Below are 52,758 nucleotides of genomic sequence, written 5' to 3'. Positions count from 1 at the left end.
ATCCTGATGCACCCGTTCCACATGTTGGGAGTTGCTGGTGTCTTCGGTGGTAGCTTGTTCTCCGCCATGCACGGTTCCTTGGTAACATCTTCCTTGGTTCGTGAAACAACCGAAACCGAATCGCAAAACTACGGTTACAAATTCGGTCAAGAAGAAGAAACCTACAACATCGTTGCAGCCCACGGCTACTTCGGTCGTTTGATTTTCCAATACGCTTCCTTCAACAACAGCCGTTCTTTGCACTTCTTGTTAGGTGCATGGCCAGTTGTCGGCATCTGGTTTACCGCTTTGGGTATCTCCACGATGGCTTTCAACTTGAACGGTTTCAACTTCAACCAATCGATTATCGACTCGCAAGGTCGTGTCATCAATACTTGGGCTGATGTCATCAACCGCGCTAACTTGGGTATGGAAGTAATGCACGAGCGCAATGCTCACAACTTCCCGCTTGACTTGGCTGCAAGTGAAGTCACTCCTGTAGCTTTGGTTGCTCCTTCTATCAATGGCTAAGTTTTAGTCCTCGATTACAAAAAGCGCTCCTAGTAATAGGGGCGCTTTTTGTTTGGGGAAAATTTTTAGAGACTTTATTCTGATACCTCGTCGGGTAAAATAACCGTTATAACTGACATCTTGCACTATTATTAATAAGTGTTTCACGGGCGGGCAGGATGCCGACCTCACAAGAAGAGATATACTGTTTGTGGAACAGGCAAGATGCCTATTATTGAGAATTGTGCAAGATGTCAGTTAGAAATTTTGTAGTCAATAATTCAGTCCCACAGAGTTTTATTATGAGGAATGAATTCCTCACTATAAATCAATTTTATTCGGGTTGTTCTAGCGGAAATAATATGATTAATAACTAATAACTAATAATTAATAATTAATAACTAATAACTAATAACTAATAACTAATGACTATTGAGTTTGAGCATTCCGATGCAGCCGGAAACGAGATTAGCGGTAAGGATTCAATGCACAAATGGCTTTCGGTGGTGGGGATTGGCGAAGACGGATTATCGGGATTGAGTGCGCTCGCCTCTACTCTCCTCTCTCGATCTCAAGTCGTTGTCGGTGGTGCCCGTCACCTCGCAATGCTACCAACCGACGACACCCGCGAACAATTGCTTTGGGCTTCGCCGCTACAAACAACAGTCGATCAAATCATCCGCCGCCGGGGACAGTCTGTCTGCGTGCTAGCCAGCGGCGATCCGATGTGTCACGGCATCGGCGTCACGCTGTCGCGCCACATTCCCATTTCGGAAATGACTGTGATTCCGTCGGTATCGGCTTTTAGTCTTGCTTGCGCCCGTTTGGGTTGGCCGCTGGCCCAAGTTGAGACTTTCAGTTTGACAAATCGCCCGATCGCATCGATCGCCCTTGCTTTGTCCCCCGGCGCGCGCTTGCTGGTGTTGAGCGCTGACAGACACACGCCGGGAAAGGTGGCACAATTGTTGACGCAGCGGGGGTTTGGCAGCAGTTTGATGACCGTGTTCGAGCGGATGGGAGGGAACTCGGAACGGCGGATCGAGGGGGTAGCAGCAGCCTGGAATGAATCGGATTTGGCGGATTTGAACACGATCGCGATCGCAGTTGCAGCCGATCGCGAAACTGTGATTTTCCCTCGTACCTCCGGTTTGCCGGATGCTGCATATCGCCACGACGGACAACTTACCAAGCGGGAGGTTAGAGCCGTTACTCTGTCAACGTTAGCACCGATTCCGGGTGAGTTGCTGTGGGATGTGGGCGCGGGCTGCGGCTCGATCGCGATCGAATGGATGCGGAGTCATCCTCGGTGCAGGGCGATCGCGATCGAACGCCATCCAACTCGATTGCAATACATCGCTGAAAATGCCTCGACTTTCGGCGTTCTCGAACTCGAAATCGTTGCGGGAGAAGCGCCGGAAGCCCTGACAAATTTGCCTCAACCGAATGCTATTTTCATCGGCGGCGGTGTCACTGCAGAAGGTTTGCTGGAAACTTGCTGGAATGCTTTAGGTGAAGGCGGCCGATTAGTTGTTAATGCGGTGACAGTTGAGAGCGAACTGAAAGTTTTGCAATGGCACGATCGTTATGGTGGGGAACTCATTAGAATTGGGATTCAGCGAGTAGGGGCGATCGGCTCTTTTCAGGGTTGGAAGCCGCTTGCACCCGTAACTCAGTGGGCGGCAGTTAAAAGCTAAAGTAAAATATTCCGAGGGAGCCATCTAAAATAGAGTAATGTGCGCCAGAGGCCTCAACCCTTAATAATAATCGCTTTCTCACTCCGCCTGACGCAGCCTACGAGTTGATTTGAGTATGATACTTGGCTTGAGTCCGATTAAAGTAAAATATTCAGAGCGAGCCATCTCAAATGTCAAATCTCAAATCTAAGAGCTCAAATCTCAAAGCTCATGAGAGGTTAAAAAATGAGTTTTTATTACCGACTGCCGCCAGCGCTAATCGCGGCAACAATTGCGAGCGTGCAACCTGCTGAATTTGCTGTCGCGCAGTTGTCAGCACAACAAGTGGAAGAAAGTGAGAGAAATGAGTGCAATCCGTCAGGAGAAATCGATTTCAATGAAGCTATTCGCCTCAATCCTAACGATGCTGAAGCGTACAACGGTCGGGGTGCTGTCCGCTATGACCAGGGAGATAGAGAGGGTGCGATCGCCGATTACAACGAAGCTATTCGCCTCGATCCTAACCATGCTAATGCTTATCACAATCGGGCTCTGCTCCGCGATGAACTGGGAGATAAACAAGGTGCACTAGCCGATTACAACGAAGCTATCCGCCTCGATCCTAACGATGCTGATGCTTACTACAATCGGGGTATTGCCCGCTATGACCAGGGAGATATACAGGGAGCGATCACCGATTACAACGAAGCTATTCGCCTCAATCCTAAGTATACTTATGCTTACTTCAATCGGGCTCTGCTCCGCGATGAACTGGGAGATAAACAAGGTGCACTAGCCGATTTCAACGAAGCTATTCGCCTCGATCCTAACGCTGCGGATGCTTACTACAATCGCGCTTTTGTTCGGTCACAGCAGGGAGATATAGAGGGTGCGATCGCCGACTACAACGAAGCTATTCGCCTCAATCCTAACGAGGCTAAGGCTTACAACTATCGCGGTTTTGTGCGAGCGCAACAGGGAGATATACAGGGTGCAATCACCGACTACAACGAAGCTATTCGCCTCGATCCTAACGATCCTGAAGCTTACAGCAATCGCGGTTTTGTTCGCTCACAACAGGGAGATAAACATGGTGCAATCACCGACTACAACGAAGCTATTCGCCTCAATCCTAGCTATGGTAAAGTTTACGGAAATCGGGGTTATTCCCGCTATGACGAGGGAGATATACAGGGTGCCATAGCCGATTTTAACGAGTTTATTCGCCTCGACCCTAATGATGCTAAGGCTTACAACTATCGCGGTTTTATTCGCTTACAACAGGGAGATATACAAGGTGCAATTGCCGACTACAACGAAGCTATTCGCCTCGCTCCTAAGTATGCTGATGCTTACTACAATCGGGGTGATTTCCGCTATAACCAGGGAGATATACAGGGTGCGATCGCCGACTACAACGAAGCTCTTAGCCTCAATCCTAAGTATACTTATGCTTACTTCAATCGGGCTCGGCTCCGCGATGAACTGGGAGATAAACAAGGTGCACTAGCCGATTTCAACGAAGCTATCCGCCTCGATCCTAACGATGCTGATGCTTACTACAATCGGGCTCTTGTCCGGAACCAACAGCGAGATATACAGGGAGCAATAAATGATTTTCAGAAAGCCTCTGAGTTGTATCAGCAACAGGGAAATACCGATTCATACAGAGATGCACAAAATGCAATTAGAGAACTTCAGAAAGAGCTTGAAGTCTAATATCGTGTAGGCGCGATCGACCGCAATAAGTATGCTTCGTATTATGGACTTGAACCCGCACTATCCTGCTGCATCAAGTCCGCACTACAACCTGTTTTTGTTATGGTAATCGACCGGACACGATATAACTATTTATTATAGGTACGCACCGATATATTACCAATTAGCGGGCGTACCTCATTTAACTGAGAATTTATATAAAAATAGGTTGGGTGTCCTAAAAGTTCAACCCAACCTATTAATTAAATGAGACTTAAGAGTTTAGCCTTGATTCACCACAGTCGGTTTTAAACTTTCCTGTGACTTCGATCGATCTAAACCATTTTGAACTTCCACAGATTCCTTAATCGGTTTCCGGGCTTCAATTAAACTCAAAGCTTTGTTGACACCTTCAGGTAAAATCACTACCAAACTGCCTACCGCCGCCTCATCTAAAGCCTTGTTAACGGCCATTGTTTCGTCGAGAATCAACTCGTATTCAACGTTAGATTTGTTTGCGGTTCCTGCAGAAATCGCCTCGGCAATTCCCTGGCAAATTAACTTGGCCACAACACCGGGTTCTCGCCCGCGCCTGTCAATATCTTCCTTGACAATAATACGATCGAACATCTCGGCCGAAAGTTTACCCAGCGTGACAAAATCTTCATCTCGTCGGTCTCCGGGGGCACCTACTACCCCGATTCGCAGTCCCGGCCAATTCAGCACGAAACTGCCCAAAGCTTTGTAGCTGTGGGGGTTGTGGGCGTAGTCGAGTAAAGCGTGATAGCTGCCCAAATTAAACAAATTCATCCTTCCGGGAGTTTGACCGACGGATGCTTGGAAGGTTGACAAAGCCGATCGAATATCTTCTATTTTCACTCCTTGGGCAAAAGCTGCCAAACAAGCTGCTAAAGCATTGGCAATCATAAACGGCGCGCGCCCGCCCATCGTCAGCGGCACGTTCACAGCCTGCTCAATTCTCAGCGTCCAATCGCCTTTCAAGATTGACAAATACCCATTTTCGTAAATCGCTGCCAGCCCGCCCGCAGCAGTATGTTTGGCAACCAGTTCGTTGTCCGGGTTCATGGAAAAATATGCAATTTGAGCCTTGACACGCTGCGCCATTTGTGCTACTAGCGGGTCATCTGCATTTAACACTGCATAGCCTTTGGGCATTACCGACTCGACGAGAACGCTCTTGAGTTTGGCCAGTTGTTCCACGGTGTCGATGTCGCCAATTCCCAAGTGATCGGCTGCGACGTTCAAGACGACGCCAACATCGCACTGGTCGAAGCCGAGGCCCGATCGCAAAATTCCGCCTCTAGCCGTTTCCAGCACCGCCACTTCTACCGTTGGATCAGACAAAATCAATTGAGCACTCTGCGGCCCGGTATTGTCTCCGCTTTCGACCAAATAATCGCCGATGTAAGTGCCGTCGGTAGTCGTGTAGCCGGTAATCTGACCGGTCTGTTTGACAATGTGGGCAAGCAGGCGAGTGGTTGTCGTTTTGCCGTTGGTTCCCGTTACCGCTAAAATCGGCACCCGGCTGGGTTGAGGCGAGGGGAAAAGCATATCGAAGACGGCGCCGGCGACGTTGCGGGGTAAACCTTGACTTGGGGCGACGTGCATTCTGAAACCCGGTGCTGCGTTGACTTCGACGATGACGCCGTTGACATCGCGCAGGGGTTGGGAAATGTCGGGAGTTACTACGTCAATGCCGGCGATGTCCAAACCGATAATTTTGGCGACTCTGGAAAACAGCCAGACGTTTTCTGGGTGGATTTCGTCGGTGCGATCGACTGCAATTCCACCGGTACTCAAGTTTGCTGTCGCCCGCAAAAATACTCTTTCGCCGGCGGGCACTACGGAGTCCATCGCGTATCCTTGTTTTTGCAGCAAATCCAGGCACAATTTGTCGATCGTGATCCGGGTGAGTACGTTGTCGTGTCCGTCTCCTCGCTGCGGGTCGCGGTTTACTTCTTCAATAAGCTGTTCTACTGTAGACTTGCCGTTACCTACGACGTTAGCCGGGACTCGTTCTGCGACTGCTATGACTTGCCCGTTGACTACCAATACTCTGTGGTCGCGGCCGACGTAATAGCGCTCGACAATCACACTTTTTGTTTTTGATGCCGCGCTGGCTAAGTCGTAGGCTTCTTCTGCTGCTTCCCAGGAATTGATGTCGATCGTAATGCCGCGGCCGTGGTTGCCGTCTAGGGGTTTGAGGACGATCGGATAACCGCCGACATCTTCGATCGCCCCGCGCAGTTCATCCAAATAATGAATCACCGTTCCTCTGGGAACCGGCACGCCGGCGCTGGCGAGGATATTTTTGGTACCTTCCTTGTCACAGGCAAGTTCTACCCCCAAAACTCCCGTCCGGTTGCTCAGAGTTGCCTGAATCCGCTTTTGGTGAACCCCGTAGCCGAGTTGAATCATAAACCGGGCGCTCAAAGGTATCCAAGGAATGCCACGCGCTTCTGCTTCCTTAATCAGTGTTTCCGTGCTCGGCCCCAGGGCCGCCGAAGCAGCAAACTCTCTCAGGTCTCTCAAATCTTGGACTAATTCTGCTGCTGGATAAGTGCCTGTCTCGGCAATGCTTTGGCACATCCGCACGCCCGCCCGGGCTGCATAGCGACCGGCTTGTTCGTTTTGATACTCAATTACTACTTGGTAAATACCTGGGGTCGCAGTCTCGCGGGTACGGCCGAACCCGACCGGCATTCCTGCCATTTGCTGAAGTTCTAGGGCGACGTGTTCGATTACGTGTCCCATCATTGTGCCTTCTCTGACCCGTTGCAGGAATCCTCCCTGATGGCCTGGAGAACAGTGATGGTCGTTCAAACTCGGAAGTGCGGCGATCAACCCTTCATAGAAGCCAGGAATTTCCGATGTCTTTTTATCTGCCCACTCCTCTAAATCCAGACGCATCAGGACGAGTTTCTGGCGTCGGATGCTCCAGTAGTTGGGGCCGCGTAAGGTCTGGATTTTAAGTATTTTCATGGCAGTTAGAGGGGTATGGGGCGCGAAATCTTATAGATAATTGGAGCATTTATTCAATTTCGATCTAGATTGCTCGATCGACTGTTCGCTGCGAACAGTTTGGGAGTGAATTTCCAGTTATGGGCTACCCCATTGAAAATTCATGCCCCAGCGATCGGCTAAAAACAAGTACAGGTACATGGCTAGCCAAAACTCAAAGCCCGAAGCTAGAATTTTCCGTGATTCTGCCTCCTGGGGTCAGACCGTGGCTGCTTCGGAATCTATTCTATTGTGGTATCCATGATTCGGCCGGAATGCCACCTAATTTCTGCCGAATCAATGACAAGAGATGTTCTACGTTAGTTGGCTGTGCGGCATTCGGGGGGCCAGCCAGACTCGGAACACGCTCCTGATGGCATTGGTTTGCCTAGGGGCATATTGTAGCAATCTCCGTGACACAGAACGTGCAAGCGCATATTGAACAGACTTAAAGGTTCTGTCGCTCCTACCATAGACTCATTGGTATAAAAATTTTCCCTAGAATCAACAATAGTCACAGTGCCTTTACCGAGAATTTTCATAGTATCGTCTCCCTCAAACAAGGCGCAGGTGTCTTCGTCAATACCAATAGCGATGCGATCGGGATGGCAAGCCACAGCCGACAGCAAGCGAGCCATGCGGTTGCGGTTGTGAAAATGCTGATCGACGATGATCTCAGGAATAATGTTAAGTCCGTTTGCCATGTCTACTAAAGAGCGGTTCGGTGACGCGCCACTCCCACCGCCTGCAATCATGTGATATCCCATCACCGCAGCACCTGCGCTGGTGCCAGCGAGGGTAATCTTGCCTTCGAGAGTTTCTTTGCGAATTTTCTCCATCAGCGGGGTGTCCGCCAGCAGTCCACAAAGCCGCAGTTGGTCGCCGCCTGTGATGAATACGCCCGTACAGTCTTCTAAGTAATCTTTCCAGACAGGGTTTTCGCCTTGTTCGCGTTCGCGGATGTCCACTACTTTGACGGCGCTAACGCCCATTTCGTCAAATATTGTACGGTAGCGGTTGCTAATTCCTTCGGGATCTCGCGAAGCGCACGGAACGATCGCCAGCCGAGCGTTTGCACCCCCAGCACGGCAAAAAAAGGTGTTCAAAATCTCTCGCCCGTGAACTTTGTCTTCGGCTCCCCCGATGACCATAATCGAGGTTTTTGTGCGCTGGGGAATATTGTGTTCAAGGGCTTGAGATGTCAACTGCTGCATGGTGTGTCTTCCTCTGTTGGATGTGAAATTCAATTTTGCCGTGGCTGTGCGTAGAATAGGGCTTTTTAAGAATAAATATTTGTTGGTGCGAGGGAGGTGCGATCGCCGATCGTGCGATCCCGCAGTTGTTTGGCGGTGAGTTTACTTGCAGTCGCTGTCATGAAAAACTGATTATTGTTGTACAAAACGGGCCCGCCGACAAAGGAAGAGAATTTAACTTGCAAAAATTTTCAGAAATTATAAGAAATTATAAAGAATAAAGCAATTACTGAAAACTGAACTCCCTCTAAAGGTCAAACTAGAGGTGATGTATCAATGAAATTCCAATAATTGTGCGATTTGACGTTGTTACCCTATTTCCAGAATTTTTCCGGGCTCCCCTAGAGTCGGGACTGATGGGCAAAGCCTTAGCTAAAAAGATTGCTGAGGTGAATTTTGTCAATCCCCGCGATTTTACCACAGACAAACACCAGCGAGTCGATGATGAGCCTTACGGGGGCGGAGTGGGGATGCTGATGAAACCGGAACCGATTTTTGCTGCGGTGGAGTCGCTGCCGGTTTTGCCGCGACGCGAGGTGATTTTGCTGACTCCCCAGGGGGAACCGATGCAGCAGGGGATGTTTCGGGAGTTGGCGGCCGATCGCGATCAGTTGGTGTTGATTTGCGGTCATTATGAGGGTGTGGACGATCGAGTCCTGCATTTGGTGACTCGCGAGGTGTCTTTGGGGGATTTCGTGCTCACGGGGGGCGAAATTCCGGCTTTGGCTTTGATTAATGGGGTTTTGCGATTGCTGCGGGGAACTGTGGCCAAGGAAGATTCCCTAAAGTTTGAGAGTTTTGAGGACGGACTTTTGGATTATCCGCAGTACACTCGACCGGCGGATTTTCGGGGATTGAAGGTGCCCGATGTGTTGCTGTCTGGTAATCACGCAGAAATTGCTCGCTGGCGCAAGCAACAGCAAATTGAAAGAACTCGATCGCGCCGGCTGGATTTGTACGATCGGTGGTTGCAGGAGAGGGAAGAATAGGAGTAAAGGGCGATCGCACGAGTGGTCAGAAACCGGGTTTTTTGCGGTAATACTTCGTTGTAGTCCACAGATTCGGTAAAAAACCCGGTTTCTTTGGTCTTGATGCGTAAATCCCGTATATTTAAGAGCCTAATAAATTTTGGATTCGCGTTTGTAAGTCTTTGAGTTCAGGAGAGCGATCGAGAAGTCCCCGATAATTTTCTAGCGTTTCCAGCATTAACCCTTCTCTCCCCCCTCCAGCAGCTTTAGGATTGCCATAGCTGCTGAGGAAATTAGCAAAAAAAAATATTTAACACTCGGATCGGCATTAAAAAATAAATTCACTTATCTCCCTAAAAATATGAAATAATTGTCTTCTACTATACTTACCAAACCTTCCTTTTACATGAACATCCGCATCGGCAATGGCTACGACATTCACTGCTTAGTTCCCGATCGCCCTCTCATCCTAGGCGGTGTCAATATTCCCCACGAATTAGGCTTATTAGGACACAGCGACGCCGACGTACTTACTCACGCTATCATGGATGCCATGCTCGGAGCTCTGAGCTTAGGAGATATCGGTCTTTATTTCCCGCCAACTGACCCGAAATGGAAAGGTGCTGATAGTCTCGTACTGTTGGCACAAGTGAATCAGTTAATATTAGATAAAGGCTGGGAAATCGGCAATATTGATTCGGTGGTAGTGGCAGAACGTCCAAAGCTGAAACCGCATATTGAGCAAATGCGCGATCGGCTTTCTACTGTCCTACAATTAAAACCCGACCAAATCGGCATCAAAGCTACTACCAACGAAAAATTAGGGCCTGTGGGAAGAGAAGAAGGAATTGCAGCCTATGCTGTAGTTTTGTTAGTGCTAAAATAGAACTTTAATCTACGTTTTAGGAAGGCCAAAACCATGCAAACTGAAACCTTGGATTTAGAGTTACCCATAGACGCAGATATTATCGCATTGGATAAGGACGATCGGGTAGTCGTGCTAATCGAAGTCAAAATTATTGAAGCTCAAGAAACAGCAGCAAAGCAGAGGATTGCTGATGACAGGATATCTTGGATGAGAGCTGCGTTAGCGAAAATGTCCGAGCAACGCACCATCATTCCCTATGCGATGTTTGTTGACACCGAACTGATTCTGATTTTCAAATGGGACGGAGTAAATTTATCTGAACCTGTGTGCTCTCTAGACACTGCTGATATCCTTCGCCATTATGAGCCAGAATTTGGCAACAAACGGATATTTAAGCGATATCTAACTAGACTGGTTGAAGCATGGCTGCGCGACTTAGCTTATAATTGGAAGTCTGAGATTCCAACCGCATCAGAACAGATAGCAAAAATCGGCTTGCTGCCACTGCTAGCAGGTGGGACGACAAAATCTGGGGTAGAAATTGGTGGCAATTTTATATATCGAGACTAACTTTCTGATGAGCATTGCTACGGGACGCGACCCTGACGCTAACAACTTGTTGGTGAGTGTACCGACATCAGTCAGCATAGCCATACCAAGTTTTTGCTGCATGGAATCACTCTCGGCTTTAGAAGACGAAATCAAGCGACGCAACCGTTTTTTAGGTGAAATGGAAAAACAAATTAGTCAGCTAAAGCGAGATAAAACTTCACCCTCTGCCCAGTCTCTTGTCTTCCACTTAGAGCAATCACTCACTGAAAATGAGGCTCTGATAAATGATATTAATGCACGTCTTTTTGCAGCTCTTGATTTGTTAGCCACAAAGATAGAAATGATTCCCTTAACAGCAGGCATACTTCAAGCAAGTTTGAATTCAATTTTTATTGAAGAAGACCCGACAGACAATTTGATTCTGCACTGCATTTTGCGTCACGCACACTTACATCCTAATGAAGTCAAGGTATTTTTGAGTAATAATACAAAAGAATTTGGTCTGCCCAAAGTTCGAGATGCTTTGCGGGAAGTAGGGATAACCAAGTACTTTTCGCGCACTGAAGACTTTCTCGGTTGGCTACAATCTCAGTCATAGTCGCACGCAAGTGGTAAACTAAAAAATTATGAAAATTTCTATGATCCTATATTCAAGACTGCGCTGGTTCGTAATTTTACTGGCTGCAATTGCCACTATAACTCTGTCTGCGTGCACTCCAGCCCGATCGAACTTAGTAAACAGGCTCATCGTTCCCACCCCCAGCGGCCCAGCTACCTTTAACTACCCGCTAAATCAATCTGCATACAGCGTTTTTGGCTATATGTACGAGGGATTGATCAACGAAAATGGCTTGACATCGGAGTTAGAACCTGGTTTAGCCGAGTCCTGGGAAGTTTCTAAAGATGGCAAAAAGATTGTCTTCACCCTGCGAGAGGGCTTGAAATGGTCGGACGGCCAACCTCTGACTACTGATGACATTATCTTCAGCTATGAAAAGATTTATTTCAATGACAAAATTCCTAGCGGTTTGAAAGATATTCTGAGGGTTGGCATCAGCGGTCAATTTCCAAAACTCAAAAAACTCGACAGTCGCCGCGTAGAATTTTCCGTTGCAGAACCCTTTGCTCCTTTTATTAGATATGCTGGGGGAATCCCAATTTTACCAGCTCATATTTTACAGGAATCTATCGATAATACAGATGCAGATGGCAAGCCTAAATTCTTGACTACTTGGGGCACGGATACTGACCCTAAAAAAATTGTGGGGAATGGTCAATACCGAATGCTGAGCTATACTCCCAATCAGCGCGTTGTTTTGGAACGAAATCCGTATTATTGGCGCAAAGATGCTGAGGGAAATCCTCAACCTTACATCCAGCAAATTGTTTGGCAAATTATCGAAAATACTGATAATCAACTGCTGAATTTTCGATCGGGCGATTTGGATACTCTGAACGTGGAGCCGGAAGTGTTTCCGCTGCTGAAACGGGAGGAAAAACGCGGCCAATATACGGTCTTCAACGGCGGGCCGGATACTGGTAGCGTTTTTATGTGTTTCAATCTGAATAAGGGGCGCAATGCTCAAAATCAGCCGTTTGTAGACCCGGTTAAGTCTCGCTGGTTCGCGAGTAAGGAATTTCGGCAGGCGATCGCCTATGGCATCAATCGCGAGGCGATGACTAACAATATCTATCGCGGACTTGGCGCGCCGCTGCATTCCCCAATTCCGGCGCAAAGCCCGTTCTACCTGTCCCCAGAACAGGGATTGAAAACTTACAGTTACGATCTGGAAAAAGCCAAAGAGTTGCTGTTAAGTGCTGGCTTCAAGTACAATTCTAACGGCGAATTGTTGGATGCTGAAGGCAACAAGGTACGATTTACTTTGTTGATGGCGGCAGGTAAAAAAGTTCGGGAACAAATGGGAACGCAAATTAAGCAAGACTTGGGCAAACTGGGGATGCAAATTGATACGCAGTTCCTGAGTTTTAACACTTATGTGGAAAAGCTGCGATTGACGCGAAATTGGGATACTTACCTCGGCGGTTTTACGGGAGGTACTGAACCGCACAGCGGCTACAATATTTGGTCAGTCAATGGCACTTTGCACAGTTTCAACCAGGGCCCGCAATTCGGAGAACCCCCGATTAAAGGTTGGGAAGTGTACGACTGGGAGCAGAAAATCGATGACCTTTATGTGAAGGCTTCCCAGGAGCTTGATGAAGCGAAGCGCAAGGAGCTTTATGGAGAAACGCAGCGGATTATAGCGGAACAAGTTCCTTTTGTTTATATGGTAAATCCGCTGACTTTTGAGGCGGTGCGCGATCGCGTTTCGGGAATTCGCTACAGTGCTCTCGGTGGCGCTTTCTGGAATTTGTACGAGTTGAAAATAGCAGAATAGTCAGCAGTCATTAGTCATTAATTAATGGAACCTAAAATTTTACAGAAGTTACTCGAATCTGTCGCTGCCGGCGATATTAGCCCGATCGCAGCTTTGGATAAATTAAAGCATTTTGACTTTGAACAAGTCGGCGATTTTGCCAAAATTGACCATCACCGCACTCTAAGAACGGGTTTTCCTGAAGTAATCTGGGGCCCGGGGAAAACGCCAGACCAAATTGTTGAAATTATCGAGGCGATGCGCGGGCGAAATTCTGCGGTGATGGCGACACGAATCGAACCGGAAGTTTTCGAGCAATTGCAGCAAAAAATACCCGATTTGTGCTACTACCAAAAGGCTCGAATTTGTGCAATTTCTCCTAATTCCCCAACTCCGCAGCATCCGGGTACTGTGACTATTATCAGTGCGGGAACGGCGGATTTGCCTGTAGCGGAAGAGGCGGCAGTTACTGCGGAACTTTGCGGTTTTCAGGTGCGACGTTTGTGGGATGTCGGAGTGGCCGGCATTCACCGCTTGCTGAGCAACCGGCACGTAATTGCCGATGCTGATGTGTTGATTGCAGTAGCGGGTATGGAAGGTGCTTTGGCGAGTGTGGTTGCGGGTTTGGCAGATTGTCCGGTGATTGCTGTGCCGACGAGTGTAGGTTACGGCGCGAGTTTTGGCGGGATTGCTCCTCTTTTAACTATGCTCAATTCTTGTGCGGCTGGTGTGGGTGTGGTGAATATTGATAATGGATTTGGCGCGGCGATTTTGGCTTGTCAAATTCTCAGAAGTGCTGGCAGAGTGGGAAGAAGAGGAGAGGGGGAGAATCTGATAGAGGGGGAATAGTTAGAAACCCCCTCTATCAGATAAGACTAAGGCCAACTGTCACAGGACGATCGATTTTTAGGGTGCCTCTTGCACCATTCTCAAGAACAGGCAAGATGCCTGTTCCACAAAGAGTGAGTTTTCTTGTGGGGTGGGCATCCTGCCCGCCCGTAAAAAACCTAATTGAAAATGGTGCAACATCTCAAGTCCCTCAGACTCGGTTATTGAAAGATTATTGAAGATTTCCGGTAGTAGAGCACCTTACTATATATGCCCGTGGCGTCCAGGACGGCCAGACTCGGCGGTTGAAACCCGGTCTCAACTTGTCTCTCGTTCCAGCAGAGGAGGACTAAAAAATACAGGAGGTATTATTCAAGCCGGATTTGATATTACTTGCTGCCTAGCCAAATCGGATAAGCAGAAGAATCCTCAGCTTTTAACTTTTGCGCCTGATAACTCTTGCTAGTCCAAGTAGCTACTGTTTGCAGGCTTTCTGTCAAACAACTTTCGCTACCAAACGCTTCAAATCCCAAACTCCACCACGCGCTGCCATTAATGTTCAACTGAGTAAGTTCCACGGTGCAACCTTGGGGAATTGGGGCTTCCACAGGCACAGACATCAGGGAACCAGGGGTCGATACTTGATAAAGACGCTGCGCTCGCTTTTTCTTGACTGCCACCCACTTTCCTGTCGCCAAAATATCCGCCGGTATCGGCGCCATCGTGTCGGCACAAACCCACTTCAGCCACTTTTCGGCTTTGCCTTCCCAGCGGTTGCCGAACTGCATCGTCCCCAACTCTCCCTGACGCCACTTTACCTCCAAGGTTTTCCCCCGCAGCTTCACTCCCAAGTAGTCGCAGCTTGGTACTAGCAAATATATGTCTTCCCGCTCTTCAGGAGGCGAAAGATACCCGCCGAGACTCTCGCTTCCAAACCATTGATTGATTGATTTTGGCAGTGCACCGCTATAAAACCACCGCATTTCCAGACTGGCCCGCATAAATTTTTCCTCCGTTCCACAATTTTCGTCAAACCCAGACTGGATTTGCCATACACCATCGACTTTTGTGCCTCTCCACTCTATCCTCCCCCCTCCGGGGCCCAGAGTCTACCCACAGTCATACCATTGTTAGATTTTAGATTTTAGATTTTAGACTTGGGAAAGACTGACTATATAAGGGTTTAGAGCTTGCCTACAGTTGCATTTTTTTTATTTACTGGTGTCAGAGCGAGGTCTTTTAAAAAAATTTCTCACAATCCTTTACATATCTTCACAAGTCTGTTACATTTATTTACAGTACACTAAAAACCATTTAGGAAAAAAAAGATGAGTAACAGAGGCTTAATGCTGGACGACCAAGGCAAAATGAACAATTTTGCGATCGAGCCGACAGTATACATCGATGACGAACCCCGCACCGGCTTTACCCCCTACGCAGAACGCTTAAACGGCCGCCTTGCCATGATTGGCTTTGTTTCTCTCTTGGCTTTAGAAGTTTCGACCAAGCACGGGCTGATTAGCTGGCTGACTCAGCTTTAATGACTTTGTTAACAATTAAACTATATGGCTATGGATCGCGGGCGGTACACAAACAGCGATCCATAGCTTAACTATTTTTAGGATCAAAGTTTGGTGAGACAATTAAAATTAAATATTTTTGTTTTACCCTACCCGTAAAAAGAATGCTCAAACGAATTGCGGCAATACTTCTGGTTGTTCTAAGCCTCACCTTGACCGGTTGTGTGTCTAAAGTCACCGGACTCAAAAGCTACGTTGATACTGGCGATGGCTATCAATTTCTCTATCCTAACGGCTGGCTGCCGATCGCGGTTTCTAACGGGCCCGATGTGGTGTTCCGCGATTTGATTCAGCAAACCGAGAACGTCAGCGTGGTAATTAGTCCAGTCGCCAAGGACAAAACTCTCGCGGATTTGGGAACACCGACGGATGTGGGATACAAGCTCAGCAAAAGTGCGATCGCCCCGATTGATTCCGGCCGCGAAGCTGAATTAGTCAATGCAGAAGCTCGTGAATCGCGATCGAAAAACTATTACATTTTAGAATATGCCGTTAAGTTGCCAAACCAAGAACGCCACAACTTAGCGAGTGTAGCCGTCAGCCGCGGCAAACTTTTTACGCTTAACGTTTCCACTACCGAAGAACGCTGGCCCAAGGTAAAAGAAGCTTTTGAGAAAGTCGTTAAATCTTTCTCTGTTTATTAGGGAATTGGGAATTGAGTATTGGGCATTGGGCATTGTTGACTGTTGACTGTTGACTGTTCGCTGTTGACTTTTGACTGTTCGCTGGAAACCTCACCACAGTTAACTGACAACTGTCAACTGTCAACTGTCAACTGTCAACTGAACTTCTTAAATGATGAAAATTCCAACTTTTGTATTAGCTTCAGCTTCTCCAGCGCGCCGCCGCCTGCTAGAAAATGCCGGAATTCAAGCTGTGATTTGCCCCAGCGACTTTGATGAAGGACAAATACAAATGAAAGATGCCACTAATTTAGTGCAGGTTTTAGCAGAGGGAAAAGCTGAGGCTGTAGCTAAGTTTTTACTGGCTAATTCTCACCCCCAAATCTCCAATCCTAAAGCGTGTTTGGTGTTGGGATGTGATTCAATTTTGGTCATAGATGGCGAAATTCACGGCAAACCCAAGGATGGGGAAGAAGCAATCTCGCGCTGGCAGAAAATGCGCGGTAAGGTGGGCGAACTCTATACGGGTCATGCTTTAATTGATACTAGATTCGATGACTTTGGTGAGGCTAGGTCGCGATCGATCATTCGCTGTCAAGTTACAAAAGTTCATTTTGCGGAAGTTACCTCGCGCCAAATAGTGGCTTACGTCGCTACCGGAGAGCCCCTCGCCTGTGCAGGCTGTTTTGCACTCGAAGGTAAAGGCGGTTTGTTTGTAGAACAAATCGAAGGATGCCACACAAATGTGATTGGTTTGAGCTTACCTGTGCTGCGGCAAATGCTCACCGAAATGGGATATGATGTGGCAGATTTCTGGCAATCTTAAATATTGTTAAATTCATGTCAGGAATCGGGAGGCAGAGCCTCGCTTATATTCGTTCTCAGGCAGAGCCTGGGAACGAGGATTGATAGCCTTGGTGTTGTGGAATCGGCGTCCCGCCCGTCCGTGTTCTGCTTCTTAGGATGGCGAATTAAATAACTTACAATTTTAATTGTTATTGTGGGATGGGCGTCCCGCCCGTCTTTTTTGGACGGGCGGGACGCCCATCCCACAAACTTCTGGAAGTTATTTAATTCTCATTCCTTAGCAGCAATATGTACCGATTTGAATTAACCTAGAGCGTCGCCTCCGATACAGAGATAAACTGAATTTGATCCGGCGAAACATCCTTCACCAAAGCCAAGATATTGCCACTGCTAGCTTCCCGAATCACCGTCGCCTTAGTATTTAAAATTCTAAAATCAGCCGTTCGAGGAATTCCCGGAGGAAAAGGCCCGCTGCTGTCATAATCTCTGGCATCACCAATTGTTAAAAACCTTTCGCTCAAAACAATATCATTTCGCGTCAATCCACCCGCCAATCCAATTACATCACCTTCAGCCGGATTGTAATCGAGAATAAAATCTGCAGGCACTTCATCTACATCAAAATTGCCGCTAGGAGACGGTTGAAGCGAACCAATCTCTCCCGAAGTTGCTCCCACTTCTGTGCGGAGGACAAACAAATCTGCGCCTTCACTTCCCCAAAGTCTATCAATTCCAGCCTCACCGATTAGAGTATCATTTCCACTCTCTCCTACTAAAGCATCATTCCCTTTACCACCGCGAATAAAGTCATTGGCCGTGCCTCCATAAACGTAGTCATCACCTTGATCTCCGCTGACAAAATCGCTGCCACATTCTCCATACAGAATGTCAAAATCTTGGCCACCACGAATAGTATCGCTGCCACACCCTCCGATTAAAGTATCTGTGCCGCTGTTACCGTTCATCAGTTCCGCACCACCGGAACCTCTGACAAAATCGTTACCATCTAAAGCCTGTAAGCCTCCGGGAGTATTCCGCAGAATTCCGTTTGCTAATTGAAATGCGTCGTCATTGGGAGTTAAGTCAAAAAAGTTGGGGTCGCTGTCTGGATTTGGCAATGGCCCTGTGAGTAATTTGATGTTTGGGGGATCAGCAATAATTGAGTCTGGATTTTCAGCTAATGCTCTAATTTCTCCGAGATTTGTTTCTAACATCCTAAGTTTCTCCTTTTTTGATTGACTTTGTTGACATTCTGATTTTAACAAAGATTCCAATTAAGAAATCTGCGGGAATCTGGGGTTAAAACAATCAAATTATTGTCCAAATAGCCGTAGATGCTTATTCAATAAGCGTAGTTTATTGACACCAGGTTGCTCGTCCAAATCCGCAAATATTTTGAACTGTGTACCAATAATTCTGGGGATCGCGTAATCTATTACCCGTCAGCAGTCAGCGTGGGAAAACCCAGAGACTGCTAATTGTCATGAAACCTTGAGTTAAGTCAGGAATAATTAATATGCTAGACACTGCGATCGAATCTATTCAAGCCAGAGAAATCCTCGACTCCCGTGGCCGCCCCACCATTGAAGCTGAAGTTTACCTAGCCAACGGCGTTGTGGGGATCGCCCAAGTCCCCAGCGGTGCGTCTACAGGCTCTTTTGAAGCCCACGAACTCCGCGATGATGACAAAACCCGTTATGGCGGCAAAGGAGTCCTAAAAGCCGTTGCTAACGTCGAACACAAAATTGCCCCCGCTTTGGCTAATATAGATGCGATCGACCAAGCGCTGGTAGACAAAACCATGATTGACTTGGACGGTTCCCCCAACAAATCCAACCTCGGCGCAAATGCCATTCTCGGAGTCTCCTTAGCCACAGCAAAGGCGGCCGCCGAGACTTTAGGACTCCCCCTTTACCGCTACTTGGGCGGGCCCTTGGCGAACGTTTTGCCCGTACCACTGATGAACGTGATCAACGGGGGCTCTCACGCTAACAATAATGTGGACATTCAAGAATTTATGATTGTCCCGGTGGGTGCGCCTTCTTTTAAAGAAGCTTTACGCTGGGGTGCAGAGGTATTTGAATCCTTGAGTAAAGTCTTAAAAGCTGAGGGTTTGCTGACTGGTGTGGGTGATGAAGGCGGTTTTGCGCCTAATCTGAAATCCAATCAAGCAGCTTTGGATTTGTTGATTGCAGCTATTGAAAAAGCTGGCTATAAACCGGGTGAACAAGTTGCTTTGGCTTTGGATGTTGCTGCTAGCGAATTTTACAAAGATGGGCAGTACACTTACGACGGTGTGGCTCATTCGCCGGCAGAATTAATGGATTATTTGGATGGTTTGGCCGGAAAATATCCGATTGTTTCTATTGAAGATGGTTTGCACGAAGACGATTGGGACAGTTGGGTAGCGCTGACTGAGAAAATGGGCAGCAAAGTTCAATTGGTTGGTGACGATTTGTTTGTTACTAATCGCACGCGGCTGCAAAAAGGAATTGATTTGAAAGCTAGCAATTCGATTTTGATTAAGCTGAATCAAATTGGTTCTTTGACGGAGACTTTGGATACGATCGACCTCGGCAAACGGAACAGCTATCGAGCCGTCATCAGCCACCGTTCGGGTGAAACTGAAGATACCACAATTGCCGATTTAGCGGTAGCGACTCGCGCCGGTCAAATCAAGACTGGTTCTTTGTGTCGCAGCGAACGAGTTGCCAAATATAACCGTTTATTGCGGATTGAAGACCAATTGGGCGATCGGGCAATTTATGCTGGGTCGATCGGTTACGGGCCCAAGTAACACTTGGTAATCGAAAATTTTCGTTCCCCGGCTCTGCCTGGGGACGCTGATCCGGAGGCTCTGCCTCCAATTTTCCTCGCGTCTTCGAGGCAGAGCCTCTGGATATCGGTTCCCAGGCAGAGCCGGGGAACCAGTTAAATCTGGATATTACCGATCCTCAATTAAGGATAGAAAGCCAATTGTGGCAAACCCAAAGTTTCTTCCCAACCCATCATCAAGTTCATGCACTGGATGCCTTGACCGGCTTGTCCCTTAATTAAATTGTCGATCGCCGATAGCACAATCACCCTGTCAGTACGCGGATCGACTTCCACACCGATGTAACACAAATTTGTGCCGCAAGCCCATTTTGTTTGCGGATAAACTCCCGCCGGTAACACTTTTACCCAAGGACTATTGCGGTAAAAAGCACTAAAAATTGTGATTAAATCTTCCCGCACCAAACCCGGATCGCGCAAAGTTGCGTACACAGTCGCCAAAATTCCCCGCACCATCGGAATTAGGTGGGGAGTAAACTGAACTTTAATATCATGTCCCGCTAAATCGCTGCAAATTTGCTCGATTTCTGGCGTGTGGCGGTGGCGGCCAACACCGTAAGCGCCCAGAGAACCCTCTGCTTCAGCCAACAAGAGATTAACTTCGGCTTTGCGGCCCCCTCCCGAAGCACCGGATTTGGCGTCGATGATAGCTGTTTCTGGCACAATGAGGCCTTGTTTGAGCAAAGGTGCCAGGGCTAATAAACTAGCAGTGACGTAGCAGCCGGCACAGCCTACTAATTGAGCGTTTTTAATGCGATCGCGGTACAATTCTGGCAAACCGTAAACAGCCGTTGCAGCCAGTTCAGAGTCCGATCGCTCGCCGCCGTACCAAGCTTTGTAAGTGTCCAGATTTTCAAATCTGTAATCAGCCGACAAATCCAAGACTTTGCAGCCTTTCTCTATCAGCGTCGGTGCCATTTTGCAAGCTAAACCGTTCGGCAGCGACAGAAACACAACTTCGCATTTTGCTGCTATTTTGTCTAGGTCGATCGCCTCGACTGTCAAATCAATGCAGTTAGTCAGATGCGGGTAAAGGCTGGAATAAGGTTTTCCTGCACTGCTATCCCCGCCCAAATAAACTACTTCAGCCGCCGGGTGGTCCGCCAGCAGTCGCACAAGTTGCACGCCGCCGTACCCTGAAGCGCCGATAATTCCTACAGGCACACGTCCAACATCTCCCATTTTCCTTTATCCCCTCAGCCGTTGAAGTCAAAAACGCTTGAACTTTTGCTGCATTGTAGTACCAAACGTCAACTTTGGTGGCAAAGAATTGTGTTGTTTTGTTTTGGAGGTGCATTTTTGTTGATTTTCGGCTGTTTGATACCGCCCAAAACCCATACAAAGCCCTGGAACTCCGAAAGTTTTAGACCAAAGTTCCATCTTCCAGATTCCAAGCTGCAAGTAAATCTAAAATCTAAAATCTAAAATCTAAAATCGACTGACCGATCGCCAAAACCCTAAAATTAACAAACTGATGTGCGATCGTGCTATAAAAAAACTTACCTTAACCCATCCACAAACCGGAGATTAACATTTTTCCCTCTTGCCTCTTGCCTCTTGCTTCCTGTATCCTGCCTCTTCCCTCTTCCCTCTTCCCTCTTCCTTCTTCCTACCTATGGGCATAGTTGTAGAAAACGTATCAAAACAGTTTGGCAGTTTCCAAGCACTCGATCGAGTCAGCTTAGAAATTGAATCGGGTTCCCTAGTCGCATTGCTTGGCCCGTCTGGTTCCGGCAAGTCTACACTGCTGCGACTGATTGCGGGTTTAGAAATGCCCGACTCCGGCAAAATCTGGCTAACAGGCCAAGATGCGACCAATACTAGCGTCCAAGACCGCAAAATTGGGTTCGTATTTCAGCACTACGCGCTATTCAAGCACATGACAGTGCGAAAAAACATCGCTTTCGGGCTGCAAATTCAGAAAACACCACCCGCGAAAGTCAAATCGCGGGTAGAAGAGTTGTTGAATTTAGTGCAATTGGCAGGATTGGGCGATAGATACCCGTCGCAACTTTCAGGGGGCCAGCGGCAGCGGGTGGCCCTCGCCAGAGCCCTGGCTGTGGAACCGAAAGTGTTACTGCTAGACGAACCTTTTGGAGCCCTCGATGCCAAAGTTCGCAAAGATTTGCGCGCTTGGTTGCGGCGACTGCACGACGAAGTTCACGTTACCACAGTCTTTGTGACGCACGATCAAGAAGAAGCGATGGAAGTTGCCGATCACATTACAGTAATGAATAAAGGTAAAATCGAACAAGTAGGCACACCAGCAGAAATTTACGACCATCCCGCTAGTGCTTTCGTAATGAGTTTTATCGGTCCAGTCAATGTCTTGCCCAGCAGTTCAAGAATGTTTCAAGACAACGGCTTTGACTCAGCCAACCCAGAGATTTTCTTGCGCCCTCACGACGTAGTAATTGAAACTACAGAAAATAGTGCAACAGTGCCTGCAAGAATCAGTCGCTTGATTCATTTGGGATGGGAAATTCAGGTAGAATTGACCTTAGATGACGGTCAAGTAGTAAACGCTAATTTGACTAGAGAAAGATTCGATAGCTTGAACTTGCAGCCCCAGCAAAGAGTGTTCGTAAAGCCGAAAGATGCCAAGTCCTTTCCACTTTTTTATTCCATCTAAGAGCGATTCTGAAAACTAAAGCTAAATTTAGATTGGATACGGCTTTTCCAAGGATGTGGCGCGGTGCGGTGTGTCTACAAAAAAATTCTAGGGACACGGCACCGCGCCGTATCCCTAATCTTTATATACTGACAACTATCCGCTGACTACTGCGCGCTGAGTTAGTCTTTAATTTTGTTGACAGCTTTTTTGACTTGTTGCTCAAAGGATGTAGCTTGTGTATTGGAAGGATTTTTCATTTTTTCAATGTCAGCGTCCCCCTGAACTTCGTTGGGTCCTTTGCTGGCTTTTTCTTGAGTTTCTTCCAAGGACATTGGCTTTTTCAGTACAGCTTCTTGAGATTCTTTTTCAATTCCTAAAAGTTGGTCTTCACCTTTGGTGGGGCTGCTGGTAACGGCAAAAGCCGGAAAAGCATTAGAAACAAACATCAAGGCACAAAAACAAACAGCTATTAAACTGCGGACTAAACGCTTGGCAGGGAAGTTAAAGCTGATAAAAGACATACAAAATTTCTCCGTTTTTAGAATTTTTGATCGCTAAGATTGTTAACAGGCTGAAGCTTACTCATATTCTGCACAATCTTTAACTCAATTTTGAAAGAAAGCAACCGTTGCTTTCTTTCAAATTGAGCTAATATATAATATTTAGCTGAAAAAGCTGGTATTTGAAATCCTTCTCAGGGAATATTTCTAGTTGACTGGCGTCGATCGCCCCAAGAGATTTATGTAGAAGGCACTTGTGTAGAATCAAAAAAATTCTCTATAAGTGCCTTCGGATGCGCCTCACATAGCGGTATCAATGTCAGTAACTGGTTTTATCGTGGAGTGGGGGCGGGTTTATTTAGCCTCTTTACAACGTGAGAGGGCGCTTGAGTGAACCCGCAGAGCGGTTTGTTAAAAATGTTGCAAGATATGAGATGCGCCCGACTATCCACTGACTAATGACTAATAACTAATGGCTGCTGCTGTCGCACGGGAACTTGACATTTTGCTAGATAAGTTTTAATTTCTCCTACACTGAGTTGCCCGTAATGCAGCAGGGAAGCCAGCAGTGCAGCTTCTGCTTTGCCCTCAGTCACGGCTTCGTAGATATGGTGGCAGTTGCCGGCGCCGCCGGAAGCAATGACGGGAATTTCGACCATTTCGGCAATGCTTCGAGTTAATTCCAAATCGTAACCTGCTTGAGTGCCGTCCGAGTCCATGCTTGTCACCAGAATTTCGCCCGCGCCGCGCTGTTCGGCTTCTTTGGCCCAGGCGATCGCATCTAGGCCGGTATTTTCTCGCCCTCCGCGCACGTACACGTCCCAACCAGGATTATCTGCGTCTTGCCGTCTGCGAGCGTCGATCGCCACTACAATGCACTGATTACCAAATCGATCACTCGCTTTGTCAATTAAACTCGGATCGCGCACCGCCGCCGAATTAATACTCACCTTATCAGCGCCCGCCCTCAATAAACTTTTAATTGTGTCTAAGGATTGGATGCCGCCGCCCACCGTCAAAGGGATAAATACTCGATCGGCCGTTCGGTACACCACATCGATCATAATATTCCGGTCTTCGTGAGTCGCCGTAATGTCCAGAAACACCAACTCGTCAGCACCGGCATCATTGTAAACCTGAGCCATTTCTACCGGATCGCCAGCATCCTGAAGGTTGACAAAATTGACACCTTTGACCACGCGACCGGCTTTCACATCCAAACAAGGCAAAATTCTTTTCGACAACATAAAATTCTCGTGTTTCCAACTTATTGACCGCCGCAGCGAGGAAAAGGCTTTGTTGATATCTTCAAAAACCCGAAGTTAAGCCACAAATCTTAAAGATACCTTGTGTTTAACAATTCTCGGTCGGAGCCGGAGAGCCATTTTTCAGTTTTTTTAGCCCCCCTGAGAATAAATAAAACTTGGCTCGCAGTAGGAGCCGTGACCTTAGGTAGAATATGGGTAGAGAGTTATGTTTCCGCAAAAAGCAACAAATTTAGGTCCCCAGAGACATCTTTGGGGTGAAAAATATGACAATTTCGCCTATGATCGAACCATAACTACCTTCGCTGGCGATCGAATTGTGGTTCGGCAATCCTGTATGCTTTGGTGCATCGACGATCGACTAAACAATTTTAGATTTGAGAACAGCAGATTTGAGGTTTTTTAGCAGCAATCTCAGTTATAAGCCGCGCGGTAAAGTTAAAATTTAAAGTTTAAAATCTCAAATCGGTTGACTTGATGTCGTTTTTAGGGCTGTGGTGACTTTGCAAGCCAATCCACATTTGGTACTTCGTACAGAGAAAAGCGGCAATCGCTACTTGCCGCTCTCCGGCAGCAATTGCTGGACAGTAGGGCGGAGCGATGACAATAATTTTGTACTGACAGATCGCTGGATTTCCCGTAATCACGCGATGTTACAGCAAATGGAGACAGGAGAGTTCTACCTGATCGACTTGGGCAGCCGCAATGGTTCCTTTGTCAACGGGCGGCGCGTCAGTATTCCTGTCACTCTCAGAAATGGCGATCGGATTATTTTCGGTCAAACCGAATTGGACTTTTACAACCCAACCGCCGGTCACCGACACGATCCAATACACGAGACAGACTCTGAAGATTTTACGGCGACTTTGACGGTGCGTAGCCTGATTAGCGTCATGGTAATGGACATCCGAGACTTTACAGTTTTGACTAGGCAGCTAGACGAAACCCTCCTCTCGGAAGTTATCGGCAACTGGTTCCGCAAAGCAGGACAGATCATTCGCGAACACGGCAGTTGGGTGGACAAATACATCGGCGATGCCATCATGGCAGTCTGGTTCCACAAAACCAGCGGTGTCAGCAGCGAGGAAATGATGCGGATTTGCCAAGCTTTGAGCGAACTGCACAAGGCAACAGACGAACTCAGCAGCCGTTACCCCCTGCCTTTTCCTTTGCGAGTCGGGGCTGGCATCAATACCGGTTATGCAATGGTGGGAAATTCTGGCAGCAGCGACCGATCGGACTATACCGCCTTGGGAGATACTGTAAACGCAGCATTTCGCCTGGAATCTTGCACCAAGCAACTCGGCAAGGATATCGCTGTGGGAGAAACTACCTACAAATACCTGACGCAATTGGGGGCCCAGGGCGCTTTCGAGCAGCACACCGTTGCTTTAAAGGGTTACGACACTCCCACCGTGACTTACGGCGGTACTTATGCTGACTTGAATGCTTTTCTCAAAACGAAAGGAAAAAGTTCTTGATAGCGAGAAAATTGGGGGCGGGGCAAAAATTAACCCTTTAAAATGGCAGTCCGAGTTTTTAATTGGGAGTGCCTTTGATAAACTTGCCTGCGATGCTTAAAAGTCGGCTATTATCATATATTGTCAGCCTTGTCAATACCAAAATGTAAAGTTTATAACAGCCCTCTACCTATTGCGGATTTATCTGAAAAACTGCATAAGCAAAATGGTAGTCTCTACATAAATGCTGTGTATGAAATTGGGAGACAAAACTTCATGAAACGATTGGGTCGTCTATTGGCAGTATTGGGCTTAGTGCTGGGCTGCTTTGCATGGGCTGGAGACCAAAGTGCGATCGCGGCAACCTTGAGCCGTATCGTCTTGCCATCATCCTCGCTCCTAGCTGTTGAAGCTCCGGCTAGAACCAATCGCGCCGATGAGAAGCTTGCCACAGAATACGGCAAAAAACTTGATTTGAACAACAGCGCCGTCCGAGACTTTCGGGAATTTCGAGGGTTGTATCCCACTTTAGCTCGACTAATTATTAAGAATGCTCCTTACGAAAATGTTGAGGACGTACTCAATATTCCAGACTTGACGGAAGCTCAGAAAAAAGTGCTGCAAGCTAACATGGAAAAGTTCACCGTAACTGATGTTGAATCAGTCTTTATTGAAGGAGACAACCGGTTGAATAATGGTCTCTACGACTAGGTAGCAGCGGGTCTCTTTTGAAGGCATTCGCAATTGGGCAGAAGGCATTCGGCAGAAAGAAAAGATTTTTTTCTACAGGCTGATGACTTCTGCCTTTAATTTCTCAAGACTTACTTTCAACCACCATTCGGCAAAAGCCGACCCAAATTCGCTAGATTGAAATAAGCGGGTTCCCCTCATTCATCTAAAATCTAAAATCTAAAATCTAAAATCCCTTGACTGACATTAGTTCAAGTCCCCAGATTCATCTGTAGACTCAATTCTAAAATCTAAAATCTAAAATAGACTGGCGGCAGACTTATGACTGACAAATTTGACGTATTGGTAATAGGTGCTGGCGCGGCGGGTTTGTACACAGCACTTTGCCTGCCAGAGCATTTGCACGTGGGCTTGATCAATAAAAATACCCTGCCTGTTTCTGCAAGCGATTGGGCTCAAGGAGGGATTGCGGCGGCGATCGCCCCTGAAGATTCCGCAGCGCTGCACGTTCAGGATACACTGGCTGCGGGAGCCGGTCTTTGCGATTTGGAGGCGGTGAAATTTTTAGTCGAGGAAGCTGGTGCTTGCATCGACTCCCTGGTGAAAATGGGCGTTGCATTCGATCGCACCGGCCCCGATTTAGCCCTCACCCTAGAAGCAGCGCACTCCCGCCGCCGAGTTCTCCACGCCGCCGACACTACGGGCAAAGCCGTTATCAGTACGCTGACAGCAAAAGTATTAAGCCGCAAAAACATTCAACTCGTATCTCCTGCCTTTGCTTTGAGTCTGTGGCTAGACAAAACCGGGCGGTGTCAGGGGATTAGCTCGATTTGCGGCTCACAAGTCAAGTGGCTGCAGGCCAAAGCCGTGGTGCTGGCGACAGGCGGCGGCGGACAAGTTTTTGCTCAAACGACCAATCCGTCGGTAAGTACCGGGGACGGGGTGGCAATTGCGTGGCGCGCCGGGGCCTTGCTGCGAGACTTAGAATTTGTGCAGTTTCACCCGACGGCGCTGAGCACCGCGGGCGCGCCTCGGTTTCTCATTAGCGAAGCGGTGCGGGGAGAAGGAGCTCATTTGGTTGACAGTAAGGGATATCGCTTTGCTTTTGACTCTCACCCCAGCGGGGAACTAGCCCCTAGGGATGTTGTCAGTCGCGCTATTTTCCGCCACTTGCAGAAGACGGGGGAACCTCATGTTTGGCTGGATTTGCGCCCGATTGCGGTCGATCGACTGCGGTACAGGTTTCCCAATATTATTCAAGTGTGCGCTGATTGGGGAATTGATATTTTTTCCGAACCGGTGCCGGTGACGCCCGCGGCCCATTACTGGATGGGAGGGATTGTCGCTGACAAGTTTAACCAAACTTCGATTCCGGGTTTGTACGCGGTGGGAGAAACTGCGAGCACGGGGGTACACGGCGCTAATCGGTTGGCGAGCAATTCGCTGCTGGAATGTCTGGTTTTTGGGGCGCAGATGGGACTTTTGCAGCTAGAAGGTGGAAGGGCCGAGGCATTCGCCGATCAGTTCGAGGCGGGGGAAATCTGGGAAAAATCGATTTCTGAACAGGACATTGAGGCGATCGAAAGGTTGCGGGTTGAGTTGCGGAATTTGGTGTGGCAGAGTGCGGGCATTTGCCGGGGACAGCGGGATTTGGAAAGGGCGATCGTCCAACTTGAGATTTGGCGGCAAGAATTTGCTTCATTGCCTTTGAGTCAAACGCTTGATAATTTACGGCCAGGACAAATTATTGATTTTTCCCCTGCTGAGGCCCAGAATAGCTCGATTTTGCGAAATTGGGGAGAAGTTGGCAATTTATTGGATATCGGCTATTTAATTGTCAAAAGTGCTGCGTTTCGCACCGAAAGTCGCGGCGGTCATTACCGAGTGGACTATCCCCTCACCGATCCGGATTGGTGCAGCCATACTTTAATTAACCAATCCCATTGGTACAAATCTCCGCGCATAGAAGATTGAAAATTTATTGAAAATTTGGGGTCAGCGCGTTCCCGTACCGTCACTTTCGGGATTCCCGTTCGGGGTTGGTTCGTATTGTTGGGGATTTCCCAACCTAGAGGTTGGTGTAACTGTCCAAACTCTGGGGTTCTCGCCCGTGCTACGGGCTTTTGTGAAATTGCTAGTTGAGTTGCTGGCAAGTCGAGCCGCATTTGCGGTGCCGACTGTATTCACTTGCAGGCAGGCCGCCAGGGTTGCCGTTGTTGTGAGCTGAATCAAAGTACGCATAGTATTCACAGCCTTATTCAAATCACCGCAATAGATCCACGTCTGTACCACCTATTATATCTATCAATTTCCGTATTTCCACTGATATCTTTACATTTACTTTAATTAACTTTCGTAAGTTTACATAAATTTTTTTACATTAAGGCTTTTGGGCGATTTGAATTTGGTTTCAGGTTGTGATTTATTTTAATATTTTGGAACATTTAGAGAAGACGGCAAGTTGTTCTCATAAATTTTATATTTTGCTAAGTATATCTAATGGCAGATGACCGATTAAAGTATTTTAAATTACATGATTTTAAATTTGAGATTTTACTACTTTGGACATTTTTTTCAACGGTTTTAAAAAGCTTAGAGGGCTTACAGTTTAAGGAGCGAGCTATTTTTTTAAGTTAGCTGCACAGACTTATCAAGAAGGGGGTGGGGACTTTACCTACAGTTGCATTATGTTGTTAACTGCTCTTAATTAATAAAAGTGATATTGATTTTTCCCGCGTTCCTTAGCACGATACATCGCAACATCGGCATTCTTAACTAACATCTCTGGCTCTTGACCGTCAATGGGATATAAACTAATCCCAATACTTGTAGTTACAGAAACTGTATGTTCTTCTAAAATAAAAGGCTGCATGATAGCGTCGCAAATTTTTTCAGCTACTTTCGCAGCTTCCTCGCGACCTGGAATTGCCGGCAAAATGATTGTGAACTCGTCGCCGCCCAACCGCGAGATGGTATCACTGCCCCGCAAGCATTTTTTGAGCCGACTGGCAACTGTTTTTAAGAGTAAATCGCCCACATTGTGTCCGAGAGTGTCGTTGATTGATTTAAATCCATCTAAATCTAAGAACAGTAAAGCTACCAATTCCTGAGTGCGGGAGGCTATTTCTAGAGACTGATGCAAACATTCGTAGAACATTTGACGGTTGGGCAAACCGGTAAGAGCATCGTGATAAGCTTGGTGGCTGAGCTCAGCATTTTTTTGTTCTAGGGCATTTTGCCGAAGTTGGCGCTCGGTAATATCTCTGATTGCTCCGACTAAAAATAGGTTGCCGGCAGCATCTTTATGCAGGGATCTTTTAGTCGCAATTAGATGCGTAATTCCGTGAGCGTCAGTAAAATATTCTTCATTTTCTCGCGGCTGGTGAGTTTGAAATACTAATTCGTTTTGCTGCCAAAATATCTCGGCTTCGGCTTGGGGAAATAACTCGTAATCGGTTCGGCAAGTTAAATTTTCTAAAGGATAGCCAATAAACCGACAATATGCCTGATTCAAAACTACGCAGCGGTGATTTCGATCTTTGACAAAAATGGGGTCGGGAATTGTATCGATTAGCGATTGTAAAAATTCTTTAGACCGTTTTAATTCTTCTTGCAAATGAGCCAGATAACCCACAACAGCAGCACCCGAACCCACAAGACTGAGGATTGGAGGAATTAAGGGTAGCCACCAACCTGCTAAGAATGCTAAGTATAAAATAGCACTGAGACCTAGACAGATACTTAATAAACAGTAAGCCGATCGACCAAGCGATCGCAAATTCCAACTCACATTTGCTCCCGCCCAAGACCAAAGTAAAATCCACAGCAACTCCGCAGCCTCTGGCCAGACATTGATACCCCCGCGCCCGTCGAGGGCTGCACTCAAAATTTGGCTCAAGAAATGAGCCTGAAGCTCGACTCCCGGTATTTGCTGGGGAGGACCAAACCAACCTGAACTGTAAGCATTTTGGTAAAAGTCTCTGAGGCTGGGGGCATTTGAGCCGATCAAGACAACGCGCGATCGTACAAAATCAGCAGGTACTGTGCCAGAGAGCACATCGCTCATCGATGCAGTGCGAAAACTGCCTCGCGGGCCGCGCAGGTTGGTCAAAATTTGATAGCCGCGGCTGTCTGCTCGAACGTAAGCACCATCATTCGGTTGAAAAGGCCGAAAAACCCCCTTGCCTAACTGCAAGTATTTAGGATTGGATTTTGCTGATTGAGGGGAAATTCCTTCGCTTTTGAGGTAAAGCAAAGCCAGTCTGAGTGCGAAACTTTGATGAGTTTTGCCGTCTCCGGGCCAAGCATAGAGCAAAGTTCGCCGCACTTTTGAGTCAGCATCGATAACAACGTTGTTGAAACCAATTCGATCGAGCTTGTCAAGTACCGGAGGCGGGCGAACTCCGAGCCTGGTTGCGTCGGGCATCAACTCAATGCCGATTAAGTTGGGAATAGTTTTAAAAGTTTTGAGCAATTCGGCGTTACCCGGTTGAGTTGGCAAATCTCGGTAAACGTCGAGGCCGATCGCCCGTGGCTTGCCAGCTTGTAATTTTTGCAGCAATTGGGCCAAAACAGCATCCGAAATTGGGTAGCCGTATTTTTGCAAGTCAGCTTCCTTAATTTCTACAATGACGATGCGCGAGTCAATGGGTTCGGCCGGCCGCCAGCGCACAAAGTGGTCGAAAGCAGCCCATTCCCACACCTGAAAACATCCGAACCAGCGCATTACAATGACGCTACTAGCAACGGCACTCGCAGTAATCAATACTCGGCGTTCTCGATCGACCCATTTTTTGATAGTTTCTAGCATATTTTGGGGATGTGGGTCTCGCCCTGTGAGCATCTAAACTACTACTACGTATAGGTTTTACCTCTCCGGGGCGATCGGCTAAGTCGATTTTAGATTTTAGGTTTTAGATTTTAGATTTTTTGGTTTTTCGGTGCGGGCGAGTCGATTTTAGATTTTAAATTATCCAATTTTTTGGTTTTTCGGTGCGATCTGGCTGCAACAGCAGAAACCGGGTTTCGCAACCCAAATATGTCATTTCAACAATCATTCTGGTAGCAGAAACCCGGTTTATTGCATTTTTATGTAAAAGTTTTAGTAATTATTCACCGAGCTAAAAACTAGAAACCCACACCTTGTTTTATTTTTTTCGTTATCACTAACTTTTACTATTTTTTATTAATTATAGATGCAAAATTTTAGATTGATTTAGCAGCACGAGCCAAGAATAAACTAAGTTAAAAACCAGGATATTTTCTGCCGCTCAATCTAAAATTTGTCATCTATAATAATCTCCAACTTTCCTGTTAGTTTTGAAAGTTGCGGGGACCCGTGTAACCCGATAAATCAGCGAGTTTCTCCAAAGATTGTGTCCCCGCATAAAACTGACCATTAATCTCCCAAGTCGGGAAACCTTTAACATTCGCAGCAGCAGCTTTGCAAATTTCAGCGCGGGAATTTTGCCCCCTGGGATCGCATTCAAAATAATCAATTATTTTGGCTGCTTCTTTGCCGAAGAGCATTTTTTGGTCGTGGCAGTGGGGGCACCAGTAAGCGCCGTACTCTTTAGCGCCGATTTGTCGGAGGTGGCGGGCCAAAGCCATTTGTGCCGGGCCGGAGATTGTAGTGACGGCAGGGGGTACAATTCCGGGGGTAGAGACAGTAGGAGGAGGTGAGTTGACGCTGTTATAAAGTCCCAAAGCGCCGATCGAACTCACCATTGCCACCAAAATGCCTGTAAACACCAACTGTCCGATATCTTCCCACTCGCGCCCGACTAGCACCAGCACAAACAGCGACAGCGCAAATAAGGCAGAAGTGACGCAATAAATGCACAGATCCTGAATTTCAAAAGCCATCAAATAAATCAAATAGCTGCTGAAAATTACCATCGCAGCAGTGATGATAAATAGCGCTTGCCAAGTTCTGTTTTCTAGTTGAGAGTGCAGTCCTTTCTTGGTGTCGGGATTTACAGCTTTGGGAGCCAATGCCAGGATTGCTATGCTCAGGTAAGCCAGACAGCCTAACAAACTTAAAGGCACTGTGCCAAAGACTGTAGCGTAGGGACTGTTGAGAACTTTGTCGCAGCCACTGGTGGGACAAATGACCGAGCCATTGGTGAATTTAGCGATCGTGAGATAGGCCGTTTCTACGACGCCTATGGCTGCGATCGCTGCCATCACAGTCCGAGACCAGCGATGAATCCAAGGGGTTGAACGTCGGCGAATCATTTTTTGATTTGGTAATTGATAATTGGGAATTGTTGACTGTTGACTAATGACTGTTAATGGTTAACTAATGACTACTGACTACTGACTACTGCCAACTGTCAACAGTCAACAACTCCTATTTTACGTTTTACTTGTGACTTTGCCCGGTTCCGGTGTTGGCCCTCTTGAGCCATTAGCATCTCTATTTTCCTGTTCGGGCTCTTTCTGTGACAAGCTGCGGCGGGCGGCTTCTACAAACTGACTGACGCGGATCGGATCTATAGGCTGCTCGATGCGGCCGTTTCGCTTCAGGGAACTCGATACGATTACACCGTCAGCGGCCTGCATGAGGGTGGAAATGTTTTCCCAGGAGGCGCCACTGCCGATGAAAACTGGAATTCCCGCCGCTGCTGCACTCGCGAGTTCTAAGTCTTCGAGATTGGGAGGGCTACCAGTTGTCCAGCCGGAAAGGATTACGGCGTCGGCTAAAGCGCGCCCGATCGTCTCTTGGACGGCTGTGGTCAAGTTGGGGCTGCCTAGGGGTCGCCCGTGCTTGACTAACACGTCTGCTAATATTTTGACATCGCTGCCCAATTCCCGGCGGTAGCGCAGTAGCTGGTGAGCTTGGCCTTCAATTAAGCCTTGGTCTGTAGCCATGATGCCGTTGAGGACGTTGACGCGGATGAATTGAGCTCCTGTGCAGGAAGCGATGGCGATCGCACTGTGGGCGTCGTTTCGCAGCACGTTAACGCCGATCGGCAGCGTCACGAGATTTGTTAGCCTCTCAACTACCAGAGTCATGGCACTTACCACAGCCGGATCTACGCTGTCTTTGGCAAAAGGAGCGTCGAAAAAGTTCTCAACTATGATACCGTTTGCGCCACCAGAAGCCAGCGCTGTAGCCTCTTGCTCGGCTCTTCCGATAATAGCTTTGAGGTTTCCGCCCCAGCGGGGAGAAGTTGGCAAAGGCTGTAAATGTACGACACCGATTATGGGATTCGGCGTTTTGAATATTTGTTTTAAGTCCACGGATTTTCCTGAAACCACCAAGTTCACCAAAAAACGAGCGGGAAGCCCCTGACTTTACGCATGGGGAGGAAGGCGGCTGCGACGACCGTCGCCTTGAATCCCCTTTCGGGGTTGGAGAGGTCGGGTTGCCTCTCCGGTGAGGTATGGTTGCCTCAATCTCCCTTTCGGGGTAATGTTCGCTTCGAGAATGTTTAGTGAGCTTGTTAGGCTGAAAGCACTGGTTTGACCCCTTTAAGCCTGTTTAACTCTCAGCGATAGAGCGGAAAACTAGCGTCGCATTTTCCGGTATCGTGACTCAAAAAACGTAGGTCTGATCCTGTCTCTGGTAAGGTTTGGGCTTTCGGTTCAATCTCGCTCACAGAGCCGGACTGTCTTGAAAGCCCCCGCTTTTAAACGTGGGGTTCCTTACTGACGGCTGACGGCGGATTTTGACGGTATATTCTAGAATTCTATATCCACGGGGGCGATTCGGTTGACTTAATCGGGTCGCCAAGTTGCTCCAACCCCGCAGCCATAACAGTTTAGATTTTAGATTTTAGATTTTACAAAGGCGACCTACACACGTCACTCCAAGACAGATACTTGCTTGTAAGCAGGAGTCCTGGAAAACAAAAAAGTTCAGGTTTTAGCGAGATCTCCCAGATTCATCTGTCGAGTCAATGCTTTAATCTTTAATCTCAAATCGACTGACTACAATCAGGGATGAAAGCTTGACTGCAGTTGCATTCTTTTTTATACCTTGGTGTCGGCAGGGGTTTTTCCTTCTCTATCGAGGTTAAGTGGTGGAAGTTGTTCTCATAATTTTGGCTGTCACCGCAGGATTGGGGGCAGCAATCGAAGTGCTCCTGCGGGTGCTGCTAGGTTTTGGTAATCCTTTGATTTATATTGCCGATGCCGAGTGCGGCTATTTGTTGGCGCCCAATCAGAAGGTGCATCGCTTGGGCAACCGGATTGAGATTAACGAGTATTCGATGCGTACTGGAGCGATCGCCCCGATACCCCCTGCAGAAACTCTGCGCGTCTTGCTGTTGGGAGATTCTGTCGCCAACGGTGGTTGGTGGACGCATCAGACAGATACGATCTCGGAAATTATGACTCGGAATTTGAGACTGCAAGTACAGAATGTGGCGAACAATACACAATTAGCTTCACAAGTCAACTATTCAAATTTTGAAGTTCTCAACGCCTCAGCCAATTCTTGGGGGCCGAGGAATCAACTTGCTTACGCCAAGCGTTTCGGTGTTTTTGGGGCAAAGGCTTTGGTTTTGCTGCTCAATACGGACGATTTGTTTGCGTCGGCTCCCTGTTCTCTGGTTGTGGGGCGCGATCGATCTTACCCGGATCGCAAACCCCGATCGGCTACGCTAGAGTTATTAAGCCGTTACCTGCTCCCTGCAGTGCCGACTCGCCAATTGGCAGCACCCGGAGCCACAAGCAGCGATGTAGTAGCCTGCAACTTAGAAGCTATTCGCCAAATCCAGAAAATAGCTGTATCCGCCAACGTCCAGTTTTTGCTAGCAGTCACGCCGAAGCGGGGCGAACTCGGCGGCCCGCTTCGGCGTGACTGGGAAGTCAAAGCTAGAGCGCGTCTCGCCGAACTCGTAGAAACAGAGAAAATTACTTACATAGATTTTCTTCCCATTTTCAATGGTGCGGCCGAATTTCCAACTTTGTATCGAGACAGCATTCACCTGAGTCCTCAAGGAAATCAGCTAGTTAGCAAAACCATCAGTCGTCAAATAGTCGCTCTTTGTTAGCATAAATCGTGACTTCACCTAAAGACGGATACTTGTTCACGACTCCTGTTGTCGAGAGCAAAAAAGTTTAAACCTTAGTTCAAGCCCCCAGATTCATCTGCAGAGTCAATCGATTTTAGATTTTAGATTTTAGATTTTAGATTTTAGCCTTGACCCCACGGATCAATTCGGGGGCTCCTTTATCGGATACAGGTTTTTTATTTATGGACGAATAAATCCGGGGGCTTGTATCCTGGATGCTTGATTGTCAATCTAAGATCTAAAATCGTTCGACTGAGGGCAACCCGACGCTCGCACTCGCCGAACTTCTCACGCCGAATTGTCCAATCTCAAATCGACTGACATCGAATCCGGTTGCATGGGAACAGTTACCATCTTCAACGAACAACAAACCCAAAGTAAAAGCACCCGGAAACGACACGATTTGTCTCGATTTAGCTAACTTGCAAAGTAGACTCTAGCTCTTTCGGATACCAAGCTTGACCGTCGAGAGCCATTTGCTCGATCGAACTCGCAAGCCGCAGAGCTTTGAGAGCTTGTTCTCCTCCCACAGAAGGCTGATTTCCACCCCGCACGCAATTAATAAAATGCTCCAATTCTGCGTGGAGCGGTTCAATATTGCTGGTGTAAACTTTCTCGATCAACCCATCTTGACGGTAAAGCACCTGACCGTAATCCGTCACGTAATTGGCGGTTGTTTGTCGGTGAATCAAGATTTCGTTGTTGAGAAAATCTGCCTCTGTCAGAGAATTCTTGCAGTGAGCGACGATTGAACGGAGTTTGCGGTGCGTCACCTTACTGGCAGTCAGGGTGGCGACAATGCCGTTAGCAAAGTTCAACGTCGCTGTCACGTAGTCTAAATAACCTGAATCTGAGGCTCTGCTGCCACTGGCTGTCAGCTTCACCACTTGGGAATCTGCCAATTCCAAAAGCAAGTCGATGTCGTGGATCATTAAATCCAAAACTACCGATACGTCGTTAGCCCGCTGGGAATAGGGACTCATCCGGTGAGCTTCCAATGCCAGTAACTCTTCAGTTTTCAGCACTTTGCCGAGTTCCTGAAAAGCTGGATTGAAGCGCTCGATGTGACCCACTTGTAAAATCCGGTGGGCCTCAGCAGCCGCGTTGACCAAAGATTCGGCTTCGGCAATGCTAGCCGCGATCGGCTTTTCAATTAAAACGTGAACACCCGCTTGGAGACAAGACATCCCCACAGGGTGATGCAGGCGAGTTGGAACGGCGACGCAAACTGCATCTACGTGGGCGAGCAAATCTCGGTAGTCTTCAAAGAAGCGAACCCGGTATTTGCTTGCTACATCTATTCCCCGCTCTACATTTATGTCTGCAACACCCACGAGTTCGATATCTTTTAGCAAGCTCAGAACTCGCGTGTGATGCTGGCCCATATTGCCAACCCCAATCACCCCAATGCGGAGGGGTTCGGGTTGACTTCGCTGGGCGAAAACGTTTGCGTATCCCAATGACATCCTATCTAGCACTCCTGGATTCTCCTCCACCACCACAGGAATCAAGCCCCTTGGCTTCCCTCAGCTACTCACAGCCATCCAGATAGTACCACAGTCAAACTATTTGTGAAGAATTTCTAAGTTCAGTTGCGATTATCGCATCAGGCAATTAAGCAGAAGCGAATCATACACAAGGAGAGAATACTGGGACAAAAGGTCTGGAAATTTTGTATTGACAAAGATTATTAAATGTGCAATGGGAGCGGGACGATCGCCTGCTGCATCGCCACAACACAAACCCGTCGGAATATTTGGCGATTACGATAAAACATTTTTCTAGTTTGTGTTCAAAAGTCATAGTGAAAGTCATAAATTATACAAATACAATAGGTGACGCATCCGTATTAGTTCGGTTATTTACATTCGGCAATCTTTGACTTCAAAAAAATTTACTTTAAGAATGGGGATAATTACGGGCGATCGCTGACTCAAATAAATTACACTTACGTAAAGCTTAATAAAAAACAATGAGTCACAAACAAAGGCACAGATTAGGAAGTGGGATCGCTAGCACAATTTTAAGTTTGTTTTCTGCCGTGTCATTGGTAGGAGTAGACAAAGCACAAGCCGCCGTACTCACCTACAATATCAATTTTGACGGTCAAGGTAGCGGTTTTTTAAAGGTGGATAACTCCTTGCTTACAGGAATAGACATTGAAGGAATTTCCGAGGGGACAGTTTCCGAGGGAAGAATGTACGGTTTTACTTTTCCCGAGTTGGGAAGCACAAAAGAATATGATAATTTGGCAGGGGTTCGAGCTGTATTTCGTGAAGGGCAGTTTCTCGGAGTGCAAGCCAGCGGCGGCGACGGTGCGATAAGAGACTATATCAGTCCTCCAGACGAACCAGGAGGGCCTTTTTTCTTGAGGGTTGAGGGCAGCGCATATTGGTCTATCGGAGTTACCTCTGGCTCGTGGAGTAGGGAGGTAGTACACAGACAGGTGAACTATCAATCATATATAGACGATGGATCGATCGTCACCGACAGCTATGTTATATACTCTAGATATATCTCCCCCAATGCCGAGGTTTCTTACACTTTAGTGAATACCGAACCCGAACCTGTTCCCGAACCTCTCACTGCTGGGGGGACAGCTTTAGCATTGGCAGGTTTAAGCTGGTTAAAACAAAAGAAAAAAATGGCAGCTTGAGGTGCGATCGCACCTCAACAATTAACCAGTCAGAAGTCACCTTTCAAAGAATATTCGAGTTGCAAAATTTTGCTCTCGATTCGGAGACAGAGCTCTGGCTTTCAAAATCGCAGCTACCAAAAAGGTATAGGACAAAACTCCCACCAAGGCAAGCAAAAGTACGCTGACGGCTCCCGACGCATTCCACAAAGCGTGAAGTGCGGAAGCACTGAAATAACCTACGCCCAAAATTTGCCAGCGCTTCCTGGGTTTGAGGGCGCTCAAACCGATAAAATATCCCAAATAGCCGCTGTAAGCCATGTGTCCGGCGGCGGAACCCAAAATGCGGGGAATTAGCAACTGCAATCCTACTAATTGTCCAGCGTCCGGCCCTGCTTGCAGGGTGACATTTTGGATGACATTGGGAACGTACTGTCCCAGAGTTTCTAACAGTGTAAAGCCGACTGCTGAGGCACTTCCTAACAGAATTCCGTCTAAAGGTTCCCAAACGCCGATGCGATCGCGCCAGGGATTTTTCAGCCAATTTCCCAGCAACATCGCTCCCAAAACGGGCAGGGCTTTCAGCAATTCTTCCATTAGACCCGCCCCGAAAAACATTCTGCTCAAAAAAGGCAAAAAACTGATTGTTTCGCCTTCGATTGGCAGGCGACCGGGCAAAATTTCTCTAAATACGAATATAAATCCAATTAATAAGGGGCTGCTCAGAATCAGGACTGTAGCTAAAGCCGAACCAAGCAATACCCACCAAGGCTTGTGTTTGCCGCACAGTTGATAGATAAAGTAGTAAGCCGCACCGGCGAGGTAAGCTGACAGCAGCAAGTTGAATGCTGCGGAATTTCCCACGGCGACAAACATCGACACGACAACAATAACTGTGGCGATACCTGGATATAAGTAAGCTTTTTGGCTTAATTGTTTGCCAGTGGAGGCGATCGGGAATAATTGAGTTAAAGTGAGAGCATCTTTTTCGCTACCAGCAAAATTGCCCGTTTGTGGTGCTCTTAATCCTGGTTGATTTTGGTAAGGGGTTATGGGAGATTCAAATATAAATTCAGGGCCGTCAAGGCCGAGACTGATGCGATCGCCTGTTTCTAAAGTTTGGCAGCCAGAGAGCTTTTTTCCGTTGATATAAGTTCCATTAGCGCTGTTGAGGTCGCAAATTTCCCATCTCGTCAAAGTACCCTGAGTTAGGGGACGGACTGCGGCGTGGCGGCGGGAAACCATGCCGTGGACGATCGACTCTAAAGTTATTTGACAATTGCGATCGCGTCCGATGACCAATTCCCCATCTTCAGAAAGTTGGTACTTGGATACTGGGGTTCCCACAGCGTCTTTGGCTGGCACTTGTCGCAGAAATCCGATTTCATTAGTCATGAGTTATGAGTCATTAGTCATTAGTCATTAGTCATTGGTCATGAACTCGCAAGCTGTTACCTGATGTTATTTTTGAGCAGTCTTTATTCCACAGTTATTGGTTGTTAGCTGCTGACTAATTACTAATTACTAATTACTAATAACTGCTGACTAATGACTAATGACTAATAACTCTGCTTAGAGATTGGCCCTGGCATCCTGAACGGCTGCATAGAAAAATATGCCAGTTAGCGGTACGCTCAGGGCAAGGATGATGCCCGTGACTAAATTGCCCAGTTGAGCTTCTCCCGATGACAGCTCAAAGATAGAGCCGACTGCCGCGATCGCAGTGATGCACGAAAGAGCTAAGAGTAAACCACTTTTCGGAGTTCCTGCCATCATACTGATTTTACTGCCTTTGGGGAAAATTTATGCTTGACTAATGCTTCATTTAGTGCCAGCTTGTTTTCTACTCTGTCTACAAACAGCACTCCGTTGAGGTGATCCATTTCGTGCTGAATTGCCCTCGACAGTAACTCTGTTGCTATCAGGGTTTGTGGGCGGCCGTATTCGTCGCGGTAGGAGACTTCAATGACTTCTGGGCGTTTGACTTCTAAATAAACTCCCGGAATGCTCAAACACCCTTCTTGCAATATGCAGATATCGCCGCTGCTACTTTTGATGGTGGGATTGATCAAAACGATTGGGGGTGTAGCGGGATTTTCCGGGTCACAGTCGAGGACAATTACTTGTTTGTGGACTCCGACTTGGGGGGCTGCCAAACCGATACCGTCAGCACTGTACATGGTTTGCAGCATTTCTCGGACTAGCTGCCGAATTTCTGCATCGACGCTTTTGACGCGCTTGGCGGGCTGCCGCAGGACGCGATCGCCTAATGTGTGTATTGTTAGGGGCGGTTTTTCTAACTTTTTCTTTTCAATCAAGACCTGAGCCGTCATAGAACCTCGCGGGATGTTTGGAAACCCCCAACGAAAGCTGTTGGGGGATGAAATTGGAACCAATACTATTATTTCCAATATTAATCTATTAATCTAATTGTGAACTACCCAGCGCTGATGCTATCGCATACAGCGTGGGCTTCTGTCTTCGTAGGGGAGTGCCTCAGATTGGACTTACGCCCCACCTTTGGACTTACCTTCCCTCCAACAGCAGAGACGGCCGTCCCATCCGTCTTTAGGATTCTGATACCTTCATTCCTGATATTTGTTGCAGCATTGCCATCTCTGTCGTGATGAGTGCCACAGTGAGAGCAAGTCCACTCGCGCACATCTAGAGACATTTCCGAGACTTGATGCAAACAAACTGAACAGGTTTTGGAGCTAGGGAACCATCGATCAATTTCTACTAACTTACCGCCTTTGCGGTCTAATTTGTAGCTCAGGAAATTGACAAACATTCCCCAGCCAGCATCAGATATAGCTTTAGCTAAGCAATGATTACGAACCATGCCTTTAACATGAAGATTTTCTACTATGACAACTTGGTTTTGGTTGACCAGCTTTGCACTGATTTTATGCAAAAAATCCTGCCGACAATTGGCTACCCGTTCGTGTACCTTAGCAACTAAATTTTTAGCTTTTTTGCGAGAATTCCTGCCCTCCTTTTTACGCGCTAATTTTTGCTGCTTACGCTTGAGATTTTGTTGATGTTTTACAAAATGTTTAGGATTCTCAAACTTAGAAATCTTAGTGCCATCGGCAACGATCGCAAAGTGTTTTAATCCTAAGTCAATCCCAGCGATTTTGCCAGAAGTTGAGATTTTTGGATTTTCACCCTCAATCTCAAATAAAATTGCAGCAAAGTATTTACCCGAAGGGTTTTGGCTAACTGTGACAGTTTTGATTTTTCCGTCAATCGGTCTATGTAATTTTGCTTTGACTACTCCTAGTTTAGGGAACTTGAGTTCAGAGTCAGAAACGATTTGAACATTTTGGGGGTATTGAATCGACTGCTTATGCTTTTTTGACTTGAACTTAGGAAACTGAGCTCTTTTGTCAAAAAAGTTTTTATAGGCAGTCGTGAGATTAAGCGTAGCCGCCTGTAGCACTTGACTGTAGCAGTCACTTAACCATTCATATTCCTTTTTTAGTGCTGGCAGTAAAGCATTTAATGCAGATTGTCCAAGCCCTTTGCCAGTCTCTTGATAGACTTCAATGGACTTATTAAGCGCGTAATTCCACCACCAACGAGCGCAACCAAAACTCTGTGCCAGATGCTGGGACTGCCGAGCGGTAGGGTATAAACGAACTTTGACAACTTTGCGTAGCATTTACTTACTGCTAATTGCTATTAATAGTAAATATTATATCAAAGGTTTTGCCGATCTGCAAAGATCGCTACAGAACAAGTGGGTTCTATGCCCACTTGTTCTGTACGCTTTCATCCCGGCACTCAACGGACTACCATTAGAGTGCGGGACTTCCCGCTTGTTAGTTCACGTAGCCATGACTGGAAACGCACCAAACCAACGGCCGGTTATTTCTCTGGGACTTTCGCCTATTTTAGTGGCGGTCGAGCTTTTAGGTGCGATCGCGATTTTGTTGGCTGTTTTGCTCATCGTCAAGTTTTGGGGGGTTTTGCCCGATCGAATTCCGATACATTTCGGCTTGGGGGGGCTGGCTGATTCTTGGGGCGACAAGGTGACGATTTGGATCATGCCTGCGGTTGCTGCCATTATTTTTGCGGTTTTAACTGCGGTATCGCGCTATCCGCATACTTTTAATTATCCGGTACCGATTACTTCGGAGAACGCTCGCCGGCAATATCTGTTGGGGCGAGGCCTTTTGGCTTGGCTGAAGGCGGAGATTTGCTGGCTGTTGGCGTTTGTGGTGCGGCAGCAAATTCTTGTCGCTTTGGGCAATGCTCAAAGGTTTAGTATCGAGTTACTTTTAGGGTTAGTTGTTTTGATGTTTGGGACGGTTGGCGTGTATTTGCTCAAGGCTTATTCTGCTCGCTAGATGTAGGGCAAAAATCTTACATATACCTATAAACTTGGTTTTTGGGTCAATTTTTAAGCGCAGTTAATAATATCTAACCTCTCAAAAATAAAGTTACTTTGTAAGTAGGAATAAAATCATAAAAACTTTATGAGGAGTTTAGTAGTCCTCACGACAAACATTTTTGAGGGCGGGTAATGGACTGGAGATGAGAGAAATCACAGGCGAGAGGTTTGTGCTAAGGTAAACGCCGATCGACTAACCCATCAGATATGTTTGCTGATTGTTCATCGGCAATACTCGCAACCGTCGATTTTTTAAATCTGGTTCTAAGCCTAGTTCTTCCATTGGAATCACGCCCAACAAAACAGCCGAAACGCCTTCCGGTAATTCTAAACAATCAAATCTGCCCTCTCTGCCCTCTACAATAATTTGAGCGTCGGCAAAAATTTTACCTTTTTTGATGCCAGCGGATGTTTATACATCTCTTTCTCCTACTTGTTTTAACCCTAGCTGGCTAATAATAGGAGCGGGCAAGGAAAGCAGAGTTGCTCCGGTATCGACAACAACGTTATCGAGGGTAACAGAGCGAACTTCCTCAGCACCAATGAATCCCCGTTCAGCCATAACTAGATCGATGCGATTCGTGACGGTGATTGTAGTGATTACTTGACCCATTTGTTTTTCTTGCAGATTGGGGAGTACCAGGGTCATAATCTGTTACCTCTTTGAGTATAATTAGTGGATATTTCTATTGTAATATTATCTAGAATACTGCTAGGTTAGTTAAAATCGTTTTAGTGATCGGCTAAAATTAGAATTTGCCTCAACGCATGACACCAGAAAACAACTCTTCTCAACCCAATCGCCCTGAGTCTAACGTGACTGTAGAAAGTCAGAACGGTGCGAGCCCTACTGTGCCACCAGAATCAGGGACAATCGTCGTTACTGCTGAACCGAAAAAACCGGTGCCACCGCCTCCAACTCGCAAGGTGTTTTTGCCGCAGCAGCCGGAACAAACGACTACTGAGAAGTCGGGATCGGTGCTGACGCTGGGGTTGATCGCAGCGATGATTTTTGGGCTCGCCAATGACAACATTTGGCTGGGCTTAATGGGCGCTGTCGGTGCGATCGGCATATCGCTGCGACTGATGTGGCCGAGTTGGGGCAAAATCTGGGCGCAGGTAATTCCGCCGACTTGGCGCACTTTGATAGTCGCCTGCTTTGGGCTTTTAGCTGGGATTGTTGGCTTGCTGATGCTCAGCGGTAGTAATACTGAACCGGGAAGCCGCAACATCCAAATCAACTGGGACGCCATCGGCGCTCTCGGCGAGTTGATCGGCGCTTTGGGCCAAATTTTGATCGCGATTTTGGGCGTTTATGTGGCTTGGCGGCAGTACGTGATCTCGAAAGATTTGACGATTCAGCAAAACAGAATTACGCAGCAGCAAACGATCGATGCTTATTTTCAAGGGGTTTCCGACTTGGCCCTTGACGAACAAGGGTTTTTGGAAGACTGGCCGCAGGAAAGGGCGATCGCAGAAGGCCGCACCGCTGCGATTATGAGCAGTGTAGATGCTGAAGGTAAAGCTAAAATTCTGCGGTTTTTGTCGCAGTCGAGATTGGTTACTCCTCTGAAGCGCGATCGGCTTTTAGGCCGTCCCATCCTTGACGGTGACGGCGGCTACGCTGAAGATAGGGATCACGGTATCCGCGTTATCGATCTCAATGTCATGTTAGCGGGTGCTGACCTGGCTGGCACTGATTTGCGATGGACGGATTTGAGCGAAGCCAACCTCGTCCGCGCCAATCTCAGCAAGTGCGATTTAGTGAAAGCAAACCTCTCGCGCGCTGTCTTGTATGACGCCAATCTCGCTCGCGCCGACATGAGAGCCGCCGCATTATTCTACGGCTCGGCAGAAACTGCATCCCCCCGCAGCCGTACCGAATTTCCCAACTATCAAACGGGCGAACATACCGGCGCTGTGGTGGAACGCGCTGATTTCACAGCTGTCAAGCGACTGTCGGACGAGCAGCGCTATTACTGCTGCGCTTGGTGTGGCTCGAAGTCGAGAGAGACTATTCCCGGTGGCTGCGAAGGGATTCCCAATAAACTCGGACGTTAAGCCGGGACGGGTTAATTTTTGTAATTGCTATGTGGTTTCTGAGCCGATCGATAATGGCGATCGGGATGCAGGTAATTGCTCCTTTAGTCGGCAAGAAACTGCCCCTGTATGGGAGTCTGCCACCTCTAGATTTTGTAAGTGGCTGACTCCTCAAAAGTGGCTCGGCACTGTTTTCGCATTGGGACGGTAAATGGTACATCGAAATAGCTAATTTAGGCTACAGCTATACAGATGATGGACACCAGCATTCTGTCGCTTTTTATCCGCTGTTTACTTTGCTCATGCGCGACTTCACGACTCTGGGAATGCAAGTGGGATTAGCAGGGCTCATTAATTGTTGGGCGTTTTTGGTTGCATTATTGCTGGTTGCAAGCTGTTAGTAAAGTTGCGATGATTTAGGGCTGTGGCTATTTCGGGAATTTGCGAAAAAGGCTAAGCATTACAGTCAGCTATTTCGGTTTTTGCTCTTTAGCGCTACTGAGCAATTCCGGTGCTCTGCAATCGGTTCATCGCTACGTTTACGGCATTGTGTAGCTTTCAAGGGCACTCGGTTTAGTGTTGAGTAATCAGCCTTGTTTGGGATATGCTGTTATGACATTATTTGCTACATTCCTGCTGTACATGGCTGTTAAATTTACTGCGTGTAGGTAGCTTAAGATAGTTTTCCATTTTTGCACAAACTTAATTTACTCTATTTCCCAAGCTGCTTGAAAAAAGTCTCTTTCGCATAGCATAGCGTAGCGATAGGTTGCTTCTACTTCTGGCCCAGCATCTGCGTAGCGATCGACCAAACCTTCCAGGCGTTTTGCTAAAATCTCAAAATCCGGGCTGCTATAGGTGGAAATCCAGTCGCTAAAGGCGTGTTCCGGTATATTACCTGTAGCTAGCTGCTGTCCCAAAAAAGCATACAACCGCAAGCAAGGAGTCATGGCGGCTACTGTCAAACCTACACCACTCCCCCAGGCTGTCGCTAATAAAAAATCTGTGTAGCGGCGGGTAGCGATTCCCGGTTTTGCCTCTTGTAAGTTTACCCCCCATTTGGCTGCATATCCTTGATGCAAACGAAGTTCTTCTAAAACGCCACTACCGAGATTGTGGAGAATTTCAAACCCCCCCCAGTCGGGTGCTTTTGCCGCAGCGATACTATAAGCGCGAGCGAAGGCTCCCAGAAAAAATGCGTCTTGTGCAACGTAATATGCAAAACTATTTTGGGGGAGGCTGCCGTCAGCAATGCCTCTGACAAAGGGATGTTGCAGACAAGCTTCGCTTAAGTCTTGATTTGCTTGCCAAAGATAATTGGAATTTGTCATGCAATTTTGAATCGATGGGTTATGATTGTAATTTTTATAGTCTGACTAAACATCTATGATAACAGATGTTTTCGCTGGGCGTGTGTCAGTCTTATGGTATCTTTTATTTTTCGTATTTAAGAAAATAGATAAGTGTTGGTACGCGGCTATTTGATGGACTGCTGTTGTCTGGCTCAAAGAGCGAAATTACCTGCCGAACATCTCTGGTGAAGCAGCCAGGGTGTTTTGGGAAAAAGAAACTTTTGATTTAACGGTTGAAAAGCCGATTTTTAAACAGAAACTGCAATGAACGATACACCTAAGTATTCCTTGGTAATTCCTATCTATAACGAAGAAGAAAATCTCGCTGAATTGTATCGGCGAATTAGTGCGGTGATGGATCGAATGGACGGCCCAGTAGAATTAATTTTAATTAATGATGGCAGTCGCGATCGCTCTCTCGAACTTTTGCGAGAATTGCACGAAAAAGACTCGCGAATTTGTTACCTCAGTTTTGCTCGCAATTTCGGCCATCAAATAGCTGTAACTGCTGGTTTAAACTTTTCTAGAGGTCAAGTTGTAGTCATCATGGACGGCGATTTGCAAGACCCGCCAGAGCTAATTATAGACATGGTAGAACAGTGGCGACAGGGCTATCAAGTTGTTTACGCTCAACGCACTCAACGGCGTCAAGAAGGTTGGTTTAAGCGGTTGCCGGCTTATATGTATTATCGCATTTTGCGGAATCTTGCTGATGTGGATATTCCCATAGATACCGGAGATTTTTGTTTGATGGATAGGTGCGTAGTGGATGTACTCAACGCCATGCCAGAACGCAATCGTTACATTCGGGGATTGCGCGCTTGGATTGGTTTTAAACAAACGGCCGTTAAGTTTGAACGTGATCCGCGTTTTGCTGGCGATGTTAAGTATACCTTCAGTAAATCTTTTGCTTTGGCGATGAACGGTTTAGTGTCTTTTTCAAAAGTTCCTCTGCAACTGTCGATTTATTTGGGTTTATTTTCGGCTTTCGTGTCTGTTTTGATGGCTTTCTTGGTTTTGTATTGGCGTCTTTTCTCTGCAGGTTCGGCATTAACTGGTTTGACAATTGTGATTATGGCGGTTTTCTTTTTGGGTGCGGTGCAGTTGGTGAGTATTGGGATTTTGGGCCAGTATATAGGGCGGATTTATGAGGAGGTGAAGGGTCGCCCGCTTTATACGCTGGCAGAAGTGGCTGGTTTCGATCCCTTTCGTCAAAAAAATGATAAATAAGCAGGACTTTTTTACTATCTTGACGGCTTAAAGATAGCGGTTGTATGGTGCGTCTGCTGAATCACCTGAACCCTGAACCACATTCAAGATGCGGGTTGTTGATTCATTATTTTCTACTTAATTTCAGCCGATATAAACTCCTGATGCCATTGTTGAGCGACTCTATTCCAGCCAAATGAATCTTTAAGAGTTAATGCTTCCTGTCTTAAAGAGTCTTGTTTTTCAGGATTTTTTAGCAAGTCAATCACTGCTGTAATAAAAGCATTATTAGTTTCCTCATCGCCAGCAGGCCCCTTAATTCTGATACCTGATTTCACAGTGTCATCTAAACCTGCATAAGTTGTCACCACAGGAACACAACCAGCAGCTTGCGCTTTCCAAGCACTAATACAGAAAATCTCCGCAGCAGTATGACAAGGATAAACCCAGATGCCTGATTTGAATAATTCTTCCACTAACTCCTTGTGTCCAATCCTGCCATGTTCATAGACATTTTCCTGCTCGAAAAGTTGTAAAAGTTTTTGCTTTTTATCTGGTAAGTATGGAAATTTCTCAAGATAAGGTGAATTAATTAAAGCATCAATTCCTTGCCAACCATAAAAAATATGTAATTCAACATCGGGCACTTCTTTGAGAACTTGATCCCATTGAGTCAGTAAATTTTCAATACCTCTTGCATAATCACTAATCGAAATTAGCCTTTTGGGATTTCTAGCAATTCCTGTTAAATTGAAATCTTCGAGATTAATCCCATTGGTTGTTAAAAAAATCTTGTCTTCAGGAATCCAGTCAGGCAGCAGAGACTTATGAAAATTTGACAACATAAAAAGTTTGTCAAAACTTGCCAGAAATTCCAAACGCTGAGACTCTTCTACAGGAGGAAATAATTGCGGGTTATCGTGCATCCATACAGCAGTTTTTCGGGCTTTCACTTTCATTCGCATAGGTTGTGTCCAAACACGATGAAAGATTAAGACATTAAAGTTATCTTGGGTATTGAATTTATCAACTGACTGATAAACTACTCCCTTATATTCCCCTTCCATATCACCGCAGCGATTAAAAACAGTAACCTGGTAGCCTAATTTAACTAATTCTTGACTTAAGTAAATAATCGCTTCTTCACTTCCGCCAATACCTTTATTCACAGATTGAGGAGACCAATCTTCTAGATGAAATGGAAAATTGGAATAAATTACAATTGAGTTATTGTCCCAGTTCATATTATTTGACTCTTCCCAACTTTTGACATAGATATTGTAGAGTAAAATTAGATATTTGTCAAACAAATCCCATCAATCAAGAGGATTTAATTTTGTGTCACTGACTCACACAACATTGTTAAGGTCGTTTTTTGATTGATACACACTTTTTCTATGACTGTCATCACATCATCAGCAAATAACTGTGCTGTTCGATCGCTGATGACAGGTTCTACATAAATAAAGTTGCAAAATAACTGCTCATTGAGGGTGAGAACACCTAACCAAAAACAATCCCCACCAATATGTTGAGGAGTGGCAAAGTATAATTCCTTGATTTTTAGCTTTTCGGCTTTATATCGAAATTTAAATTTGCCTCGATTGGAAATTGCAAAAAGATTATTCCTTCCCATAGTATCTTCTTTACTCACCATAGAGTTAATAACGAGTTCCTTGATTGTATCTATGTCAAGATTACGTAATTTACTTTGTAGTAGTCTAGTTATATGGACACCGCTAATTAAAGAATCATGTATGCGGGATTTACATTCTCTAGCTAAATCCCAAAAAGATGTCTTTGGCTCAATTAACTGATTAAAACCCAGCACTGATATAAAACAACCGAGATTTTGATCTGTGATTTCAGGCTCACAATATTTTCTCAAATCTACAGGTAAACCATAGGAGAAATTTACCTGTGTATCTATTGATAGTAATTTGCCAGCAGCAAATAGCATAGCCGCACACATAGCACCATGCACAGTTGTTTTTTCTTGTTTGCATTTATCAATGAGTATCTTAGTTTTTTCTTGACTAAGCATTCGCGGTAACATCCGAGTTAAACGTTCGTGGGCCGATGCTTGATGTTCAATAATTAATTGTGGTGGTAGAGTGGGTTGTGCAGTTGCGAGTAGATGATTTTCCCTTGGTTCTTTACTGGGAATATTATAAGTAACTAAGGTTTCTATGGGAGGAATAAATTCTAGTGATTCTACAGGAAATATATTCTCTCCTTCCTGATTGTTTTGATAATAAAATAACAAATCATCAATAAAACGCATACATGATATGCCATCTACAATTCCATGATGAAAGGTAATAAGCTGTCGAGCATTTAAATTACATATTGTCTGTTCCCCGTTTCCCGTTTCCTGTTCCCTTTCACCAAATCCTCACACCCTATTTAAATGCACAACAGCTTAATCACTTCACAGCTATTTTGATGTTGATGAGAATACAAAAGAGTTAGGCGACACAGAGGATTATTGCCTGTTGTAAATTTTGTATGTAGTTCTTTTTCAGCAATTTTAATTGCTTCATTTTCATCTTGTTTGTATATAACTTGTACCGGAATTTCCGTTATTCCTGTCGATTGAAAATATAATCCATCCTCAGACTCAACAATGTAAACTTGGAGCATGGGATGACGCTGTTGGACTAATTTAAGAGCTTGTTTAACAAGCTCTGGTGTTAAAATTCCTTCCAGATAAACAACATTTACAATTAGTCCGCCTCCCACCTCATGGCTTAGCGCCATCGACATTTCTACCAAACCAAGTTTTCTGCTGAAAGATTTCATTTTGATTTTCTCTCATTTCAAAGTTTATCTACATTTCTGCAATTGCTCAAGTATCCAAAATTGAGTTGTTTGTAAGTTAGTTTTTTCATCAACGGCAGGTTCTTTAATTAGGCTCCCTAATTTCACAGTTTCATTTGTGTAACTAACTCAATACTTCGGACAGTTTTTGATTGTCAACGGCATAATTAGGGTTTGAGCCAAGTCACGACTCAGGAAAAATCAACGATTGCAGCCATTTTACCCCAAAGTGTCAGAACTATTGTAACTGACTCATCTGGGAGTGTGACAAAGAGGCCTAGGAACTACACTAAATAAGGGTTGCAGTTTGTATACCCTGTTGAGAAAAGCAAAGTTTATTGGGAGTTAGGTTCATTAATTCTGGCACATCTACTGAATATTGAGCCAGATAATGGACTCACAGATCTCCATCTCAAGCAGCGCCAAAGGTACTCCGTCTGCGATATTTTTTTCTGTTCTTTAGGGCGATATACATACAGCAGTTTTCGCGGTTATGAGGTACAATAGCAACCGCTAGCCAACCAATTTATTAAATGCTGAGGATTTATTAAATTTATGGCAACTGCTATTATTAGATGAATCATAGATGCGTAAGTTGGAGCGGGAGCATCTCAATGAAAGCAGCCAAGCCCAAAATTGGAGTTAGGAGCCAGGAGCCAGTAGTCAGGAGAAAAGAGTCAGAAGGAAGGAGGAAGAAGAAGTGTTGGCGTTGCTGAACTTTAGTATGAATGTACATTTTTTAATCTTTGCCGAAGACAGACTTTTTGTGCCTTGGAGTCTTTTCGTAGAACTTAATTCATACCGTCAATCAGCAATGCCGTTGAAGTTAGTAATGTGTTTGCCCGGGTTGCGCCTGAACAGAAACTGCGACTGGTGGAAGCTTTGCAGTCCAAGGGTGAAATTGTTGCCATGACCGGAGATGGGGTCAATGATGCCCCAGCACTAAAGCAGGCGGATATTGGCATAGCGATGGGGATTACAGGCACGGAAGTTGCCAAAGAAGCGGCGGATATGGTGTTGACCGATGATAACTTTGCCTCCATTGAAGCCACCATAGAAGAAGGACGCACCGTTTATGGCAACCTGCTGAAAACCATTGGGTTTATCCTACCCGTCAATGGTGGAGAAGCGCTGACCATATTGGTGGGAATCTTGGCGGGTACCACCCTGCCAATTTTGCCGATGCAGATTCTCTGGGTGAACATGGTGAGTTCCGTCGCCCTAAGTGCCACTCTAGCATTTGAGCCAAAATCGGCTGAGACTATGCAGCGATCGCCCCGCCGCCCCAATGAACCCCTATTAACGAAAAAATTGCTGTGGCGCATCCTGATTATTTCTATCTTCAATCTCATTGCTGTACTTGGCATTTTTGAATGGGCTTCACAAGCCACAGGTAATATTAATTTGGCTCGGACAATGGCAGTCCATACGCTGGTTTCCGCAGAAACCTTTTACTTATTGAGTATTAGCCAATGTATTCCATCTCTGTTTGCGTATTTAAAAGATCGCACTCAATAAATTGCTGTTATTCCTGCGATCGGTGTGGGTTGTGTGTTTATATTTCAAGTTTTCTTTAGCCAGTTGAGTTTCCTAAACCCGCTATTTGCTACCCAACCGCTTAGTTTTATCCAAGCTCTCATTTGTATCGGTGCAGGGATTCCAGTCATTGTGCCTGCTATGTTTTTAAAGCGGTTGGCTCCTCTTGCTTAAAGTGATAGCGATCGTCACTTTAATTGGTGCGGCTGGAATTTATGCGTTTGAGCGCGAACTTCCTAATCGATCGCGCTAAGCTGTGGAGCATTTAAATGAGTAACGAGGCTTGTATCGTGCGTCAGGAGTGCACACTTACGCGCTTATGCGGGAAACACTTCTGTAATGACGCACCCTACTATCGTCTTTTAAATGCCGAACAGCTTAGACCTGTGAATTGCTAACCTGGGATTTGAGCATGAGGTCGATCGCTCTCGATGCGATAGTAGAGAAAAGATTATGTCTGTCCAATTATAGATCACCTTTTACTCTAAACTCTTCCAAGCGAGAGATGATTTTTGATTTTTTGAAATTTACTATAATACTACCCTCTAACCACTCAAATAAAAAAATTAAAATAATGGAAAAAACAAGCCGAATAAATTCATGACAGGGAATCAAAAAACAACTTGCTCTAGGATAAATATCTGATTGCACTGTGCAATAGTGCCGACACTTTTTCTATAGTACCATGGCTAATCTTCTATGACTTTGAGCCACTTTGGATAATTAAATCAATGTCATGTCCACTCCTGACTTGCATTTAATTCGACTTTTTTATGTTCCTTGCCCTCTAAAGCTTGTAGTATCGTCCCCCAAAAATCCCCGCACTATTGAATGTTAACCTGGTTCTATTTATTACATTGACACGAGAAACTCATGGAAAACACATTGTTCGATCGCACATTCCGCGATAGCGAAGGTCAAATTGTTATAGCTCAGATGCCCAATCTACCACTGAGTGTCGGGATTGTAGCTAGTTTATTAACGCTCATTGTTACAACAGGTCAAATTAATTTAGGGTTGCAGCTAGTAGCCTTTGGCTCTTTGTTTACTTGGGCTTGGGAAGAATTATTTCAAGGCGTTAATTACTTTCGTAGAGCATTAGGTCTGATTGTGCTTGTTGGTCTAATTGTGGGGAAACTTCAATAATTAGGTAAGCATAATACCAATTTTTTATGAGGTTGCATAGAATCCGATCCCCCCTAGCCCCCCGCCGGAGGGGGGGACAAGATTCTTCTCAAAGTCCCCCAACAACCAGGGGGATTTAGGGGAATCGAGATATGTGCAACTTCACATTAAATTGGTATAAATCAAATCAATAAGGTATATAACCCTGGGAGCATCTCAATGAAAGCAGCCCAGCCCAAAATTGGATTTTTGAGGGAGGAGTTTTGAGGCTCTCTTGCTGCGGGGAAAGAGGAAGAAGGAAGGAGCCAAAATAAGTGTTTTTACAAATATGAGATGCTCCCTCCCGATCGCGGGCATGGTGATCAGTCTTCTGAAGATTGATGAAATGCGTGGCGAAAAGACAGAACAACCTTCTGGTTGATGAAGAAGCTAGTTGGCTTGAGGTTTCGGTTAAGATATTTTGTTTTAAGTCTCTGGGAGAGCAATTATGAAAGGTTTAAAGGGAAAAAACGCACTCATT

Annotated in this window: 45 protein-coding genes and 2 pseudogenes (1 of these 47 running past the window's edge); 25 read left to right on the top strand and 22 right to left on the bottom strand. The window is 46.3% G+C overall.

Features of this window, described 5'->3' with window-relative positions; all coding sequences use genetic code 11:
• The 3 genes and pseudogenes from QUA90_RS05060 to QUA90_RS05050 form a co-directional block, all read left to right on the top strand.
• A pseudogene (locus QUA90_RS05060) lies at positions 1-510 on the top strand (photosystem II q(b) protein); the annotation flags it as partial.
• Between the two features lie 404 nt (positions 511-914).
• Positions 915-2,183, top strand: a complete 1,269-nt coding sequence (gene cbiE / locus QUA90_RS05055) for a precorrin-6y C5,15-methyltransferase (decarboxylating) subunit CbiE (protein WP_333444145.1) — start codon at positions 915-917, stop codon at positions 2,181-2,183.
• A 225-nt stretch (positions 2,184-2,408) separates the two neighbouring features.
• Positions 2,409-3,881: a tetratricopeptide repeat protein gene (locus QUA90_RS05050; protein WP_333444144.1), complete on the top strand. Its 1,473-nt coding sequence runs from the start codon at positions 2,409-2,411 to the stop codon at positions 3,879-3,881.
• Between the two features lie 261 nt (positions 3,882-4,142).
• Here QUA90_RS05050 and cphA read toward each other — a convergent pair whose 3' ends face one another.
• The 3 genes from cphA to QUA90_RS05035 form a co-directional block, all read right to left on the bottom strand.
• A complete protein-coding gene (gene cphA, locus QUA90_RS05045) occupies positions 4,143-6,863 on the bottom strand; it encodes a cyanophycin synthetase (protein ID WP_333444142.1) in 2,721 nt (906 codons plus the stop codon).
• Positions 6,864-7,201: 338 nt separating this feature from the next.
• The gene (locus tag QUA90_RS05040) at positions 7,202-8,095 is read right to left on the bottom strand and encodes a cyanophycinase (protein ID WP_015178241.1); all 894 of its coding nucleotides are present in this window, start codon (positions 8,093-8,095) and stop codon (positions 7,202-7,204) included.
• Positions 8,096-8,160: 65 nt separating this feature from the next.
• Positions 8,161-8,319: a hypothetical protein gene (locus QUA90_RS05035; RefSeq protein WP_333084108.1), complete on the bottom strand. Its 159-nt coding sequence runs from the start codon at positions 8,317-8,319 to the stop codon at positions 8,161-8,163.
• Between the two features lie 108 nt (positions 8,320-8,427).
• Between QUA90_RS05035 and trmD the strand changes: the two genes are divergently transcribed.
• The 6 genes from trmD to larB all read left to right on the top strand — a co-directional run bounded on the left by trmD (position 8,428) and on the right by larB (position 13,749).
• Positions 8,428-9,123 carry a tRNA (guanosine(37)-N1)-methyltransferase TrmD gene (trmD, locus tag QUA90_RS05030; RefSeq protein ID WP_333444140.1) on the top strand — a complete coding sequence of 232 codons (696 nt, stop codon included), beginning with the start codon at positions 8,428-8,430 and terminating at the stop codon, positions 9,121-9,123.
• 385 nt (positions 9,124-9,508) lie between these two features.
• The gene (gene ispF, locus QUA90_RS05025) at positions 9,509-9,988 is read left to right on the top strand and encodes a 2-C-methyl-D-erythritol 2,4-cyclodiphosphate synthase (protein WP_333211506.1); all 480 of its coding nucleotides are present in this window, start codon (positions 9,509-9,511) and stop codon (positions 9,986-9,988) included.
• 33 nt (positions 9,989-10,021) lie between these two features.
• A complete protein-coding gene (locus QUA90_RS05020; protein WP_333444138.1) occupies positions 10,022-10,540 on the top strand; it encodes a hypothetical protein in 519 nt (172 codons plus the stop codon).
• On the top strand, positions 10,515-11,120 hold the full coding sequence (locus tag QUA90_RS05015; protein WP_333323803.1) for a PIN domain-containing protein: 606 nt from the start codon (positions 10,515-10,517) through the stop codon (positions 11,118-11,120). The genes QUA90_RS05020 and QUA90_RS05015 overlap by 26 nt, the downstream gene beginning before the upstream one ends.
• A gap of 40 nt (positions 11,121-11,160) precedes the next feature.
• Positions 11,161-12,921: an ABC transporter substrate-binding protein gene (locus tag QUA90_RS05010; protein ID WP_333389959.1), complete on the top strand. Its 1,761-nt coding sequence runs from the start codon at positions 11,161-11,163 to the stop codon at positions 12,919-12,921.
• 24 nt (positions 12,922-12,945) lie between these two features.
• A complete protein-coding gene (gene larB / locus QUA90_RS05005) occupies positions 12,946-13,749 on the top strand; it encodes a nickel pincer cofactor biosynthesis protein LarB (RefSeq protein ID WP_333444136.1) in 804 nt (267 codons plus the stop codon).
• Between the two features lie 368 nt (positions 13,750-14,117).
• Here larB and QUA90_RS05000 read toward each other — a convergent pair whose 3' ends face one another.
• A complete protein-coding gene (locus tag QUA90_RS05000; protein WP_333084122.1) occupies positions 14,118-14,729 on the bottom strand; it encodes a hypothetical protein in 612 nt (203 codons plus the stop codon).
• Positions 14,730-15,056: 327 nt separating this feature from the next.
• On the opposite strand from QUA90_RS05000, the gene QUA90_RS04995 reads away from it, so the two are divergent.
• The 3 genes from QUA90_RS04995 to QUA90_RS04985 all read left to right on the top strand — a co-directional run bounded on the left by QUA90_RS04995 (position 15,057) and on the right by QUA90_RS04985 (position 16,757).
• Positions 15,057-15,269, top strand: a complete 213-nt coding sequence (locus tag QUA90_RS04995) for a high light inducible protein (protein WP_333084124.1) — start codon at positions 15,057-15,059, stop codon at positions 15,267-15,269.
• A 143-nt stretch (positions 15,270-15,412) separates the two neighbouring features.
• The gene (psbP, locus tag QUA90_RS04990) at positions 15,413-15,952 is read left to right on the top strand and encodes a photosystem II reaction center PsbP (protein ID WP_333084125.1); all 540 of its coding nucleotides are present in this window, start codon (positions 15,413-15,415) and stop codon (positions 15,950-15,952) included.
• 154 nt (positions 15,953-16,106) lie between these two features.
• Positions 16,107-16,757 (top strand): nucleoside triphosphate pyrophosphatase, encoded by a 651-nt coding sequence (locus tag QUA90_RS04985; RefSeq protein WP_333323818.1) that lies wholly within the window; start codon positions 16,107-16,109, stop codon positions 16,755-16,757.
• A gap of 289 nt (positions 16,758-17,046) precedes the next feature.
• On the opposite strand, the gene QUA90_RS04980 is transcribed toward QUA90_RS04985, so the two are convergent.
• Positions 17,047-17,952: a calcium-binding protein gene (locus tag QUA90_RS04980; protein ID WP_333444134.1), complete on the bottom strand. Its 906-nt coding sequence runs from the start codon at positions 17,950-17,952 to the stop codon at positions 17,047-17,049.
• A gap of 302 nt (positions 17,953-18,254) precedes the next feature.
• Between QUA90_RS04980 and eno the strand changes: the two genes are divergently transcribed.
• A complete protein-coding gene (gene eno, locus QUA90_RS04975) occupies positions 18,255-19,535 on the top strand; it encodes a phosphopyruvate hydratase (RefSeq protein WP_445300090.1) in 1,281 nt (426 codons plus the stop codon).
• Positions 19,536-19,696: 161 nt separating this feature from the next.
• Here eno and argC read toward each other — a convergent pair whose 3' ends face one another.
• Positions 19,697-20,755 (bottom strand): N-acetyl-gamma-glutamyl-phosphate reductase, encoded by a 1,059-nt coding sequence (gene argC / locus QUA90_RS04970; RefSeq protein ID WP_333084129.1) that lies wholly within the window; start codon positions 20,753-20,755, stop codon positions 19,697-19,699.
• Between the two features lie 433 nt (positions 20,756-21,188).
• Here argC and QUA90_RS04965 point away from each other — a divergent pair, with 433 nt between their 5' ends.
• Positions 21,189-22,205: a sulfate/molybdate ABC transporter ATP-binding protein gene (locus QUA90_RS04965; protein ID WP_333084131.1), complete on the top strand. Its 1,017-nt coding sequence runs from the start codon at positions 21,189-21,191 to the stop codon at positions 22,203-22,205.
• A gap of 161 nt (positions 22,206-22,366) precedes the next feature.
• Here QUA90_RS04965 and QUA90_RS04960 read toward each other — a convergent pair whose 3' ends face one another.
• Together QUA90_RS04960 and hisF are read right to left on the bottom strand one after the other, a co-directional pair.
• The gene (locus QUA90_RS04960) at positions 22,367-22,708 is read right to left on the bottom strand and encodes a low temperature-induced protein (RefSeq protein WP_333314320.1); all 342 of its coding nucleotides are present in this window, start codon (positions 22,706-22,708) and stop codon (positions 22,367-22,369) included.
• Between the two features lie 434 nt (positions 22,709-23,142).
• The gene (gene hisF / locus QUA90_RS04955) at positions 23,143-23,934 is read right to left on the bottom strand and encodes an imidazole glycerol phosphate synthase subunit HisF (RefSeq protein WP_333444132.1); all 792 of its coding nucleotides are present in this window, start codon (positions 23,932-23,934) and stop codon (positions 23,143-23,145) included.
• 512 nt (positions 23,935-24,446) lie between these two features.
• Between hisF and QUA90_RS04950 the strand changes: the two genes are divergently transcribed.
• From QUA90_RS04950 to nadB, 3 genes are all read left to right on the top strand, one after another.
• Positions 24,447-25,433 carry an adenylate/guanylate cyclase domain-containing protein gene (locus QUA90_RS04950; RefSeq protein ID WP_333084136.1) on the top strand — a complete coding sequence of 329 codons (987 nt, stop codon included), beginning with the start codon at positions 24,447-24,449 and terminating at the stop codon, positions 25,431-25,433.
• Between the two features lie 255 nt (positions 25,434-25,688).
• Entirely contained in the window at positions 25,689-26,123 is a 435-nt protein-coding gene (gene psbU, locus QUA90_RS04945; protein ID WP_333084137.1) for a photosystem II complex extrinsic protein PsbU, read from the top strand.
• Positions 26,124-26,423: 300 nt separating this feature from the next.
• Positions 26,424-28,076 (top strand): L-aspartate oxidase, encoded by a 1,653-nt coding sequence (gene nadB / locus QUA90_RS04940; RefSeq protein ID WP_333389955.1) that lies wholly within the window; start codon positions 26,424-26,426, stop codon positions 28,074-28,076.
• 21 nt (positions 28,077-28,097) lie between these two features.
• Here nadB and QUA90_RS04935 read toward each other — a convergent pair whose 3' ends face one another.
• The 4 genes from QUA90_RS04935 to btpA form a co-directional block, all read right to left on the bottom strand.
• Entirely contained in the window at positions 28,098-28,352 is a 255-nt protein-coding gene (locus QUA90_RS04935) for a hypothetical protein (protein WP_333312315.1), read from the bottom strand.
• 457 nt (positions 28,353-28,809) lie between these two features.
• Entirely contained in the window at positions 28,810-30,945 is a 2,136-nt protein-coding gene (locus QUA90_RS04930; protein ID WP_333444131.1) for a CHASE2 domain-containing protein, read from the bottom strand.
• A gap of 470 nt (positions 30,946-31,415) precedes the next feature.
• On the bottom strand, positions 31,416-32,339 hold the full coding sequence (locus QUA90_RS04925) for a vitamin K epoxide reductase family protein (protein WP_333216260.1): 924 nt from the start codon (positions 32,337-32,339) through the stop codon (positions 31,416-31,418).
• Positions 32,340-32,459: 120 nt separating this feature from the next.
• Positions 32,460-33,347 (bottom strand): photosystem I biogenesis protein BtpA, encoded by an 888-nt coding sequence (btpA, locus tag QUA90_RS04920; RefSeq protein WP_333057464.1) that lies wholly within the window; start codon positions 33,345-33,347, stop codon positions 32,460-32,462.
• A 782-nt stretch (positions 33,348-34,129) separates the two neighbouring features.
• Here btpA and QUA90_RS04915 point away from each other — a divergent pair.
• On the top strand, positions 34,130-35,104 hold the full coding sequence (locus QUA90_RS04915) for an SGNH/GDSL hydrolase family protein (RefSeq protein WP_333232641.1): 975 nt from the start codon (positions 34,130-34,132) through the stop codon (positions 35,102-35,104).
• A 434-nt stretch (positions 35,105-35,538) separates the two neighbouring features.
• Here the strand turns inward: QUA90_RS04915 and QUA90_RS04910 are convergent, their stop codons facing one another.
• Positions 35,539-36,591 (bottom strand): Gfo/Idh/MocA family protein, encoded by a 1,053-nt coding sequence (locus QUA90_RS04910; protein WP_015178266.1) that lies wholly within the window; start codon positions 36,589-36,591, stop codon positions 35,539-35,541.
• Positions 36,592-37,097: 506 nt separating this feature from the next.
• Here QUA90_RS04910 and QUA90_RS04905 point away from each other — a divergent pair.
• Entirely contained in the window at positions 37,098-37,781 is a 684-nt protein-coding gene (locus QUA90_RS04905) for a PEP-CTERM sorting domain-containing protein (RefSeq protein WP_333216266.1), read from the top strand.
• A gap of 36 nt (positions 37,782-37,817) precedes the next feature.
• On the opposite strand, the gene QUA90_RS04900 is transcribed toward QUA90_RS04905, so the two are convergent.
• The 4 genes from QUA90_RS04900 to QUA90_RS04885 all read right to left on the bottom strand — a co-directional run bounded on the left by QUA90_RS04900 (position 37,818) and on the right by QUA90_RS04885 (position 41,424).
• A complete protein-coding gene (locus QUA90_RS04900; protein ID WP_333216268.1) occupies positions 37,818-39,155 on the bottom strand; it encodes a PrsW family glutamic-type intramembrane protease in 1,338 nt (445 codons plus the stop codon).
• 177 nt (positions 39,156-39,332) lie between these two features.
• Complete coding sequence (locus QUA90_RS04895; RefSeq protein ID WP_199292547.1) at positions 39,333-39,533, bottom strand: hypothetical protein; 201 nt, start codon at positions 39,531-39,533, stop codon at positions 39,333-39,335.
• Positions 39,533-40,093, bottom strand: a complete 561-nt coding sequence (def, locus tag QUA90_RS04890) for a peptide deformylase (RefSeq protein ID WP_190659061.1) — start codon at positions 40,091-40,093, stop codon at positions 39,533-39,535. Before def ends, QUA90_RS04895 begins: the two co-directional genes overlap by 1 nt.
• A gap of 104 nt (positions 40,094-40,197) precedes the next feature.
• Complete coding sequence (locus QUA90_RS04885; RefSeq protein ID WP_333444128.1) at positions 40,198-41,424, bottom strand: RNA-guided endonuclease TnpB family protein; 1,227 nt, start codon at positions 41,422-41,424, stop codon at positions 40,198-40,200.
• A gap of 175 nt (positions 41,425-41,599) precedes the next feature.
• Here QUA90_RS04885 and QUA90_RS04880 point away from each other — a divergent pair, with 175 nt between their 5' ends.
• A complete protein-coding gene (locus tag QUA90_RS04880; RefSeq protein WP_333444125.1) occupies positions 41,600-42,112 on the top strand; it encodes a DUF1648 domain-containing protein in 513 nt (170 codons plus the stop codon).
• A gap of 237 nt (positions 42,113-42,349) precedes the next feature.
• On the opposite strand, the pseudogene QUA90_RS04875 reads toward QUA90_RS04880, so the two are convergent.
• A pseudogene (locus tag QUA90_RS04875) lies at positions 42,350-42,805 on the bottom strand (aspartyl protease).
• Positions 42,806-42,924: 119 nt separating this feature from the next.
• Between QUA90_RS04875 and QUA90_RS04870 the strand changes: the two are divergent.
• Positions 42,925-44,217, top strand: a complete 1,293-nt coding sequence (locus QUA90_RS04870; protein ID WP_333323788.1) for a pentapeptide repeat-containing protein — start codon at positions 42,925-42,927, stop codon at positions 44,215-44,217.
• Between the two features lie 686 nt (positions 44,218-44,903).
• Here QUA90_RS04870 and QUA90_RS04865 read toward each other — a convergent pair.
• Positions 44,904-45,527, bottom strand: a complete 624-nt coding sequence (locus tag QUA90_RS04865; protein ID WP_333084151.1) for a TenA family protein — start codon at positions 45,525-45,527, stop codon at positions 44,904-44,906.
• Between the two features lie 285 nt (positions 45,528-45,812).
• Between QUA90_RS04865 and QUA90_RS04860 the strand changes: the two genes are divergently transcribed.
• Positions 45,813-46,778 (top strand): glycosyltransferase family 2 protein, encoded by a 966-nt coding sequence (locus tag QUA90_RS04860; protein WP_333084152.1) that lies wholly within the window; start codon positions 45,813-45,815, stop codon positions 46,776-46,778.
• 113 nt (positions 46,779-46,891) lie between these two features.
• Here the strand turns inward: QUA90_RS04860 and QUA90_RS04855 are convergent, their stop codons facing one another.
• From QUA90_RS04855 to QUA90_RS04845, 3 genes are all read right to left on the bottom strand, one after another.
• Entirely contained in the window at positions 46,892-48,001 is a 1,110-nt protein-coding gene (locus QUA90_RS04855) for a glycosyltransferase family 4 protein (RefSeq protein ID WP_333323786.1), read from the bottom strand.
• An 86-nt stretch (positions 48,002-48,087) separates the two neighbouring features.
• Complete coding sequence (locus tag QUA90_RS04850) at positions 48,088-49,080, bottom strand: phthiocerol/phthiodiolone dimycocerosyl transferase family protein (RefSeq protein ID WP_333444155.1); 993 nt, start codon at positions 49,078-49,080, stop codon at positions 48,088-48,090.
• Positions 49,081-49,163: 83 nt separating this feature from the next.
• A complete protein-coding gene (locus QUA90_RS04845) occupies positions 49,164-49,559 on the bottom strand; it encodes a hypothetical protein (protein ID WP_333444122.1) in 396 nt (131 codons plus the stop codon).
• Positions 49,560-50,411: 852 nt separating this feature from the next.
• Here QUA90_RS04845 and QUA90_RS04840 point away from each other — a divergent pair.
• The 3 genes from QUA90_RS04840 to QUA90_RS04830 all read left to right on the top strand — a co-directional run.
• Positions 50,412-51,095: an HAD-IC family P-type ATPase gene (locus QUA90_RS04840; protein WP_333323783.1), complete on the top strand. Its 684-nt coding sequence runs from the start codon at positions 50,412-50,414 to the stop codon at positions 51,093-51,095.
• 891 nt (positions 51,096-51,986) lie between these two features.
• Complete coding sequence (locus QUA90_RS04835; protein ID WP_333323781.1) at positions 51,987-52,259, top strand: hypothetical protein; 273 nt, start codon at positions 51,987-51,989, stop codon at positions 52,257-52,259.
• Positions 52,260-52,725: 466 nt separating this feature from the next.
• On the top strand, positions 52,726-52,758 hold the start of the coding sequence (locus tag QUA90_RS04830; protein WP_333444120.1) for a glucose 1-dehydrogenase. It continues 777 nt past the right edge of the window; 33 of the gene's 810 nt are visible here — the first part of the coding sequence; its start codon is at positions 52,726-52,728; its stop codon lies off the right edge, out of view.

It is taken from the genome of Microcoleus sp. D3_18_C4, assembly GCF_036702355.1.
In the GTDB taxonomy this organism is placed as follows: domain Bacteria; phylum Cyanobacteriota; class Cyanobacteriia; order Cyanobacteriales; family Microcoleaceae; genus Microcoleus.
Note: the sequence above shows the minus strand (reverse complement) of the source record. Positions and strands in the feature narration are given on the sequence as shown.

Bases quoted from the DNA above. Each gene is read 5' to 3' on its own strand.
- cbiE (WP_333444145.1), top strand. From the start codon at position 915: ATGACTATTGAGTTTGAGCATTCCGATGCAGCCGGAAACGAGATTAGC.
- QUA90_RS05050 (WP_333444144.1), top strand. From the start codon at position 2,409: ATGAGTTTTTATTACCGACTGCCGCCAGCGCTAATCGCGGCAACAATT.
- cphA (WP_333444142.1), bottom strand. From the start codon at position 6,863: ATGAAAATACTTAAAATCCAGACCTTACGCGGCCCCAACTACTGGAGC.
- QUA90_RS05040 (WP_015178241.1), bottom strand. From the start codon at position 8,095: ATGCAGCAGTTGACATCTCAAGCCCTTGAACACAATATTCCCCAGCGC.
- ispF (WP_333211506.1), top strand. From the start codon at position 9,509: ATGAACATCCGCATCGGCAATGGCTACGACATTCACTGCTTAGTTCCC.
- QUA90_RS05020 (WP_333444138.1), top strand. From the start codon at position 10,022: ATGCAAACTGAAACCTTGGATTTAGAGTTACCCATAGACGCAGATATT.
- QUA90_RS05010 (WP_333389959.1), top strand. From the start codon at position 11,161: ATGATCCTATATTCAAGACTGCGCTGGTTCGTAATTTTACTGGCTGCA.
- larB (WP_333444136.1), top strand. From the start codon at position 12,946: ATGGAACCTAAAATTTTACAGAAGTTACTCGAATCTGTCGCTGCCGGC.
- QUA90_RS05000 (WP_333084122.1), bottom strand. From the start codon at position 14,729: ATGCGGGCCAGTCTGGAAATGCGGTGGTTTTATAGCGGTGCACTGCCA.
- QUA90_RS04995 (WP_333084124.1), top strand. From the start codon at position 15,057: ATGAGTAACAGAGGCTTAATGCTGGACGACCAAGGCAAAATGAACAAT.
- psbP (WP_333084125.1), top strand. From the start codon at position 15,413: ATGCTCAAACGAATTGCGGCAATACTTCTGGTTGTTCTAAGCCTCACC.
- QUA90_RS04985 (WP_333323818.1), top strand. From the start codon at position 16,107: ATGAAAATTCCAACTTTTGTATTAGCTTCAGCTTCTCCAGCGCGCCGC.
- QUA90_RS04980 (WP_333444134.1), bottom strand. From the start codon at position 17,952: ATGTTAGAAACAAATCTCGGAGAAATTAGAGCATTAGCTGAAAATCCA.
- eno (WP_445300090.1), top strand. From the start codon at position 18,255: ATGCTAGACACTGCGATCGAATCTATTCAAGCCAGAGAAATCCTCGAC.
- argC (WP_333084129.1), bottom strand. From the start codon at position 20,755: ATGGGAGATGTTGGACGTGTGCCTGTAGGAATTATCGGCGCTTCAGGG.
- QUA90_RS04965 (WP_333084131.1), top strand. From the start codon at position 21,189: ATGGGCATAGTTGTAGAAAACGTATCAAAACAGTTTGGCAGTTTCCAA.
- QUA90_RS04960 (WP_333314320.1), bottom strand. From the start codon at position 22,708: ATGTCTTTTATCAGCTTTAACTTCCCTGCCAAGCGTTTAGTCCGCAGT.
- hisF (WP_333444132.1), bottom strand. From the start codon at position 23,934: ATGTTGTCGAAAAGAATTTTGCCTTGTTTGGATGTGAAAGCCGGTCGC.
- psbU (WP_333084137.1), top strand. From the start codon at position 25,689: ATGAAACGATTGGGTCGTCTATTGGCAGTATTGGGCTTAGTGCTGGGC.
- nadB (WP_333389955.1), top strand. From the start codon at position 26,424: ATGACTGACAAATTTGACGTATTGGTAATAGGTGCTGGCGCGGCGGGT.
- QUA90_RS04930 (WP_333444131.1), bottom strand. From the start codon at position 30,945: ATGCTCACAGGGCGAGACCCACATCCCCAAAATATGCTAGAAACTATC.
- QUA90_RS04925 (WP_333216260.1), bottom strand. From the start codon at position 32,339: ATGATTCGCCGACGTTCAACCCCTTGGATTCATCGCTGGTCTCGGACT.
- QUA90_RS04910 (WP_015178266.1), bottom strand. From the start codon at position 36,591: ATGTCATTGGGATACGCAAACGTTTTCGCCCAGCGAAGTCAACCCGAA.
- QUA90_RS04905 (WP_333216266.1), top strand. From the start codon at position 37,098: ATGAGTCACAAACAAAGGCACAGATTAGGAAGTGGGATCGCTAGCACA.
- QUA90_RS04900 (WP_333216268.1), bottom strand. From the start codon at position 39,155: ATGACTAATGAAATCGGATTTCTGCGACAAGTGCCAGCCAAAGACGCT.
- QUA90_RS04895 (WP_199292547.1), bottom strand. From the start codon at position 39,533: ATGGCAGGAACTCCGAAAAGTGGTTTACTCTTAGCTCTTTCGTGCATC.
- def (WP_190659061.1), bottom strand. From the start codon at position 40,093: ATGACGGCTCAGGTCTTGATTGAAAAGAAAAAGTTAGAAAAACCGCCC.
- QUA90_RS04885 (WP_333444128.1), bottom strand. From the start codon at position 41,424: ATGCTACGCAAAGTTGTCAAAGTTCGTTTATACCCTACCGCTCGGCAG.
- QUA90_RS04880 (WP_333444125.1), top strand. From the start codon at position 41,600: ATGACTGGAAACGCACCAAACCAACGGCCGGTTATTTCTCTGGGACTT.
- QUA90_RS04870 (WP_333323788.1), top strand. From the start codon at position 42,925: ATGACACCAGAAAACAACTCTTCTCAACCCAATCGCCCTGAGTCTAAC.
- QUA90_RS04865 (WP_333084151.1), bottom strand. From the start codon at position 45,527: ATGACAAATTCCAATTATCTTTGGCAAGCAAATCAAGACTTAAGCGAA.
- QUA90_RS04860 (WP_333084152.1), top strand. From the start codon at position 45,813: ATGAACGATACACCTAAGTATTCCTTGGTAATTCCTATCTATAACGAA.
- QUA90_RS04855 (WP_333323786.1), bottom strand. From the start codon at position 48,001: ATGAACTGGGACAATAACTCAATTGTAATTTATTCCAATTTTCCATTT.
- QUA90_RS04845 (WP_333444122.1), bottom strand. From the start codon at position 49,559: ATGAAATCTTTCAGCAGAAAACTTGGTTTGGTAGAAATGTCGATGGCG.
- QUA90_RS04835 (WP_333323781.1), top strand. From the start codon at position 51,987: ATGGAAAACACATTGTTCGATCGCACATTCCGCGATAGCGAAGGTCAA.